We start from the raw sequence: 57,671 nt of genomic DNA, 5'->3' as shown, positions 1-57,671 counted from the left end.
TGCTATTCTGCCTCCCGGACAAGGCTCGATTCTGGCAATTGGGGCATCTCGTCCGCAAGTTGTGGCAACACCTGACGGCATGATGGGTGTGAAGCGGCAGATGCAGGTGAATATTACTTGCGACCACCGGATCATCTACGGTGCGGATGCGGCGGCGTTTCTACAAGACTTAGCGAAGTTGATTGAAACGGATGTGCAGTCGTTGACGATGTAGGGACGTGTAAGCACACTTTTTTCGGTCTTATGCACAAAAGACCTCATCTCTCAGCCCCCTTACCTGTCTAGGAAGGGGGTGTAATTTTTTGATCAAGATTATTGACAAATGAGGCGCGATGTAATGTGCAAAAACTGGAGAAAGGCGATCGCAACTAAGCCCGCTCCTACTCCACAGAAAAGGCGGAATCAGTGATTTTTCGGAAGGCGGAAGTGTTTTTGCCGGGTAGCTTGTTTAGGATGTGGCTAATCTATCCATTGCTTTGTTTGTGTCCCGCCATTTAGAACGACTATTGCAAATTGATGCCAGACTGCGAACCGAACAACGGCAAACGGTTCCCAGTCTGGCAGAAGCGCTCGAAGTCAGCGATCGCACTATTCGCAGTGACTTAGCTTTCTTGCGCGATCGCTTTAATGCACCGTTGGAGTTTAGCCGCAAGCAGGGTCATTATTACACCGATCCACAGTGGCGTTTGCCAAGTATTTCCCTGTCTCAAGGAGAGCTATTTGCTTTGACCTTGGGAGCCAGGATGCTAGAAGCTTATGCGGGTTCTACCTATGCTGAGGAGTTGCGCTCTTCCATCCTGCGATTGACTGAGCGATTGCCAGAGCAGACTTGGGTGGACTTGCAACAAATCGCTGACGAGCGAATTATTTTTAGAGCGGGGGCAGAAACTTATTTTGACCCAGAGATTTGGAGCCAGCTAGTAGAAGCGAGCCGTACCTCACGGCAGGTGTGGATGCGCTATTTCACAGCCAGTCGCAATACTGAATCGGAACGGGTATTAGACCCTTATCTGCTCCATATTTATCGCGGGACAAATCCCTATTTGATTGGGTTTTGCCACAAACGTCAAGATATTCGTTGGTTTCGGGTAGACCGGATTCAAGAGTTACAGGTACTAGAGGAAAAGTTTATCCGAGACCCAAACTTTAATGCTAAGGAGCATTTGGACAAAATTTTTCAGCATGAAGTAGGAGGCATTCCTGTTCCTGTAGCCATCTGGTTTGATGCACCAACAGCTCCCTATGTCCGAGAACGTCGCTGGCATCCCACTCAAGAAATTCAGGAACATCCAGATGGTTCGCTGACATTGCGCTTGGTAGTGGGAGGACTCAATGACTTGAAACGCTGGGTTTTGGGATATGGGAAGGGGGCTGTGGTTAAGGAACCGCCAGAGTTAGTGGAGATGATGCGAGAAGAAGTTGAGGGAATGAATCGTCATTACTGGTATTCGGAAGACGTTCAACAATGTCACTCGGTAGAACCCTAAGTTGTCTATTAGAGATTAGCCAATGCATAACATTATTAATTTGTCGTTTCCGGTCATGGGAACAGAGTTATCATCTGACCACAACTATCGGCTGTATGCCGCAATTTCCAAGCAATTCCCCGAACTGCATAAACTAGATGGACTTGCCATCAATACGATTCCAGGCATTCCAGATAAACAGGGCAAAATTCGTCTTACTCGCAGTTCAAGACTACTGTTGAGACTGCCTGTTGAAGCGATCGCTCAAGTTTACCCATTGGCAGGTCAAACTCTAGATGTTGGTGGTTATGCCATCCAACTGGGGAATCCTGAACTACAGACACTGAAACCAGCAGATTCTCTTAATGCTAGGCTCGTGACCATTAAGGGCTACACCGAACCTGCACCATTTTTGGAAGCGGCTCAAAGACAATTACAAGCACTGGATATCAACGCCAATATCGGCATTCCTGCCAATGATAAAGGGGAACCCAAGCGCCTGACCCTCAAAATTACCAAACCTAAGAGGAGTTACACGGTTGTTGGTTTCAGTGTAGTCGTTTCCGATCTGACTCCTGACGATTCAATTAAGCTACAAATTCATGGTTTAGGTGGCAAGCGTCGCATCGGCTGCGGGGTGTTCTGTCTTCCTATTTCAGTCCAGTGTTATGGAAGGAGCGATCGCCATGCCGCAACAGCTATGGGCTAAAAGTCCTAGACCGGATGGAAAAAAGCTGACCCTAGAGCAACACTTACTAGATACAGAGAAAGCTGCACTCTTCATCTTTAAGGATCGGATACTGCAAAACTGGTGTCGTTTTTTCAAGGTATGTGATGCCAATAAATTCCTCAGACACCTTCAAATTGCAGCTCTTTTTCACGATATTGGTAAGGCAAATGCTGAGTTTTACGCGGCTGTTACAGGAAGTCGAGAAACCCAGACGCTACGCCATGAATGGTTTAGCGCTCTAATTCTTCACCTCAAGAGTGTTAGGGCATGGCTAGAGCCAAGTGGATTAGATCTAGAAGCGATCGCGGCGGCGGTACTGTGTCACCATCTCAAAGCCAGTTACAAGGACTGGGCAAAGCCTCGCACACAGGTTAAGCAGGTTGAATTGTATCTGAATTACCCGGAAGTTAACGCAATTTTGTGGCGAATTGCTGAGATTGCTGGTGTTGAAGGGTTGCCAGAATTACCTAAAAAATGGATAGCAGAAGATAACTTTTGGGAACAAGTCTATCTGGAAGCTAACCAAATTGGTCGCCAATTCTCTCGTCAAGTTAAGCGAGATGATGAACGTCGCTCCCTTATGTTAGCAGTCAAAGCAGGCGTAATTGCGGCTGATTCAGCAGCATCTGGTTTATTTCGTGAGGGGTATTCTATCCAGCAATGGATTGATGACACTCTTCACAGACCTCCTATCACTCCAGAAGAGATAGAAACTGAGATTTTACAGCCTCGTTATCGCCAAATCTCTTCAAAATCAGGACAAGAATTTAAGCTAAAGAATTTTCAAAGAAAAGCTCAAGATTTAGGCGATCGCGTTTTACTACTTAGCGGTTGTGGCACTGGCAAAACAATCTTTGCGTACAAATGGGAGCAGTCAGCGCTGACTCGTTACGAAGTTGGACACATTATTTTCCTTTATCCAACTCGTGGTACAGCCACTGAAGGATTTAAAGATTATGTCTCCTGGGCACCGGAATCTGACGCCAGCCTTCTTACGGGTACAGCTTCCTACGAGCTAATGGAGATGGCAAAAAACCCTGGTGATTCTAGCGAAGGGAAAGATTTCACAACAGAAGAACGGCTCTTTGCGTTGGGATTTTGGGGGAAGCGATTCTTTTCAGCTACAGTAGATCAATTTCTCTCATTCCTTACTCACAGTTATAGCGGTTTGTGTCTGTTACCAGTATTAGCTGATTCTGTGGTGGTGATTGATGAGATTCACAGTTTCTCGCGTGGAATGTTCGATAACTTAATCAGTTTTCTCGAACATTTCGATATTCCTGTACTGTGCATGACTGCCACATTGCCTAAGACACGGCGGTTAGAGTTGGAACGAGTGGGGCTAAAGGTATTCTCAACGGTTGCAGATGAGGAACTCGAAAAGGTTGAAAAACAACCCCGATATAACGTCCAAGCGACAGACTTTGACACAGCCTATCATCAAGCGATTGAAGCCTATCAAAAAGGTGATCGCGTCTTGTGGGTGGTCAATACTGTGGATCGATGTCGTGATATAGCTGCCAATTTAGAGAATACTCTGGGCGTTGAAGTACTGACCTATCACAGTCGGTTTCGACTCAAAGATAGGCAAAAGCGACATAAAGAAACAGTTGACGCCTTCGCTTATCAGAAGGATGATCGACAACCCGCGATCTCTGTAACAACTCAAGTCTGCGAGATGTCGTTAGATTTGGATGCTGATGTCCTTATTAGCGAACTTGCACCAATTTATGCACTCGTTCAACGGTTTGGTCGTTCTAACCGTCACTTATCCCGTGGTTCAGACTTTCTATCTCAGATATTTGTTTACGAACCACCCAAAGTATTACCTTATAAACCCAAAGAACTGGACAAGGCGTGTGAGTTTTTAGCTGAGGTATCCGGTGCAGTTAGCCAGTGGCAATTAGCAGAAAAACTAGAGCATCACTCTCTAGATGAGCGCTTTGCGGATGGCAGTAGCCGTTTTGTTGAGGGGGGTTACTGGGCTACTTCTGAACCTTTTCGGGATACAGATGATTATTCAGTAGATGCGTTGCTAGATACTGACTTGAACGCTGTCAAGGAATTAGTTAATAAACGAGAACCCTATGACGGGTATGTAGTACCAGTACCAAAGCGACTGCTAACTACCACAGAAGGTCGTCCAGCTTGGATGCCACGTTACTTGGAAATTGCCGACCATCACAAGTATTGTCCCAGAAGGGGGTTTGGAGAGTGAATGAGTTAAAACTAACCTACCATTTAGCTGAACTGCCCTCTGCTCAACATCGCGCAGGTTTGGCTGGTTTAGTACTAATGGTGCAATATCTAGATCAGCAACCTTGGTTTAAAGAGCGCAAGGATGCGGTTGCTAATTTCACTAATTTAAATGAGTTCAGTGCGACGCTAAAACTAAACTTGGAAGGACTTAAGGCACTTTTTGACTTAACTTATGCAGCCTTTACAGAGGAGCGTTCAACCGATAAAAAAATCAAGAAATTTGACCGTATAGAAGAGGTTAAAACAACCGATCTTAAAGGAAACACTAAGTTAATCAACCGCTACTACTATTCTGTTACCGTACCTTATGGTGCATTTTTACCTGACTGGGATAAATCTAGCGATGACCCGGATAACGGGCTTTGGGTGAAGTTGTGGCGAGATATGCTTTGGCAAATTATTCGGGGAGTTCCTGCTACTCGCAACCCCTTCAACAATCGCCTGAATGGATCATACTCCAAGGATGCTGAAGGCGTTTGGAAAGAACTAAAACATCCAGAAAAGAGTACAGGACAGTCAGGAAATTATTACCTAGGCGCGATGGCATCAAATCCGGAAAATGTTCCCACTAAAGACATAGTAATCTATCAGTTTTTGCTACATTTTTGGCCTTTTGTTGCTCAAGTTTACCGCCCAGCAACCTTTGATAAAGATGGTCGTCGCGAGTTAGGGGGCTATGTGCTGGCAATTCCTGATGTCGCTAATTTGATTGATTTTTGTGATGAATTCCCGAATGTCCTAGAAGAAAGGGAATCACTTAAATCAGGTTATCTCCCCCGTGAGGCAATCATTGACTTGACAGAAGAAGGGGCATTAGATCTACTGCGATTATTACGCGATCGCATCGCTCGAAAAACGGGTTCTCAAACCCTTGTAGATTTAATTTTGGGAGTTGAATTAATTCACGCCGAAAAGGTGGGGAACAGTGGGGTCAAAATTCGCTCCATCAGTCAAGTTGAACCTGTAGACACTCAAATAGACAAATACACCCAAATAAAAAAGGCTTACTGGTGTCCTTGGTTCCGTAAACAGCGCTTGCTCAATCTGCTACAAGAAAACCCTTGGTGGTATGACTTTGATGCTTTACTCAGTCGAATTCCACGTAAATGGCTGGAGGACTCCCGTTTCAGTCATGATACCCGCGAACTATTTCATATTGAAGGAGAAATTAACGTGAAAGCTGATGTTCGCTCAAATGCTCAAATTGTTTATCAAGTTTGTCAGCACTATGTATTGAGCAAATTAGAGTCTAAATATGGACTGAAATGGGATGAGTGTAAGGGAAATTCTAAAAAGGAAAATGGCTACAACGAAAAAAAAGGGAAAATTGCTAATGAAGCATTTCTTGCCGTGCGATCGCGTACAGAATCTAAAGTCTTTGTCGATTACTTTGTCTCTACCCTTTATCCCTTTGTCCGAAAAGACGAATTTGTTGATTTTGCGGATGCTCTATTCAATAAATCGGATGAAATTCGTGCTTTGACTCTGTTAGCACTCTCTAGCCAGTTCCCTTCTAAAAAGAAGTCAGAGAGTGAAAATTCTGAAGCTGAAGTGGCTTAAAAATTAGGCTTGTCCTTTGATTGCCGTTAGGCGAGTTGTCTTTCCAGAAATTATCATGAACAAACTTAATCTATTCGCAACCGTTCTGACCTATCCTGCTCCTTCTGGAAACTATCGCGGTGAGTCGGAAGAAAACCGCACTGTTCTGCAAAAAATCGTTAAGGATGGGCAAAAGTATGCCATTGTTAGCCCTGAATCAATTCGCAATGCTCTACGCGAAATACTGATTTTAATGGGGTTGCCACATAATCGCACCCGTCTCCACAACCAAGAACAGCTTGCTGTGGAGTTCAAAGAATATCCGAATGCTAGTAAGTATGCTGATGATTATTTATTTGGCTTCATGGTCGCTAAACCGGAAGAAGCGAAAAAACATAAAGATTTACCGCCCAAACGAGATAGCATCTTTCGTTGCAATATGGCGGTTGCGCTGAGTCCTTATAAATACGATGCGGTGTTTCATCAGTCTCCGCTTAATGCAGGTGCAAGTCCTTGGAAAAATTCTAGTACATCTGCCCTACTGTATCGGGAAGTAACCCATACTGCGTTTCAGTATCCTTTTGCTTTGTCTGGGCGTGATTGCCTTGATCAACCAGATTGGACTAAGGCTTTGCTGAAAGCGATCGCTCAACTCAATAGTGTTGCTGGCGGTCATGCACGGGCTTATTATGAGTTTGCCCCTCGTTCAGTTGTGGTGAGACTTACCCCTAAGTTAGTGGCTGGATACAATACCTATGGCTTTAATGAGGTGGGTGAGTTTCCAGAGTTAAGCCGTTTGGGTAAGGCTGATGATTCTGATTGCGATCTGCCAGGAAATGAGTTTTGGGTTGGCGGTGAAATAGTCCGTACTATGGATGGAGATGAAAAAACTCGTCTAGATGATGCTGGAGTTCATCTTTATGCCAACCCTGAACAATTATTTGATGCTCTAGCGGAGGAATTTTTGGGAGGTGGCGAACGTGTATCTGCGGCTTAAAGCTCCCTTCGCAACGTTCCGTCCCTTTCAATCGGGGGCATACCGTTCTACAACACCAGTGCCTTCACTATCAACGGTGTACGGATTGCTTCTTAATCTAGCAGGTATCGAACAGCGTGCTCCATTTACTGCACCTGTTACTCTGATTCGGGAAGATTTACCCGCAATGGCAGTGGCGATTGGCATTCCTGAAGGCGCAGCGCCCAAAACAGCGATGCTTTCCCAGCAGCTACATCAATATTTAGTAGGAAGTTCAGACAAGGAACTTTCTCAAAAGACTCACGGTGCTAAACCTTGGATTGCACCAGTACGTCGTGAGGTTCTAGTCGATCTTGACCTAGTGGTGGGTATTCAGGCTGAACAATGGTTATGCGATCGCATCATTGCCGGACTCAATGGTGAGCTAGATGAACCGCGTTATGGACTACCATTTGCGGGTGACAATAACTTCCTGTTTGACTCAATCGAGCTGATTAGTAGTCCCCCGATGGCAAGGTGGTACAGTCCTTTACAAAATAGTACCCGTCCCAGCAGAGGTGTTTGTCGGCTGACAACTTGGATCGATCGGGCGGATAACAGTAAAACGCAAACTGCTGTATTTGCTCCCAGTAATTTTGTTCTCAATCCTCCTGAGTCAGCTTGGGTAAACCTTCCTAGTCAGGCAAATTAGGTTTGAGTAATTCTCCCCAAATGTCCCCATGCTAGAGTCAAAAACCTACTTAACCATTGAAGAGTTTCTGGTACTTCCAGAGGGAGATATTACCTATGAATTTATTGACGGTCAAGCTGTCCCCAAAATGTCTCCTAAACTTTTCCATTCTCTGATGCAATTAGCCCTAGTGAACCTGCTCAAAGAATGGCATCAAAATAGAGGCATTGCCTGTCAAGAATGGGCAGTTATTCTCAAGCGCCAGGGTAAAGATTGGGTGCCTGTACCGGATGTGACCTATATTTCGTTTGAACGCTTGGGTGAAGATTGGTTGCAAGATCGAGCCTGTCCCATTGCACCGGAACTGATAGTGGAAATCATCTCACCTGGGCAATCTTTTGGGGATTTAGCCGAAAAAGCAGTCGATTATCTGCAAGCCGGGGTATTAAGGGTGTGGGTCGTTGATGTTCACGCTAGGACAATTACAGTATTTTATCCCGATGCCCCACCTCAGACGAAACGAGGGGATGCAACGTTAACGGATACCCTTTTAGAAGGACTCCAACTTACTCCTCAAAATGTTTTCCAACAAGCAGGACTACCTGAGTAACCTGCCAGTTTTTTACCTCAGATGCCGTCAGGTGTTAATCCCATCCCACCTAATGAGCATTTGCTATGCAAACTTTAAACTCCGAAATTACCCAACAAGACACGATCCGCGTTTCTGCCCTCCACGCCCTCGCCTACTGCCCGCGCCTGTTCTACCTTGAAGAAGTGGAAGAACTCTACACCCAAGACGCTGCCGTCTTTGCGGGACGACGGCTGCACGCGGAACTGGAAAAACAGGAGGATGAGGACTGGGAAGAGTTATTTCTCAAAAGCGAAGAATTAGGATTGCGGGGTCGGGTGGACGCCTTGCGGACTCGTGACGGGAAAACGATTCCCTACGAACACAAACGCGGTCGCTGTCACCGAGACGAGAAGAAGCAACCCCAAGCTTGGGAAAGCGATAAGCTGCAAATCCTCGCCTATGCCTGCCTGATTGAGTCTGCCTTGGGTATCCCGATTGAGGAAGGCAGAATCCGCTACCATGCCGATAATGTGCTGGTTCGCGTCCCCCTTGATGAGGCGGGGCGGGCAGCGGTTCGCGAGGCAATTCAGCAGGCGCTCAAGCTTCGACAATCACCTCACCGTCCCCCTGTCACGGATAACGAGCGACTCTGCACCCGTTGCTCCCTTGCCCCAGTCTGCCTTCCAGAAGAAGCGCGACTCGCCCACAACCGGGAGTGGCAACCGCTGCGGCTATTTCCCAAGGACGATGAACGTCAGATTGTTCATGTCTTGGAACCGGGAACGGTTGTCGGTCGCACTGGAGAGCAACTCAAACTGACGCGTCGCGGTCAACCTGTTGAAACCCTTCCCGTTCGTCAGGTGGGACAGCTAGTGCTTCACAGTTTCTCCCAAATCTCCACCCAAGCCTTACACTTTTGTGCGGGACAGGAAATCGGGGTGCATTTTATCTCCGGCGGCGGGCGATATATCGGCAGCTTTGATACGCGGCAAGGAAGTATTCAACGCCGTATCCGTCAGTATGGGGCGTTGTGCAATGCTGAGACTTGCCTGACTCTAGCGCGGAAGTTGGTGATGTGTCGCGCTCAAGGACAGCGGAAGTTCTTGATGCGCGGGCAGCGGGGGAGGAAAGATGTGGAGGGGTTGCGAAAAGCAATAGCCCAAATGAAAGCTGTCCTTAAACAGGTTCCCAAAGCCCAATCTCTAGACTCCCTGTTGGGGCTAGAAGGCAATTTGGCAGCTTTGTATTTTGGCGCACTACCTGCTTTAGTCTCGGATAGCGTTGCTTCGGAGTTGCACTTTGGGGGTCGGAATCGTCGCCCCCCCAAAGATCGCTTCAATTCGCTGATCGGTTTCGGCTACGCTTTGCTGCTCAAAGATGTGATGAATGCCATTTTGACGGTGGGGCTAGAACCTGCTTTAGGTTTTTACCATCAGCCGCGCTCCCAGACACCACCCCTGGCACTAGATCTGATGGAAATTTTCAGGGTGCCGTTGGTGGATATGCCCGTGATGGCTTCTATCAACAAGAATCAGTGGGACGCAAAAGCGGACTTTGACATTCGGGGAGGGCAGGTTTGGTTAAGCGACGCGGGACGGCGAAAGCTGGTGAGTGTGTACGAACGTCGCAAGGAGGAAAGCTGGAAGCATCCCGTTACAGGTTATTCCCTTACCTATCGCCGTCTATTGGAGTTGGAAGTGCGCCTGCTGGAAAAGGAATGGTCGGGCGAAGGTGGTTTGTTTGGTCAGCTAGTCGTGCGGTGAGGTGTGACTGTGGCAGAAGCAAAAAACTGGTATTTGATTTGCTACGATATTCGCTGCCCTAAGCGCTGGCGCAAGGCTTACAAGCTACTCCAAGGATATGGAGAACGGATGCAATACTCTATTTTTCGCTGTTGGCTTAGTCAGCGGGAGCGGGAGAAGTTGCGCTGGGAGTTGGAGAAGGTGTTGGTAGCTGAAGACAGCTTGCTGTTGATTCGTCTTTCCCATCAATGCGTCGGCGGAATTAGAGCCTACAATCGTCCAGAGTCTTGGCCTGTGGAGGAGGCGGGGTATCGAGTTATCTGATGCAAGGATCTGTGAGTGTGAAGCTGTTCCAGTTGGTAGGAGGGTGAGAAACTTTGACGGCAACAGGGTTATAGGGTTTTTAGGAGTTCTGAGGATGCTTGCATTAAGCGCTTGTTCTACTCTCTATAGGGCTTTTAGCCGTTGGGGAGTTACGGTGAAATAAGTTTTTTGGAGGAGGTTGGTGTCTAAGGTTAGGTCTGTGCTAAGGTACTTGCAAAAGCTCTTAGGAACTCTTTCACCGCAAGGATTTCAGCCGTCGCTGTGTTTCTACCTTTGATGCCGCAAGGCGTTGAGCACATAAAGAACGGAAACTGCGCTCTGCCCTAGGAGGTGTGTTTCTACCTTTGATGCCGCAAGGCGTTGAGCACAAACAAATCCTAGACAAGTGAAACCGGGCAGACCTGGTGTTTCTACCTTTGATGCCGCAAGGCGTTGAGCACGGAACGGAAGCCTCCTTTATCCAGTGAGATTTACGTGTTTCTACCTTTGATGCCGCAAGGCGTTGAGCACACGGTAGAAGGGCGGCGCTTAACATCAATTTTATTGAGTGTTTCTACCTTTGATGCCGCAAGGCGTTGAGCACATGCCCGTGTGGTAGCCAATTAGTCTTAGATACCAGGTGTTTCTACCTTTGATGCCGCAAGGCGTTGAGCACGGGAATGGAATGCCAGCGGCGATACCTGCTTCCTTGGTGTTTCTACCTTTGATGCCGCAAGGCGTTGAGCACTTAGCGTCTGTTTGCCTGTTAAAGAGGAACTGAGGAGTGTTTCTACCTTTGATGCCGCAAGGCGTTGAGCACGAAGTTTGCTTTATCCAGTAAGCTTTACCGGATTGTGTTTCTACCTTTGATGCCGCAAGGCGTTGAGCACAGGAAATTGCTACAGCGCTTCTGTATCTTGGCTATCCGGTGTTTCTACCTTTGATGCCGCAAGGCGTTGAGCACTTCAAGGTAATCGCTGAGGTAGTCGAAGCCCAGGAAGTGTTTCTACCTTTGATGCCGCAAGGCGTTGAGCACATACAATAGAGAGGAGAAGCAACCAAGGCTAAACAGTGTTTCTACCTTTGATGCCGCAAGGCGTTGAGCACCTAGCTCCTCTATTTGGGTCAATTGCTGGGGGATCTTGTGTTTCTACCTTTGATGCCGCAAGGCGTTGAGCACATAGCCGCTGGAGAACTTTAAATGATACTAGTAAATGTGTTTCTACCTTTGATGCCGCAAGGCGTTGAGCACTAGCGGTAGGCAGTCCGATTTGTCCCCCTGATTGGGTGTTTCTACCTTTGATGCCGCAAGGCGTTGAGCACTACCCTTCGGCTTTCGCGTACACGGCGGACATTCCCGTGTTTCTACCTTTGATGCCGCAAGGCGTTGAGCACAATTTCCCAACCGTGGATAAAGTGATTGCTGCTCTGTGTTTCTACCTTTGATGCCGCAAGGCGTTGAGCACATGTAGATGGGGACTATAAAGACGGATCTAAATTCGTGTTTCTACCTTTGATGCCGCAAGGCGTTGAGCACATTCATTTGACAGTTTGACCCGGTTGGCAGCCGCGTGTTTCTACCTTTGATGCCGCAAGGCGTTGAGCACTGAACAGAAAAAAAGCGATCACTGAGATGCGATCGCGTGTTTCTACCTTTGATGCCGCAAGGCGTTGAGCACGAGATGGAGTATAGCTACGGTAAGAGAAGGGGTCGTGTTTCTACCTTTGATGCCGCAAGGCGTTGAGCACCTCCAAAGCAGACACCCAGTTAGTCAGTCCTATGGGTGTTTCTACCTTTGATGCCGCAAGGCGTTGAGCACAATCCAAAGCTAGGATTTGCTTGAAAACCTATGCTGGTGTTTCTACCTTTGATGCCGCAAGGCGTTGAGCACCTAATTGCTCTAATAGATTGCTCTACAGCGATAGCAGGTGTTTCTACCTTTGATGCCGCAAGGCGTTGAGCACGAAAGTAAATATGTTCAATTCGATCCGGTTACTCGGTGTTTCTACCTTTGATGCCGCAAGGCGTTGAGCACAAGACACTGGAAATATGGTTGTGATGCGGTTATTCCTCGTGTTTCTACCTTTGATGCCGCAAGGCGTTGAGCACACTTAGATAAGTTAACGGGCGGCATTCCTAGGGATGTGTTTCTACCTTTGATGCCGCAAGGCGTTGAGCACTTGATTCATTGTGGATTAGATGTGTTTTGTTTGTGGTGTTTCTACCTTTGATGCCGCAAGGCGTTGAGCACATACAAATAATCCCTAAAGGGGATTAAATGCTTGATAGTGTTTCTACCTTTGATGCCGCAAGGCGTTGAGCACATCAAGCGCATCACCAGCAACCCGACAGTGGCAACATGTGTTTCTACCTTTGATGCCGCAAGGCGTTGAGCACGCGGCAGCGCAGAAAGTGATAATGCTAGGTTCAGGTGTTTCTACCTTTGATGCCGCAAGGCGTTGAGCACATTCTCCAAGAGCATGGGTAAAGAGCGATCGCTTGTGTTTCTACCTTTGATGCCGCAAGGCGTTGAGCACATCGCGGCGATGGCCCCGACCGCTCAAGGGCAACGGTGTTTCTACCTTTGATGCCGCAAGGCGTTGAGCACGGCATGAGTGCAAGCTTCTACTGTGTAACGCTTATCGTGTTTCTACCTTTGATGCCGCAAGGCGTTGAGCACCTCAATCCGAGTCACTAAGCTCAGATACTGCATAAAAGTGTTTCTACCTTTGATGCCGCAAGGCGTTGAGCACGCAAGACTGCATAAATAATCCTGGCAAATGGAAAGGTGTTTCTACCTTTGATGCCGCAAGGCGTTGAGCACGGATTAGAATCTGCCGTCGCCGCCGTGCCTGCTCTGTGTTTCTACCTTTGATGCCGCAAGGCGTTGAGCACGAGAAAGCGCCCGATCAAATGTTTCGGGCGCGATGTGTTTCTACCTTTGATGCCGCAAGGCGTTGAGCACCTGAGATAGAATAATCCCCCCCCCAATCAGGTATGTGGTGTTTCTACCTTTGATGCCGCAAGGCGTTGAGCACGATTTATCGAATCAGGAATATCAAGAGCTAATAATCGTGTTTCTACCTTTGATGCCGCAAGGCGTTGAGCACACTTGAAAGATGTGCCTAGAGAGATATTTGAAGAACTTGTGTTTCTACCTTTGATGCCGCAAGGCGTTGAGCACATGGAATTTGCTGAGGCGATCGCAAAGTATGGGGCAGTGTTTCTACCTTTGATGCCGCAAGGCGTTGAGCACGCCCCCAACCTTGCCGCCGTCCTGGTGCGATCGCGTGTTTCTACCTTTGATGCCGCAAGGCGTTGAGCACATCCAGAGATGCTGTACTCATTTTTTACTTGGTAGATGTGTTTCTACCTTTGATGCCGCAAGGCGTTGAGCACTTGAAGAAGTAAGGAAACCTCACCGCGAGATTCTCCTGTGTTTCTACCTTTGATGCCGCAAGGCGTTGAGCACTCCCGTAAGGGGGAAATTTGTCCAAAATTTCCAACACGTGTTTCTACCTTTGATGCCGCAAGGCGTTGAGCACCCATTACGAGGCATAGACTTCATCTCTTCATCCTTACGGTGTTTCTACCTTTGATGCCGCAAGGCGTTGAGCACAGGAAAGGTCAAAATCTCTACAGCTTTAGAATACTGTGTTTCTACCTTTGATGCCGTAAGGCGTTGAGCACTTAGATAGGCACTCTTTTTAAGTAATCCACACGCCTTGTTTCTACCAAGAGGTTTTAGCGGGAATCAAATTAATTGATCTAAACTCCAAAGAGTGAGTACTAAACAAAACGCTAATCGCCTTCGGACAATTAGCAATTTTCAATTGTTATGCAAATTACTTCATCAGTGCTATCAGCTTGGCAGCAACTGAGAAATCACGAGATTACCTGCGAAGAGGCACTGCACCTCTTAATCGATGACCAAGGTAACGTCAATCGGGAACGTTTAGATAGGGACGTGGCTTACCGATTCTTTCGCCACTTCCCCGATAGAAATACCTTGCCGCCTGTGATTCCCTTGTTGCTTTGGCGGGGTTGCTACTACTTGGGAAGTCCGGTGAGTTTGTCTGGCGCAGTGCTTCAGGAATTAAGCGATCGCACTCTTACCGAAATCAAATTTATTCCGATCGCCAACAAAAGCTACCGCATCTGGTTCCACTCGGAAAACCTCGACCCCAACCGCATTAGCTCTGTTCCTCTGGTTAATCCCCTGACTGGCGAACAGGAAAAAGAAAATATTAGCGAAACAACAGAAATCTACCTCTCCAAGGCGGTTGACCAAATTGGTCGCATCAGAACCTTGATATCTGGAGCCTTACGCAACCGTGCCAGCGACATCCACTTAGAACCCCTACCAGACGGCTTGCGGGTACGCTATCGCATTGATGGCGTGCTGCGAGACATTACTCGACTCTCCCCCGATGTCAGCCGCAAGGTGATTGTCGCCTTGAAAGTGATGTCGGAGATGGATATTGCCGAAAGCCGCCGTCCCCAGGATGGACGCATTGGGGAAAAGTACGTCGGTGCGGAAGAAGCCGAACTAGGGATGGACATGCGCGTCAGTACGCTTCCCTGTGTTGGTGGGGAAAAAGCAGTGATTCGCTTACTCCCCCAGCAGAATCCATTTAAAGAAATTGAAGACTTAGGCTTTTCCCGCAAGACGCTAGAAACCTATACCACCTGGTTGCAGCAACCTCAAGGGATGATTATCCTTACCGGGCCAACCGGGAGTGGTAAAACTAGTACGCTCTATACCAGCTTGCAGTACGTCGCGACGGAACACGTTAACGTCGTGACGGTGGAAGACCCCGTGGAGTATGTCTTAGCGGGCATTACCCAAACCCAGGTACGCGAACGGGCTGGGATGACCTTTGCTGCCGGGTTACGCTCGATTTTGCGCCAAGATCCAGACATTATTATGGTGGGGGAAATCCGCGATCGCGAAACGGCGGAGACAGCAGTACGAGCCGCACTAACAGGGCATTTAGTCTTTACCACTCTGCACACCAATGATGCTCCCGGTGCCATTCCCCGGATGAAAGATATTGGCCCTGACCCTGGTTTAATTAGCGACGCTTTGCTAGGTATTGTCGCCCAGCGTTTGGTGCGGCGAGTCTGTCCTCATTGTGCTGCACCCCATCAGCCTACAGCCGCCGAGTTGCGAGTGCTGGGATTAGAGGAGGAACAAGCCAATGTCTTGCAATGGCGTAAAGGTCGCGGCTGCGATAAGTGCTTTAATTCTGGGTATCTAGGACGAGAAGCGATCGTCGAGTTGCTGGATATCGATGACCAAGTACGGGAAATTATCTACGACGGCACAATCACGCAGTTGCACCGCTATCTTCGAGAGAGTCACTTTGCTTCCTTTGGGGTGGCGGCAAGATACAAAGTGACAACCGGGGTGACAACAGTAGAGGAAGTGTTGCGAGTACTACCCCGGAGTGCATTTTATCGTCCAGCGATCGCCTCACAGTCATAACTAAGCATGATTAAGAGCTAACCCCCGATAGAGGCAGAGTGACACGCGATCGCTCTACTGTCGATTGAGCCTTTTCTCTGTCCCCTATGTCTAAAACACTCCACAATGGCGATCGCCGCAAAGAAATTCTTCGGGGTGTCCTTGCCGTGTCTATGATTATCGTTGGCATCACCCATTTTCTCAGACCAGAGCAGTATGCTCGCATGGTGCCACCACCCTTTCCACCATTGGTATCTGTCTACCTTAGCGGGTTCTTTGAGATTCTAGGCGGTATTGGTTTAGCCATTCCCTTAGTTAGTGTAGCGGCAGCGTGGGGACTAATTTCCCTATTTATTGCCGTATTTCCTGCCAACATCTATATGACTTTGCACAACATTAAGATTGAGGGAATTCCTCACAGTCAAATACTTTATTTAGCAAGATTACCCTTTCAAGCCGTATTGATTGCTTGGGCATATTGGTACACTCGCCGACCAGATACACAATCAGCAGCCTCGGAAATCGCCGGAAGTAATACCAATTTCATAAAATAGCGCTACAAATCGACCCCCTAACCCCCCTTATTAAGGGGGGAAATCACATAGTATCTGCAACAAACATTCAGAAATTTGGTATAAGTAGGCGGAAATAAATCCAACGTTGTGTTGCCATATAAGAATTTTAAAATGGGTTCGTATTCAGGAATCTAGCCCTTTGCTTGAGGAATTTAATCCTAAATAAAAACCTTCAATGATTTACCTGTCCTACTTAAGAACAATGGCACTAATTTAAAAAAAATCATCACAACCGATCAAACCTTGTGCAGGGGGTCTGGGGGAGGCACTCATCCCAAGAGTGGGGGGATTGGGGGGAAGCCCCCCCAAGCTGGGTTTTTCTCAAGAACAACTACTTACCGCTTAAGCCAGTACCACTCGACTTAAGAAGCAGAATCTTCGATTCATTGCTGAACTAACTGCGCCAAACTGATTCCAATAGAAAAAGGCATCCAGTGAGGATGCCCCTTTATGCTTAAAATTGCTGACGACTAATTACGCGCCCACAGCTTCCTTGGCAGCGTACATTACCTCAAGAGTAATTTCACTCAGACCGCGATCGCGAGCAAATTTCTCAGTATTGCGTTTCACCTTACCGCGAACAAAACCAGGAACTTTGTTCAGCTCAGTTTGGGCTTCCTTGTTCCAGTTCAGGTCAGAATCAGCAGACATACCTTTGTGAATAACTTCCTTGGTATCGTGTCCGCCGAAGATTTCTAAGAGGTGGTCTTCCATTCCGAGGGTGAAAGAGTTGTATACCAAGTCAGCCAACTGGTTGGTGCCTTCGTAACCCAGGAAAGGCTTGTAACCGATGGGGAAGTCTTGGATGTGGATAGGAGCAGCAATCACACCGCAGGGGATGCTCAGGCGCTTACCAACGTGGCGTTCCATTTGGGTGCCGAAGATAGCAGAGGGTTCAATACGAGCGATCGCATCGGCAATTGCTCCGTTATCATCGCTAATCAAAACTTCATCGCAGTATTCGCTAACTTGATCCTTAAACCAGTCAGCATCGTACTTACAGTAAGTGCCAGCCAGAACAACGTGAATGCCCATCTCCCGCGCCAGAACCTTCGTCATCGCAGCCGCGTGGGTATTGTCGCCAAAGACAACAGCTTTCTTTCCGGTCAAATTCTGGCAGTCAATGGAACGCGAAAACCAAGCCGCTTGAGAGACGTACAGGGTTTGGTTGTCGATGAACTCTTCGTAGTTAACATCAGCACCTTGATCATTGAGAATTTGCTGAATCTTGTGGATGCAACGTGCCGTTTCCACCACACCCATCGGCGTGATCTCCACATAGGGCATGTCAAACTCTTTCTCCAGATACCGCGCTGCCATTAAGCCAATTTCGCGATAGGGTACGAGGTTAAACCAAGCGCGAGGCAGATTCTTTAGGTTGTGAACTGAAGCCCCTTCGGGAATCACTTCGTTGACTTCGATTCCCAAATCCGCCATCAGCCGTTTCAACTCGATGCAATCGTGGTGATTGTGGAAACCGAGGGAAGTGATGCCGAGGATGTTAACAGAGGGCTTTTCGGTTTTGCCTTCTGGCAGATCCCCTTTCTTTTGCGCCTTAGCGATGTAGTACTGGATGATTTGTTCGAGGGTGCGGTCTGCGGCTTGCAGTTCGTTGACGCGGTAATGGTTCACATCTGCCAGCATCACGTCTGCTTTGGCTTCTATCTGCGCCCGCTCTACAAAGTTAGCTAGGTCTTCTTGCAGAATACTGGAGGTGCAGGTTGGGGTGAGCATGATCAGGTCAGGAGTTTCCTCAACATCCTTGCGTGTGATGTTGTCAACGACCTTCTCTTGGGAGCCACGCGCTAAAACATTACGGTCAACGGAACTGATCGTCACAGGGGTAAAGTTGCGATCGCGCTCCAGCATTGAACGCATGACGTTGAAGTAGTCATCGCCAATCGGCGCGTGCATAATGGCATGAACGTTTTTAAAAGAACTGGAAACCCGCAGTGTGCCAATGTGAGCGGGGCCTGCATACATCCAGTAAGCTAATTTCATACAATGTTCTCCCTATATCTCTGGCTGGAGCAGTAAATTAAGTATTGGATTGCCTCTGATCTTCTCAGAAGTAGAGGCAAGTACTAACGGCAGCACAGGGCGTTCATTAGCCGCTACCAATCGCTGAAAACTGCTTTCTGATAGGAACACAGAATTTTATAGAGGCGATCGCGCCCGGTCTAAACTGCAACTATTCTTAATCTTTAGTTACATTTTGTTGGCACTCTTCAACCCTAGGTGCTTAGGGGACTCTCGCTGGGTTTGACACTCCCCGACATGAAGGTACGGGGATGCTTTAATCTACGAGCCAACTTGGCTTTTGCAGAATTGCTCCCAACCACAGTTGGCATTTTTCGCGATCAATTCCAGGCTTTTGCGGGTTGTAGCGGGTGATTTCTCGTTAAAATAAATTCATAAAGTTAAGTTAAGTTACCCGCATCATGGCAAATTCTCAAGAACGCAAACAGCAAATCATGGATCACGTCAAAAGAACGACACAACTTCCTCAACAGTTGGCTTTGACAAATACCAATTCAGATGCCAAGAAGCAGCAAATCATAGATCATGTCAAAAGGACACGCGGTTAAAAACCGAGTTGCTGTATTTGGTGGGAGTTAGGGAGTCAAGTGTTGCTTCGGCAATCCCATGACAAGGCGGTAATGGGCTTCGATTTGGCTCACTGTCTGAGACTGGCGGCGATCAATCCATTGACTGCGAGCAAATAATTCCTTTTGCAATTCATCCACGTCAATCGTTGTCACCTTGCCATCTGCCACTATACGCTTACCGTCTACCCAGACGCTATCTACTGCATTGGTAGGACGCCCCAACACTAGTAAGCCAATGGGATCGGTGCGAGGTAGCAAAGAGAGATTGGTGAGGTCATAAAGTACCAAATCTGCTTTTTTCCCCACCGTCAGCGAACCGAGTTCATCCGCTAGATTCAATCCCCTCGCCCCACCCAAAGATGCCATCTCCACCGACTGACGGGGTGTAATCCAGTGGTGATAGTCTGAGTCTGTGATGTTGTGTAAAATCGAACCGATCTTAATCGCTTCTAGCAAGTCTTGAGAGTCGTTACTCGATGCCCCATCACAGCCGAAGCTAACATTCACTCCGGCTTGCAGGTACTTTAAAATAGGGGCAATGCCACTGCCTAAGCGCAAATTACTCAGGGGATTGTGAACGACGGTTGACTGCGTTTCGGCAAGGATGGCAATATCGTCATCATTGAGCCAAACGCAATGGGCAAGGGATGTGCGAGGGCTGAGATAACCGATGCGCTTCAGGTGTTCGACAGCACTACAGCCGTATTTTTCCTGGGCTAACAGCTTTTGGGCGGCGGTTTCTAATAGGTGGGAGTGACGACAGAGTTGGGCGCGATCGCTCAATTCAATGCAGCCCTCAAATAAAGCATCAGAACACAGTTGAATCCCTGTTGGTGCAAGGAGAATATTCACACCCTCTTCCGGTTTATGAAACGTCTCCACCACCTTTGCCATCAACGCCAGCGTCGCTTCTGTAGAACGGAGATAGGTTTCGTGTTCCCGATTCGCCTCTCCATCCGGAATCCCCGCCGTTAGGGATTCATCTTGAATCAAGGGAGCAATAAACGCCCGGATGCCGATTTTCTGATAAGCCCGTACCGCTGCGGCGACGGTTTCTATTTCTTTACCGGGGATCAATACTAGGTGATCCACAACGCTCGTACCGCCAGATAGTAACGTCTCTACGGCGGTGCCTAAGGCACTCAGGTAGACTTGTTCCGGTTCTAAGGGCGCAAAGTCGTAGAGTTCCGCAAGCCAAAGTTCTAGAGGAACTGGAGGAATTGCCCCCCGTTGCCACATTTCAGAAGAGTGGGTGTGGGCGTTAACAAAGCCGGGGAGTAAAAGTTTGTTTTTGCCATCAACTGCCGTGCCGATGACTTCTAAATGGGGAGCGATCGCTTCAATGATAGATGTAGGGCGATCGCCTTCTGAGGAACCCTCTACAAGTTGCACGTCAACCGTTGCGTAACCTTGTTCGACGGGAATTAAAACATCTTTAATTGTAAAATTCACAACTTAAACCTGAATTTATATTTTTCTACCGCTGATATTACTCGTCCTCCCCTTACCCCACAACTGATTACTCTGCCCACGAACACAAAAAAACTGCATCTGGACTTAGCAAAAGCCGCGATCTAGTAATTGATAAATGACTTCTGTATCTTCAAATAACTTTACATCTTCATGAAATCTTCATGAATCCTTCATGAAGTTTCTCTTTTTTTATGTAAACATACTGAAATGTTCACCTCGATTGAAATTGATTCACGAATTGTCTCAGTAATACTGAAGGTGGCTAGAACTGCCAAATAAGTTGCGATCGTCGTTACGAGGCTCGCTCCGAAGGACGATACAAACCTGTATAGACTGCTCGGCAAATGAAATCTTTGCCAACCGTATCTGTTGTTAAGGGAAGATAAAGCAAAGGTAGAACAATCAAAAGCGTTTTCATGAAGATGCGTTTTTATGAAGGTGTTGCAATACTTTCGATTGATTTCTATTCCTCCAGAATGATCAAAGGAAAACAACAAGATTTTAAGATGCAAGGTTACGGGTTTTAGTTGTTTAGAGCTAGGATGTTTGGATGAAGATCGCATTAGTCCACGACTATTTGACGCAAAAAGGTGGGGCAGAGCGCGTATTTGAACTCCTCTGTAAATACTTTCCCACAGCAGATATATTTACATCTTTATATGATCCAGAACACACGATTGATCTCAAAGAACGTCTAGTCAACACAACATTTCTTCAGAATATTCCAGGAGCAAAGAAGCATTTTCGACTATTGGCTCCCTTGTATTTCCCAGCCTTTCGAACTTTAGATCTGCAAGATTACGATCTGATTATTAGTAGTAGTAGCAGCTTCGCTAAGGTAGTGCGAAAAAAACCAGGAGCCCAGCATATTTGTTTCTGCCACAACGTCACTCGTTTTTTGTGGGATACAGAAACTTACCTCCAGAATTACGGACACTATAAGTCCTTTTATCCTGCTCTGAAAATACTATTTCAAGGCATGAGAAATATAGATTTAATGTATGCCAATGAGCCTGATATTTATATTGCCAATTCAACTACTGTAGCCCATCGCATACAAGATTTTTATGGGAGAGCGGCATATGTCGTTAACTACCCAATTGATACTAGTAAATTTGCTTTTTCAGACCGCAAAGATGATTTTTACTTAGTATCGTCGCGCTTGCTCAGCTATAAGCGAATTGATGTGATTGTTGAAGCATTTAATAGGCTGGGATGGCCGCTACGGGTAATAGGCGATGGTCCAGAGCGAAAGCGTCTAGAAGCTAAAGCTTTGGAAAACGTTCAATTTTTAGGATATCGAAGCGATGAGGAGCGTTGTCAGTTAATGGCAAGAGCTCGCTCTGTAATCGTTGCTGGTCTAGAAGATTACGGTCTAGTGCCAATAGAAGCCAATGCCAGTGGAACACCAGTTATTGCTTACGGTGCTGGGGGTGTATTAGATACCCAGATCCCTGGGAAAACGGGAATATTTTTTAACCAGCAGACACCGGAAGCCCTGCAAGATGCCCTGCTCAAAGCAAATAAAATTTCCTGGAACTACAGAAAAATACACAACCATGTTCTAAGCAATTTCACTGAGGACGTGTTCTTCAATAAAGTGGAGCAAATGCTAGAGAAGGTTGCTAGCATAAAGCCTGAAAGCTGGACAAATTCGACTATTCAAGTTTAACGGTATAGCAGTGACACCAAGTAATCCTCAGGGAACGGACACTGATTTTGGATATGGGCAATTATTTGCCATCTTGCTGCGTCGGCGCTTTTGGCTGCTAGGTGTATTTTGTGGAGTGTTGGCGATCGCCACCCCCATGGCTTTGACCAAAGAACCCACCTATAAAAGTTCTATGCAGTTGTTGATAGAACCTTATTTTGAACAAAAAAACTCAGGTGCCGGCCAAGCAGACGCTCAATTTACTGACTCGAATCTTCAAGTAGACTATGCTACTCAGTTAAACCTGATGCGTAGTACCCAACTGCTTCAAGAAGCCGTGGATTTACTTAAGCCTGAGTATCCGACGATTGGGGTAGACGAAATTAGAAACTCATTAACCTTAACCCGCCTACAGGGAGAGAGTGCTAAGAGTAAGACTGAAACTAAACTCGTTCAAGCAGATTACACTAGCGACGATCCGCTAAAAGCCCAAGAAGTACTAGAAGCGATTAAAAAAGTTTATCAGGATTTCAACCTTACTCAACAGAAACAGCGCTTAAACGATGGTTTGGCGTTTATCAACGATCAAGTGCCTGCGGCTGAAAAGAGCGTGCTTGAGGCAGAGAAATCGCTAGAGCAGTTTCGTCAAAAGCAGGGACTAATCGATCCAGCGCAACAGGCAGCAACTGTAACTGAATCTCTAACCAACATTGAGCAAGAACGACAGGCAATCCGCGCCCAGTACCAAGAAACCCAGTCTCGCTATATTACTTTGCAACAGAACCTGGCTCGTTCTCCCCAAGAAGCACTCACCGCCTCCCGCCTGAGCCAGTCGTCACGCTACCAAACATTGCTCAACGAACTTCAAAAAACAGAACTGGCGCTAACAGAGCGACGAGTGAGATTTACAGATACTGACCCCAGCGTGCAGAAGTTAATTGAACAACGTCAGCGTCAGCAATCTCTCTTGCAGGAAGAAGCCCAAAGGGCATTAGGAAGAGCGCCGAGTCAAGCCGACCTTGCTCCAGACACTCTAATGAGCGAGGGACAACTTGGTAATACAGATTTGGGGCTTTCTAGCCAGCTAGTGGAGGCTCGAACTACTCTCGAAGCTCTAAAGGCTCGTGATTCTAGTCTGGCTAAAACTCAACAGCAACTCCGTGCAGAGTTAAATCGATTTCCGATGCTGATGGCAGAGTACCAGCGCTTGCAGCCAGAGGTGCAACTTAAACGCGATACGCTGCAAAAACTGCTTGAGGCAAGACAGGAGTTAGGTATAGAACTTGCCAGAGGAGGATTTAACTGGCAAGTTGTAGAGGCACCCCAACCCGGTTGGCAAACGGGCCCCGATACAAAGCAAGACCTGATGTTAGCTGTAGTAGTGGGGTTATTCTTGGGAGGGATCGCAGCCTTTGGGCGCGAAGCCCTAGATGATGCGGTTCATACCTCGGATCAGTTGGAGCGGCAGGTGGCTCTCCCCTTGTTAGGAATCATTCCAGAAGTGCCAGCACCTGGAACTAACGGACTGCCGATTAACCTACCGTTTCGCAAATCAGAAATAGCTCCTTCGATCCTGCAAATGGTTTCTTGGGTTCCCTTCCGAGAATCCCTGGATCTAATTTACAAGCACATCCAACTGCTCAATTCTGCTTCGGCACTCAGGTCGCTAGTTGTCACCTCGGCGCTACCTGGTGAGGGAAAGTCAATCTTAGTGCTGGGGCTAGCGTTCAGTGCTGCCCGTTTGCACCAACGGGTACTGCTAATCGATGCCGATCTGCGCCGTCCGACGCTACACCAAAAGCTCAACCTGTCTAATGAGCAAGGGTTGTCAACTTTACTGGCTAGCAATATGACGGTGGCAAAACCCCAGCACGTCTCTTTATCCGGTTCAGGTATTGATGTTTTAACAGCGGGACCAACACCACCCGACCCAGTACAACTATTGAGTTCCCAACGAATGAAGGAGCTAATGGAAAGGTTTCAAGAGACCTACGATCTGGTATTAGTGGATACTCCTCCCATTCTCGGCATGGTGGATGCTATCCAGATTGCCTCCTTTTGCAGTGGAGTAGTGATGGTTGGACGCATTGACCGAGTCACACAATCGGAACTCACTGAGGCGACAACAATACTGAGCCACTTAAATGCGCTCGGGGTTGTAGCTAACGGAGCTAGCAGTTCTACAAATCGCTATCTCGCTTATGCCGAACAAAACAGCCGCTCGTTGTTTCAACTGAATTAATTTTTTAGTCTCTTGCCAAGTCACTTACTATCAACAACAAGGGTTTATTTATTCCTATCTATTGAACCCTCCCTTCCTGTCTAAAAATAGCTATGCCCTTAAAATTGTCCGCACCAATCCGAAGTTTCCTGAAAGCTACCGATGTTTGGCGAAAAAACGCATTCATTTTGCGAGAATTCAAAAATTTTCGCAAAATAGCAATTCTCGCTTTAGTATTTACCCTTTTTTCGGCAGTTTTTGAGGGATTTGGTGTCGGCTTTATTTTGTCATTTCTACAAAATTTTACCAGCCCCGATGCTGAACCTATTAAAACAGGTTTCAACTGGTTTGATGTTTTTATCTTAGGGGTAAATGCACCTGTTATCGAGCGTCTATATCGGATATCTGCTTTAATTTTACTGATAACTTGGCTGCGTTGTTGGTTTACCTATCTAGGAGAAATTTATACTAAAACGGCTCAAATTAAGCTAGTTGATGGACTGCGAAAACAACTTTTTGAGCAGCTTCAAGCGTTGAGTTTGCGTTACTTTTCTAAGACGCGTTCTGGCGAACTGATTAATAGCTTGACCACAGAAATTGAGCAAATTAAGCAAGCTTTTGAAGTTCTTGCTTTTTTTATTGCCAAAGGTTCTACTCTTTTAGCCTACGTTGTTTCACTACTGTTACTCTCTTGGCAGCTAACCATTGTTTCATTGATGCTGTTTAGTTTGCTAGCAGTAGGAGTCTCAACGCTGATTGCTACGGTTAGAGAGGCTAGTTTTGAACGTTCAAAAGCTAATGGAATGTTTGTTGGAACTGCAGTGGAATTTATCAATGGAATTCGTACTGTTCAGGCCTTCGGAACCCAAGATTTTGAACGCCGACGCTTTTATGAGGCGAGTTCTCAAATCGTAAATACAGTAACAAAAATTGTCAAAGCTAGCGCATTAGTTGTTCCGCTTTCAGAGGGGATATCGATTACGATTCTCATGGGAATGCTAGTTCTAGCTTTTACTATTTTTATTCCCAGCGGTCAGATGCAACCCGCTGCCTTATTGACATTTTTATTCGTCTTATTTCGCTTGATGCCCATTGTGCGTCAATTTAATGGTGCGAGAGTAAGGATGGGTGACTTTCATGGTTCAGTAAATAATATTAGAGAACTGCTGAAAAGGGATAATAAGCCATATTTGAAGAATGGTAAAATTCCGTTTTCGGGATTGCAGCGCTCTATTGAGTTTGTGTCTGTAGATTTTGGTTATGATGCTGAGCATCTGGTGCTACATGACGTTAATTTAGCCATTGAACAAGGAAAAACAACTGCATTGGTTGGTTCCTCTGGTGCGGGTAAAACAACGCTGGCTGATCTTATTCCCCGCTTTTACGATTTAGTAGGTGGGAAGATTTTGATCGATGGTGTTGATTTGCAGGACTTTGAGATTAATTCAGTCCGCCGCCAGATGGCGATCGTCAGTCAGGATACCTTTATTTTCAACACCTCTGTTCGCAACAATATTGCTTACGGCACACAGGAGGCAGATGATGCAGCAATTCGGGAGGTAGCGCGATTAGCGAATGCGCTGGAGTTTATTGAAGAGATGCCTGAAGGCTTTGATACCTTACTGGGAGATCGGGGAACTAGGTTATCAGGGGGACAGCGGCAGCGAATTGCGATCGCTCGCGCTTTGCTTCGCAATCCTGAGATTTTAATTCTTGATGAAGCGACAAGTGCGCTGGATTCTATCTCTGAACGATTGATTCAAGAGTCGTTAGAAAAGCTGACTGTAGGACGGACGGTAATTGCGATCGCGCACCGTTTATCTACGATCGTGCGAGCAGATAAGGTAGTAGTACTCGAACAAGGAAGAATTGTAGAACAAGGAACCTATCAAGAGTTGCTAGAGCGGCGCGGGAAGCTTTGGAAATATCATCAGATGCAGCACGAATCTGGTCTAGTAAGCTAAGTCTAGAATACGATATGGAAAGATTGAAAGCCGCAACAGATAGAGATTTCTTTTTCTCAGTAGCAATAAGTGGTGCGAAGTTTGTGTATCAGCCTGGCTGTGACTCGATCTATAGAAGGTATGGTAACGTCACAGCTTCTACATCCAATAAAACGCTTTGGCGAGATTATCACTTTTTGGTAATGGAAAAGGCAGAAGCTAAACTAACACAGTTAGATAAACTTCCAAATAGCTATCGACAGGCATTAGCTGATTCCTATTTTGGAAAAATTAGAGCGGCGCGTGCTGACATTGATTATTCACAATATTTATGGGTATTGAATAAAATTATTTCTCTATGTCCTAATTTTCGGGGTGAGAGTCAAGCGGCAGGATACAATCTCATCCAAAAAACTCTGGGTTTTAAAAATGCGGAGATAGGTTTGAGATTTTTGAAGCAGCTAACAAATAACAGGAAAACGGAAATTCAGAGTAGTTGAAGTTAGGCTTACTAAAAGCTCTCTCCCCTCAACGTAGTCTACACATTTGCTCAAAATGAATAAAATTCTCTATTTAATTGCTTCTCATACTAACCCTGAACAAGTGGTCAGGTTGGTAAAAACAATCAAAATTGGAAGTCTTGATTCTCAAATTTTAATTCATCATGATTACTCCAGTTCCTACCTGAACATTGCTGATTTTGAAGGCTTGAGCAATGTTCGCGTTATAGAAAATTATGTTCCAGTTACGTGGGGGGATTTTTCTCAAGTAGAAATGGAGCTTAACTGCATCAACTGGTTAATGACTCATTCTATTGAATTTGACTGGTTAGTATTTCTTTCTGGTCAAGACTATCCAATTAAACCATTGGCTGAAATCGAGCAGTTTCTTGAGAAAACCCGGTATGACGGATTTATGGAGTATTTTTCAGCTAAAGAACCGCCAAAAGAACCGACAGAATATGGTTTGAGGTGGAATAAAAATACTGGAGTAGGGCGATTTTTTTTTCATTACTACAAATTGCCTTCACCCAAAATTATCAAGAGCTTAATATTTAGGATAGGTCGCATTATTAATGGGCGACAGCCACTAATTACTATGATTGCTGATAGAAATGGTGCTCGCTTAGGAGTCCGCTGTTTTTCGACCCCTTTTACGTCAGAATTTCAGTGCTATGCAGGATCTCAGTGGTACACCTTATCCTATCGCTGCATTCAATACATCCATGATTTTGTTCAACATCATCCAGGTTTTGTGAAACATTACCAAAATACTATTATTCCCGATGAATCTTTTTTTCAAACTATTTTAATTAATAATATTAAACTAAAAATTCTTAATAATAATAAGCGCTACATCCCCTGGACAAATACCTCCCCGATTGTTTTAGGGATTCAAGATTTTGACAGCCTCATTACATCCGATAAGCACTTTGCCCGTAAATTTGATGTCAATGTAGACGCACAGGTGTTAAAGCGACTAGATCGGTATCTCTCAACTAATCAAGAGCAGCTCTGTAGCGGTTCTTGGTCACAGGAGGCAAAAACCTAAAGCTGAAGGGCTTGAAAAACTGGATGACCGCATATTTTTTATGTGAAAACTTCTAGATATCCCCATGATGATCATTACCGTTGTTATTTCTACATATCGCCGTTAAGCACTACCTCTGTACGAAGTTTCATACCGCTTTAATTAGAATAAACTTTAACCAAAATACATCAACTTTATTTAACTCTGTGTAAATTTTTAAAATATTATTGCTAATCTTCATCACCCACTTAAGCTAATGATTTCACCTCAACCTTTAGTTAGTGTTATAGTTAACAACTATAACTATGATTGTTACTTACCAGAGGCGATAGATAGCGCCATAAATCAGACCTATCCTCGTACTGAGATAATCGTCGTAGATGATGGTTCTACTGATAAATCGCAGCAAATAATTACAAGTTATCAAGATAAAGTTATTCCTATTTTTAAAGAGAATGGTGGACAAGCCTCAGCCTTCAATGCTGGATTTGCCGTCAGTCAAGGAGAGATAATTTGCCTCTTAGATTCTGATGATGTATGGTTGCCACAAAAAGTTGAGCAAGTAGTTGAAGCGGCTCTTGCCTATCCTCAGGCAGCGGTTATTTATCACCGAGTGCAAAACATTAACCAAATTGGTCTACCAACTGGCAAACCATGGCCGCCTTATAAAGTTATTAAAAAGAACATTGCTAGTCAGGTAGCAAAGACTGGAGGCTGGTGGCCCTTTCCCCCATCAACGGGATTAAGTTTTACCCGGAGATTTCTCTCCCAAATTATGCCTATTCCCGCAACAGAGTATCGACTATGTGCTGATACTTATCTTGCCGATCTAGCTCCATTTTTTGGTGAAGTAATTGGGATAGAACTTGCTCTATCCCAATACCGAATTCATAACGCTAACAACTGGAGTAATTCTTTGAACAAGCAGCTACGAGATTTACAGTTTCACGAACTGCGAGTAAAAATATTAAATCAAATTCTCAAGAAATCAGGAATTAATGTGGAAGTAAATTTAGCAGAACACTTGCCCTATCAGCGTCTGAAATATAAGACTGGGGAAGAAAAAATACCGTTTAAACTTAGCAAGCTAGCCTGGAAAAACCCCTGGGAATTCAGACCAACTTCTAGGTTAAAAGCCGTTTATCAACTTTGGAGCGAGCTGCCAAAAATCTGGAAGTTAAACCCAAAAGATTAGGAAAAAGTTTCTTTGCTTGTTACAGCTACAAAAAATAATTCGTCAATCAAGCTATGAGACTGAAAAAAACACGGCAATGACAACTTGAACTAAGGAGGTTTTGATAATGGACGCTGATGTAGAAATATCTAAAGAGCCTGCTAATTTGGTCAGTCTATGCATCTGCACGATGAATAGACCGGATGACTTAAATCGTTGTTTGGAAAGCATCTTTCAAAGTACCCAGAAGCCAGATGAAGTGATTGTCAGCGATGATAGTCCTGACCCTTCTTTAACAAAAGAAATTGTAATCAAGTATCCAGGCGTTATATATCAACAAGGTCCGCGTCGCGGACTTGGTCCCAATCGTAATGCTTGCATCCGCCGTGCCACGGGTAGTTATCTTATCTTCATTGATGATGATGTGCGGGTGCCACCAGAATTTTTTACGGTAGCACGAGAATTAATCGACTCTTGTGAGCCAGACACTATCATTACAGGCTGTGAGATGAATCATGGAGGAGGAGGGCGTTGGAAAGGAGAGGTGCGAAAGGTTGCTCCCCATAACGCTGATTTTTGGGGAATACAACGGGTGCCTGTAGACAAAGAGTATCGAGCAATTGTCATCAACTCAACCCTATTTCCCAGAAATTTGTTCGAGCAAGCACGGTTCGATGAGCAATTACGCTATGGCTCTGATGAAATAGACATAGCCCGACATGCTACTTCTCTCGATTACCAAATAATTTATCAAGACAATTTGTATGTCAACCACTATCCTTCTTTAACGAATCGGGAACAGTATAAGAGCTTTGTACATGCCTCTAGGCTGTATGCAACGACAAAGGCTTACTGGCAGTATGAACATTCAATTCCTAAAACACTAGCTTACATACTGTTAGCCCCACTACAACTTGCGGGAAGCGGCGCTAAAAAAGGAGACTTACGTGCTGTTTGGGGAGCTGTTCAAGCTACCGCACTCGCCTATCGTTACCTGTTCACTGCCCTCAAGTCTCAATATTAGAGCGGGTGCTCACCTGAAAGAGCTTTAGCCGTTGAACACTTCTACTATTCGGTACACAGAGCAATCGATGATGACCATTACTGTTATTGTCCCAACTTATCGCCGACCGGAAGACTTAAAACGCTGTTTAGAAGCGCTGAAAAAGCAAACTCTATTTCCTCGTGAAGTATTAGTAGTCGTTCGTGATACTGATACTGAAACTTGGTCGTTTCTGGAGGTGTTTAATCCTGACCATTTACCAGTGCGGATTGTGAAGATCGCTGTTCCAGGACAAGTGGCGGCACTGAATGCAGGTCTTGATGCGGCACAAGGAGATATTATTGCGATTACCGATGATGATGCAGCACCACATCCTGAATGGTTAGCCCGTATTGAGACTCACTTTCTGTCAGATGACCGTATCGGCGGTATCGGTGGACGAGATTGGGTGTACCAGGGAACATCCTTGCTGGATGGTGCTTGTGAGGTGGTAGGCAGAGTCCAGTGGTTTGGACGGGTAGTTGGCAACCATCACCTAGGTATAGGTAAGCTCCGTGAGGTAGAGCTTCTCAAAGGTGCAAATATGAGCTACCGACGGACTGCCATTGCTAACTTACACTTTGATGAGCGTCTCCGGGGTACAGGAGCTCAGGTACACAATGACTTAGCATTTAGCCTAGCGGTGAAGCGGTCAGGGTGGAAGCTGATTTACGATCCAGCGATCGCAGTGGATCATTATCCGGCACAGCGCTTTGATGAAGATCAACGAGGCAAATTTGATCGCATTGTCCAGATCAATCGAGTACATAATGAAACTCTCCCTTTGCTAGAGTACTTGCCACCTGTACGACGGGCTGCATTTCTCTTGTGGGGAATATTAATCGGAACGCGAACTCAACGCGGTTTCGTACAGTGCTTGCGATTTCTGCCTAGCGAAGGCGTCTTGGCAGTGCAAAAATGGCTGGCATCTATGCAGGGGCGATGGCAGGGTTGGCAGACTTGGAGAAAGTGCTTGCGTAAAGCCCCGGCGCAAGCATCGCTAGAACCGAGTTGCAATAACTGATAGTCATCAGGAGCAGGTTTACCCATGAAGCTAGGCATCGTCACACACCGCGTCATCAAAGGTGATGGTCAAGGCAGAGTCAATTACGAAGTTACCTGGGAGGCTATCCGTCGTGGTCATCACGTCAGTTTATTAGCAACTCAGGTAGACCCAGAACTGCAACAAAACGACCAGGTGAGCTGGATTCATATCCCAGTTAAAGGAATGCCAATGGCATTTTTTCGTAATATAGTTTTCTCTTGGCGTAGTGCTGATTGGTTACGTAAACACCGCTGGCAGCTTGACTTAGTAAAGGTGAACGGGGCAATTACCAGCGCTCCGGGAGATATTAACGCGGTTCATTTTGTCCACAGTTCGTGGTTGCGATCGCCTGTTCATACTTGGCAGCAACGCCGAGATTTGTACGGTCTGTATCAGTGGCTTTACACGGCTTTGAATGCTAATTGGGAAAAAAAAGCCTTCCGTCAGGCTAAAAGAGTCGTGGCAGTTTCTCAGAAGGTTGCAAAGGATTTAATAGAAATTGGTGTTTCGCCAGAGTGTATTGAGGTCATCGTCAATGGTGTTGATTTGCAAGAGTTTTATCCTGGTGATGCCGACCGCAGCAGATTAGGTTTACCTGAAGGTGTAACTATCGCACTTTTTGTGGGGGACATTCAGACACCTCGTAAGAACTTAGACACAGTGCTACATGCCCTAGTTCAAGTTCCTCAGTTACACCTAGCCGTGGTGGGTACTACCGAAGGAAGCCCCTATCTTCAGCTAGCTGCAAAGCTAGGATTGAAAGAACGAGTGCATTTTCTGGGATACCGACGTGATGTGTCAGAAGTCATGCGAGGAGTGGATTTCTTTGTCTTTCCGTCGCGTTACGAGACGTTTGGCTTAGTTGTGCTGGAAGCGATGGCAACGGGTTTACCCGTGATTACGGCGAGTACAACGGCTGCGGTCGAAATAGTTACATCAGAATCTGGGATAGTCTTACCCGATCCAGATGACACTCAGGCTTTAGTACAGGCGTTAAGTATGCTAACAAGCGACGCTTGCCTCAGGAGTCAAATGGGTCAAGCGGCAATAGCGATCGCACAACACCATAGCTGGAGTAGAACGGCGCAGAACTATGTGAACTTATTTGAGAAGCTGAGTGAGTCAGTAAGGAGCGTACAAGAAATAGGCAGCGGAGGGTAGAAAAGTTGAATGGGTAAGCAACCGTCAGTTTCCAACATTTCTCAACAAACGGGCTTTCAACTGCAACCTAAACAGGCTTGGGCAGCAATACTAGGGCTAGTCTTATTCACAACGGTTGGTATTGTAGCAGGGGCAGGCAAAATCCTGAACTTCCTTTGTCCAATGGGTGCATTGGCTGTCGGTGCGCTCCTCTACTTCCGTTATCCCGTTCTTTATGTCAGTTTTAGTTGGTGGCTTTGGTTTCTTTCACCACTGATCCGACGTTTAGCTGATTTTCGCAGCAGCTATACAGAATCTAGCCCCATGCTTTTGGCACCTTATTTAGTTGCAGGGCTTACGGTGATTACGCTTTGGAAGCATCTGTCAACTGCCCATCGACAAGGGGGATTGCCCTTCGTTCTGTCTTTCTTAGGTGTCATTTATGGTCTGTTGATTGGACTCGTCACTAGCAAACCTGTTGCCCTCGCAGAACCCTTTTTAGCCTGGTTAATTCCCGTAACCTTTGGTTTCCACTTGTTCATGAATTGGCGAGAGTATCCCAGCTACCGCCAAAACATCCAGCGCACTTTTCTTTGGGGCGTCCTGATTATGGGAATCTATGGCATCGTACAGTTTGTCTCTTTACCTGAATGGGATCGGTTATGGCTTGATAATTCAGGACTGGCTTCTGCTGGAACGTCTGAGAACGGCGAAGTGCGTGTGTGGAGCACCATGAATTCAGGTGAACCCTTTGCAGCCTATATGGCTGGAGGGCTATTGCTGCTATTTAGTTGCCAAAGCCCCTTACTTTTACCTGCCTCAGTATCGGGCTTTTTATCTTTTTTCCTATCTACAGTACGTTCAGCCTGGCTGGGCTGGTTTGCAGGAGCGATCGCTCTTGCAGCTTTCCTTAAGCAAAGTCTCCAGATTCGCTTAATTGCAGTCGTTGCGATTATCGCGTTATGCGTTATTCCCTTAACAACAATGGAGCCATTCTCCGAAAAGATCAGTAATCGCATTGAAAGTTTATCCAACATTGAGGAGGATCGTAGTGCGACTGTCAGACGAGATATGTATGACTCACTATTGGGTGTTGCACTAAGCAAGTTTGTAGGAGATGGTTTAGGAAATGGAGTGGGAGATAGTGGTTTCTTGTCAATGTTCTTCCAAATCGGTTGGTTTGGAGTCATTTTCTATATGGGCGGAATGATTCTGCTAGTTCTAAGACTATTTCAAGGTTCGGAAGGGAGCTTCGATCTCTTTGCTGCCGCTGCCCGCGCAATTGTTGTAAGTTGCCTAGTCAGATTACCCGTAAATGGTGTGATCGGTGGGGGTAGCGGTGTCTTGCTTTGGGGATTTATCGGTATAGGAATAGCTGCTAACAAATATTACAAGCATCAACGTCTAGCTAACCGGAGTTAACTTTTACCTTAGAACCTTTCCAACGTTTGAATAATTGGTTTAAGAGTTTGAGAAAAATGCCATGCAACATAAACCACGAGTCTTATTTATTGTTCGTTTTCTTTGGGGTGATGAAGGTATTTCTGTCGGCTTGGTGAGACTAGCCAAAGGACTAATGAAGCAAGGCTGGGAAGTGGCGCTCGCCTCAGCGATGGAGGAAAAGACACAAGCTGATGGAGAAATTACTCGTGGCCCAGAATGGTTTGAATCTTATGGAATTAAACACTTTTTTGTCCCATTTCCTAACTTCCGCACCTTTAAGGGGAAGAACCCTAGTGGTGCTGTTCAAGCCTTACTCAAGTTGAATGCAGCCGTTGAACAGTTCAAGCCAGACGTGATTAATGTACATTCGCTTTCCATGTGTCCCTATGCTCATGCCATGCGACTTTTCTACAAAATCCCGTTTGTCTCAACGGCTAGAATTGAGCCTGTGTCTAGTCGTCGCAGTGTTCAAATTGGAGCCTTTGTCAATCAATATTTTGGTACATTTCTTGGCGATCGCTTTATTGCAATTAGCACAGAGGTCAAAGACGTATACGAACACACATTGAAGGTGCCAAAAGAGAATATCAGGCTAATCTGTCATGGTGTAGACAATGACCACTTTCGACCTCCTTCTGGGCAAGAGCGACTTGAAGCACGCGAGGCTTTTGAACTAGCCCCTAAGTCTCAGGTTGTCTGTCTGATTGGTCGCTTAGATCCAGTTAAGGGACATGATGTACTCTACCGTGCCCTGGCGATCCTTAAATCTGGAGGCATCAAGGTAACAGCGCTTTGTGCAGGAACAGGAGGAAAGTGGAAAGATGAGATTCAAACTTTGGCAACTGAACTTGGTGTTGACGATTGTGTGCGTTTTTTAGGCTTCACCGATACACGCCAAGTCCTCTGGGCATCAGATGTTCTCATTCTACCTAGTCGGCGCGAAGGCTTTGGCTGGGTGATTCCAGAGGCCATGTTGTGTGGTGTTGTTCCCCTCCGAACCCCATCAGCAGGTGCAATCGATCAGATAGAAGATGGCTTGAATGGTTTTATTTTTCCCTTTGACGATGCCGCAGCTCTAGCATTGCGCTTAAAACAGCTTTTTGAAAATGAAGCGCTTAGGGGGCAAATGTCAGGGGCGGCTCTTGAGTCTGCTCGACAGAAATTTACAGCAGACAGGATGATAAAAGACACAATTGCTGTCTACGAAGAAGTGATTAATAAAGGTAGTGTGTAACTGGCACAACCACAAAATAGCAATAGACTCTATGTAGCTCCAACAATTACTTGTTTAACTTAACTTCTAAGCATCTCAAATTACTCAACAATATGACGACAAAGAATACTAATACTTCCGTAAGTTTATTCGTTCATTCCCTTCATGGTGGTGGTGCCGAACGAGTAATGCTCAACCTGGCACAGGGTTTTGCTGAGAAAGGTTTAAAAGTTGACCTGGTACTTACAAAGGCGGTTGGAGCTTATCTAACAAAAATACCTCCGGGAGTGCGAGTAGTAGACCTGGGAGCGAAAAAACTGGTATTTATGTCTAAATTGCTTGCCCTGCGGCGTTACCTAAGGCAAGAGCAACCGAAAGTCTTGATTTCTGCGGTAGACCATATAAACGCAGCCGGATGGGTACAACGTCTGACTGGAGTTCCCACAAAGGTCATAGTCAGCGTACATAATACTCTTTCTGTTAAATTGGGTAATCAGCCTGGGGTACTTGGAAAGCTTAAGCTACAACTGTTGCAGTTGTGTTACCGTCAGGCAGATGGAATTGTAGCGGTATCACGAGGCGTAGCTGAGGATCTAGCTCGCGTAACCAAGTTGCCTTTGCGAGACATTCGAGTTATTTACAACCCGGTGGTCATGCCAAACTTATTGGAAAAGGCACAAGAGCCAGTAGACCACCCGTGGTTTGCTCCAGGAGAACCTCCTGTAATCTTGGGGGTAGGACGGCTTGCTACACCGAAGGATTTCCCGACTCTGATCCGGGCTTTCAACATATTGCGGCAGCACCATAACGTTCGACTGATGATCGTCGGTGAGGGAGAAAATCGCTCAGAATTGGAGGCTTTGGTACGCGAACTCAACTTAGAGAGTGAGGTTGCCCTCCCTGGATTTACAGACAATCCTTATGCCTACATGGCTAAGGCAGCAGTGTTTGTCTTATCTTCAGCTTGGGAAGGATTACCTACGGTACTGATAGAGGCAATTGCTGTGGGAACTCCAGTCGTGTCTACTAATTGTCCGAGTGGGCCTATGGAGATTTTAGAAGATGGCAAGTATGGTCGATTAGTGCCTGTAGGAGATGTTGAGGCTCTAGCGAATGCGATCCAAGCCACACTGAGTAATCCCATAGCTCCAGAAATATTGCAACAGCGCGCTAGAGCATTTTCAGCAGAAAGAGCGATCGAACAATATCTAGAAGTTTTGCAGGTAGCGCTCAAGATGTAATGATGAGCAGAGTTTGCTTCTTTTCAAAGTCATTAGATAACCATGGCTGGAGCCGCAAGTTTATAATCGTTTGCGATCGCTTCATCGTCCTCAGCTAAGCCTGCAGCACAATTTTGCCTTAACCATAGCAAAGATGAACGGGTAAAACTCCTGTAATATTTCATGGCAGTGGATATCAAGGGATTTAACTCAGACCTAGATAGCATCGCCAAATATGAGGACAAATCAGTGACAGATCAGGGTGTGATTCAGCCGCAACGGGTTCAGGATAGCCGAGACAGTTATCAAAACACGAGCTTCAAGATGGCGATCGCTCTATGCATTGGAGTGGGGCTAATTTACCTAGCTTTTCTAAAACCGGGCATCTGGGGTATCGATGGAAACGACATGGTGTCTGTTGCCAAGTCTTTAGTTACAGAGCAAAATTTTACTGTCCCACCAGAGTACGGAGGTGTAACAGGTCATACTGGGCAGCATTATTCGAGACGATATCCCTTACTTCCTATCCTGGCTACCCCTTTTGTTGCCGTTGGTCTTGCTCTGAGTCATTGGTTTAACTTACCAGAACACTTTGCGGCGGCTACCTGTGCTTTAGTATTATCCATCTTACTGACAGCCGCCACGACGGCTTTAGTCGCCCTATTAGCTCTGCGTCTGGGCAGTACGTCACAAGGTGCCTACATAGCCGCATTAAGTTTTGCCTTCGGTACGATAGCGCTGGTATATGGTCATACCTTCTTTGCCGAACCCCTGCTTGCTTTTCTTACCGTTGCCAGCATCTACCTTGCCCTAGGGCGAACTAGGCAAGAGCTTGCTGGTGCCAGCATCTTAGCTGGGTTGGCAGCCATCGCTAAACCAACTGGGATTGTAGTTGGACCTATCCTATCCCTTTACTTTCTAGCCAAGAGGCGTCCGCTTCGCCTTATCTTAGGCCCGATACTCGCTCCCACCGTAGCAGCTCTGCTCTACCTCTTTTACAACTACATAAGATTCGGTAATGTACTAACCACGGGGCAGCCGTTATCTAACTTCACCACTTCAGGAGCGCTCGAACGCTTCTTGGGTTTGCTGTTCAGTCCTGGCGTTGGGGGAGGTTTAATCTGGTACTGCCCGCCAGTGCTCTTAGCAATTATCGGATTGCGTCAGGCTCTAAAATCAAGAACCTTAGAGGCACTGGTAATTGTGGGAGTATTTTTAGGTTACTTGCTGCTCCACTCTTTTTGGCTCTGCTGCGGTTGGGATTGGGGGCCTCGATTTCTAGTGCCTGCGCTGCCAGGACTGATGGCGTTGACAGGACTTGTTGGGAAATCGTGGTGGAAGTGGTTAATTGCCCTAACGATAGTGGGGTTCCTCATCAACGCGCCCACTCTGGTCTCGTTTTATCAGCGCTACTATTTCGAGGTAGTTACTGCTGGGGATGGTCAGCATAACATCTGGTTTTGGGGAAACTTCACCGACGCACCGCTGTTTCATGCTTGGGGCGCTGCTTATCGGCAGGTTAATGATGCTTTGGCAGTTGATATCAGAGATTTAGTCAGGGAAGCTAGCGCCTCAACAGCGTCAAGTGAGGAAGCGATGCCAGAACTACTGCGGATTGTAGCCGTGTGGTGGTGGGTCTTGCCTGCTGTGGGTATACCCATGTGGGTTGGAGTCATAGTCTCGGCTCTTTTAGTCAGCGCTGGGGTGTGGGTGCTACGAAAGATTTGGCGGCATCTCCCCGTGGAACGAGAACTCTCCTGCGAAAGAGTAGCCAAAAGCAGAATCTTGCTAAAGTAGCCTGTAATTTATTAATGCCTAGAAGAGAACTCAGTGGGGAATTCCATGAATCAATCTGTTGCAACCTCTTCCTATATTGTTTGCGTTGGTAATAGTTGGTTTCCCACAATGCCTGGTGGACTCAATCGCTACGTCTACGAACTCACTCATCATTTAGTAGCAGGACAAGAGCAAGTTGAATTGTGCGGAGTTGGACTACCCCAAACGTCAGCAACTTCTGGTTTAAAACTGACTAATTTAGCTGAGGTTGATAGTCCGATCTGGAAGCGTCTTTGGTCAACTCGCACTAATTTTTTGCATAGAGAAGCAACTAAACCAGATGCGGTCAACTTGCATTTCGCTTTGTATAGTTTGCCTATATTGGCAAGTTTGCCAGAAGACGTACCGATTACTTTCACATTCCACGGGCCTTGGGCATTAGAAAGCGAGCGGGAGGGGGCTAAAAAACTGGGTGTATTTGTCAAGCGATGGATGGAACAAAGAGTCTATGATCGTTGCGATCGCTTCATTGTTCTCAGTAAAGCCTTTGGCACAATTCTGCATCAACAGTATCAAATTCCTTGGAGCAAAATTCACGTCATTCCCGGTGGTGTCGATACAAGCCGATTTCAACCTAACCTATCTCGTCAACAGGCACGGGAGCAACTCAACTGGCATCAGGATCGAACGATCCTATTTACCCCTCGTCGCCTCGTCCATCGCATGGGTATCGATATCCTACTGACGGCTCTAGCTAAAATCAAGTCAAGGATTCCTGATGTTTGGCTAGCCGTTGCTGGCAAAGGCCCGCTACGGGATTCCCTAGAACAGCAAGTGACAGCATTAGGACTCAATGAGCAGGTTAAATTCCTCGGTTTTTTACCCGATGACCAGTTACCTATAGCTTACCAAGCCGCTGATTTAACAGTAGTTCCCAGTCAATCTTTAGAAGGATTTGGATTAATTTTACTCGAATCTTTAGCTTGTGGAACGCCAGTTTTATCGACTCCGGTAGGAGGGATGCCAGAAATTTTAGCTCCCTTTGCGCCCTACTTGCTTACTGATTCTATAAGTGAGGAGGCGATCGCTACACGATTAACCGAATTACTTACCCAAAAAATATCAATGCCTTCTAGAAGTGACTGTCACGAATATGCCTCTACTAACTTTAATTGGCATAAAATCGCGCAGCAAGTGCGGCAAGTTCTTTTGACTTGAAAAATATCGGCATGAAAATCCTGTTCTTAGACCAAAGCGGTAAGTTAGGGGGGGCGGAAATATCTTTAACAGACGTTGCCAAACCCTATCGAGATCATTGTCTGGTTGGTTTGTTTGCCGATGGTGCTTTTAAAGACCTATTAGAACAACAGCAAATCCCCGTACAAGTGCTGACTACCGAGCAAATCAACGTTCGCAAAGAGAGCGGAATCATACAGAGTTTAAGCAGCGTAGGTTCCCTGGCTCCTTTAATTGCTAAAGTAGCAAAACTAGCCCGTGACTACGATCTAATCTACGCCAACACCCAAAAAGCTTTAGTTGTTGGTGCGATCGCTAGTTTTCTCAGCCGCTGTCCTTTGGTTTATCACCTGCGTGACATTCTCTCACCCGACCATTTCAGCCGCACTAACCGTCAGATTATTGTTACTTTAGCTAATAACTTTGCTTCATTAGTCATTGCTAATTCTCAAGCGACTCGTACTGCTTTTGTTGAAGCGGGAGGACGACATGAGATTGCAGAAGTTGTCTACAACGGCTTTGACCCAAAATTATATCAAAACAATGATTTCAACCGCCAACAAGTAAGACAAGAATTAGGAATTAATGGGCAATTTTTAGTCGGTCACTTTAGCCGCCTATCTCCCTGGAAAGGGCAGCATATTTTGCTCGAAGCACTGGCTTTGTGTCCTGATGAGGTAACAGCAGTTTTTGTTGGCGATGCACTATTTGGCGAACAAGACTATGTCCAGCAGTTACATCAAAAAGTAGCAGAACTCAAACTTGAGGAGCGGGTACGGTTTTTAGGATTTCGTGGGGATATTGTGCGGCTGATGGCAGCTTGCGATTTAATCGCTCATACTTCAACTGCTCCCGAACCCTTTGGGCGAGTGATTGTCGAAGCCATGCTTTGTAGATGCCCCGTCGTTGCGGCGGCGGCTGGAGGAGTGGTGGAATTAGTCGATATCGGTAAAACTGGATGGCTATTGTCTCCTGGAGATTCTCAGCAACTTGCTCAAATTATCACTACCTGCCGCAATCAGCCACAGCAGGCAGCAATGATTGCCGATCAAGCTGAGATTCAAGCAATTCAACGCTTTGAACTCACTGCTATCAACCAGCAGATTTCTCAGCTACTCCACCGAATTTTAGAACCGTCCAAAATTAAACGCTAATGTTAAAGGTTCAAAAAGAAACGGCATCAATGCTTACCCGTGATGGGATGCGGTTAGATGCGGATATTTATCGCCCGGAGGGAGAGGGAGAGTTTCCGGTGTTGCTGATGCGGCAACCCTATAGAAGAGCGATCGCCTCTACCGTCGTTTACGCTCATCCCACCTGGTATGCTGCCCAAGGATACATCGTCGTCATCCAGGATGTCCGGGGACGAGGCACCTCAGAAGGCGAGTTTGAACTGTTCGCCCATGAAGTTGAAGACGGAGTTGATGCCGTTAACTGGGCAGCGAGTTTACCCGGTAGCACGGGTAGTGTCGGCATGTATGGCTTTTCCTACCAGGGAATGACTCAGCTTTATGCCGCCGTGCAGCGCCCTTTTGCCCTCAAAACTATTTGTCCGGCGATGATTGGCTACGACTTGTACAGCGACTGGGCGTATGAAGGGGGAGCCTTTTGCCTGCAAGCCAATCTCGCCTGGGCAATTCAACTCGCTACAGAAACCGCCCGCTTACGGGGAGATGAGCCAGCCTATCAAGCCTTATATGCCGCCGCGCAGAACCTACCCTTATCTGACTCCATTCCAGCACGCCCTACCATCCTCAAGGACTTAGCGCCGGATTCCTTTTACCATACCTGGTTAGATCATCCCCGACCAGGGGAATATTGGGAAAAACTTTCCCCGAAGCATTTGCTACAAAATGTTGACCTCCCCATGCTCCACATTGGCGGTTGGTTCGACACCTTCCTGCGCGGCACTCTCCACCTATATCAAGAGATGGCAGCTCGCAGTACCTGCCCCCAACATCTCGTTATTGGCCCTTGGGCGCACCTCCTCTGGGGGCAAAAGGTGGGGGCAGTGGATTACGGAGAAGAGGCGGTAATTCCCGTAGATCGGCTGCAAATTCGCTGGTTTGACCAGTTCCTCAAGGGCATAGATAGCGGATTGGAGAAGGAACCTCCCGTTTCTTTGTTTGAGATGGGGAGCAATGAATGGCGCTTCCTGGAGGCATTGCCGAACAAGCCCAAATCCTATTTTCTCGCCAGTACGGGGTTAGCTAGCTTTAACGAAGGTGCATTAGTTGCCACGCCTGCTGAGGCTTGTCTGGATGATGTGTTTGTACACGATCCCTGGCGTCCCGTTCCTGCTTTGGGAGGTCATGCAGTAGCTCCGGCGGGTTCTTTTGAACGTTCCCACCTCGACAGCCGCACGGATGTTCTCACCTACACTACTGCTCCTTTGATGGCAGACTTGCACTTAAGCGGGGAGGTAACGGCAGAAATCTACTGTACTGCTGATGCAGCTAGTTTTGACCTCTGTGCCGTGCTATCGGAGGTTCATCTCGATGGCAGCGTCTACAATCTCACTCAAGGCTACCTGCGGGTGGAATCCCAGCCAGAAACGACTCCCTTACGCGTATCTTTGCAAGCTACCTGTACCCGTATCCATCAAGGTCATTCTCTGCGCCTTAGCCTCAGTGCTGCCTGCTTTCCTGCCTATCCCGTTAACTCCGGTACGGGCTTACCTCCGGGAGAAAGCCGCTTGATGGAGGCTGAGGTGATTACGATTGGTGTAAGTTGCGGTGGCGATCGCTCTTCACGAATATTGCTACCTGTAGCGTAATTTTGGAGGTGGGCGATCGAGAGCAGCGGAATGATTTTCTAGGGCGACGAAAGTATGATGCTGTTGCGGAATTAAAGAATGGGATTCCTGGCGATCGCACTGGTGAATAGCCTATATTTCCACAATAATGATGTTTTTTTTAGCTTACGAAGTCAAAGGACGGGTACAGCTAAATCCCGTTTGTTACTGGCATAGTGTTTGTAGATGATTTCAGCGCTATTGCCTACCCATCGCGCTACATCCTTAGCATCCAGTCCTTTTTCCAGACATAGAGTTATGAAAGTATGGCGGGTAGAGTAAGGGGTTCTATAGGGAATGTCTAGTTTCTGTAGAACCGACTTCCAAGCACGGTTGCAGAAGTTGTGAACATCTATCAAACCGCCGTTGGGACTGGGAAAGACCAAATAACTTGGCTGACAATCTTCAGGTTTAATTGACTGTAGTAATTCTTGCAATTGAGCATTTACTGGAAAAGTGCGTTTTTGTTGAGTCTTCAAACCTTTTTTAATCTTGATGCCATCAACAGATATCGTTGCCGCTTGGCAAAAAGTAATATTACGAAAATCTGATGATATATCTTGCCACCGTAGAGCAACCGCTTCACTAGGACGACAACCAGTCAGGAAGTAAAACCTTACAAGAGGAGCATAGTAGCTGTAGTAACGGTTATTTTCAAAGGCAGAAATGATTAAATCTTTTTCATCTGCTGAAAAGGCATCCTGTCTACTTCCTTCTGTATTCCGTTGCAGCTTAATATCGCTTGCCATTGCCCTAAAAGGGTTGCTTTTGATGTGCTTCGATCTCATACCCCAGTTACAGCAGGCTGAAAGCTGTACTAGGTAGCGCTTGGCTGCATTAGGAGAATAGTTAGCTATTAGGTAATCTCTGATGCCTATTGCCTGCTCTAGGGACTGATCGGGAAGCTTCTGAATCATGTTCCTAGTCTTCTTATAATCCTTTGCCAAGGTAGATTGGGAAACTTGTGGCTTTTTGTACGTTTCGTACATGTCCCACAACTGACTCAAGTTAAGTTCAGGTTTTGGTTTGATTGTCTCAACAACCGTTAGGTGTGACTTGGGTTTGTACTTAGCTAGGGCAAAGTCAAAGTTATCAGAGATGATGTCCAGTTCAATCTGATGTGCTTTAGCTTCCGCTACTTTACGGTTATCCAGTGTGTCAGGTAAGCCGAGACTGAAGTATTTTTGCTTACCGCCATAAATTTGCCGAGGTAGTCGTAACCGCAACCTGCCTTGGAACGATTCAATCCCTACACTGCCCTTACTGCTCTTCTGAGGTGTTCCCATAGTTTTGACTATGAAGCTTGTGTATTCATAGTCAAAGCATAGTCAAAACATCGTCAGTTGTATAGAGGAGTTGCCTCGTCAAAATTTCTCTTAATCACGCTGCGTTCCTTACAGCACATGAATTAGAGATTAAGCAATAAAAAATGCCAGGACGGAGATTTGAACTCCGGACACGAGGATTTTCAGTCCTCTGCTCTACCAACTGAGCTATCCCGGCGAGCGCGTTTTGGCGCTTAACTAAGGTAACAAACTTATAGGTTCTTTGCAAGTACCTTTTACTGATTTTTTTTGCCGTCGTGTCAGAAGGGGGGAAATTGCTCCACTATCATCTGAGCACCTGTTCAGTTATCATAGTGAATATAGGCAACTGAGAATGTTAATCATTTCCATCCGTTAATATTAAAGTGCCAAGTTTTACCTCGCACTCTAGGAGTCAGATGTCACCTCAACCTTCAACTGAGGGGGCTGTAGTCAGTCTTCAGGCACGCCAAGGTGCTCATTGCACAGCACCCTGCCCAATGGAGATTGAGGAAGTTTCTCAGCTCCAATACAAAATCCTCAGCACAGAGAAAGCCCAGCGCATGGCGGAATTCTTCAGCTTGCTAGGAGATGCCAATCGCCTGCGGATTGTCTCGCTTTTGGCAGTACAGGAACTATGTGTCTGTGACTTAGCAGCAGCGCTAGATATGAGCGAATCTGCTGTATCTCACCAGTTACGGTCTTTGCGCTCAATGCGCCTCGTTCGCTATCACAAGGAGGGGCGCAAAGTTTTCTACCGCCTCCAGGATAATCACGTTCTTGACCTTTATTATTCGGTGGCAGAACACCTGGATGAGCCGACTGAGTAGGGAGCGTTGAAGAGTAAAGGCGCGATCGCAAAAAAAACCAGCAGCTCTAACTACTGGTTTAGTGAAATCTAATTGTCGTCGTTCTACTCAAGGAAACCCCAGCCGCACGTTCCCATTCGGCAGCAGGTGCAATTTCTTAATAAAGATTGTAACAGTAAACACCGATTTTTTAAAAAAATTAACAATTTGCTGATTACAAATCTACCGTTGGATAGTGACTTCCTGTTTGAGGACGCCCCCAGATGATGCGTTCTTGCTTGTAGATTGCCATACCAGGTTTTGCACCTTTGGGCTTATAGACGTGTTTCGGTTCAGTGTAAACCACTGGCACCTGGTCACTTTGACGCGCTCGGCTGTAGTGAGCCGCTAAATCAGCAGCAAACTGTAAATCAGCCTCGTCGGCGACGGCTCCTGGCTCTAAACGCAAAAGAACGTGACTCCCGGCAATTTCTTGGGTGTGAAACCACAGGTCGTAATCTCCAGCCGTGCGGAAGGTGAGCTGGTCATTTTGCCGATTATTACGCCCGATCAAGACTTCAAATCCACTAGGGGCTTGATACTTGTAAGGTTCGGAACCCTCAGAGACATCGCGGCTGCGCTGTTCCGGGGCATCTAAATATTTCTGCTGGATCAGCTCCTCGCGGATTTCTTGCAGCGTTTGCAAATCGTCTGGGGTGTTATAGGTATCAAGCTGGTTGAGCGAGGCTTCAACTTGTTCTAGATAGTTAATTTCCTCCTGCACCTCTTGCAGCAACGGCTCTACGGCGTTGCGGGCACGTTTGAGCTTTTGGTGGCGTTTGTAGAGTGCTTGAGCGTTTTGAACTGCATTCTTTTCTGGATTTAGGGAAATCTGCACAGGCTTGCCTGTTTCAAAATCGGAAAGTTCAATCACCTGCATTCCCGGTTGCCAAGCTTGGAGGTGCGCCATCAGTAAGTCAGCTTGTTGCCGATGTAAATCCGCCTCGTCAGATTGCTGCAAGCGCTCTTCAAAGGTTGAGGCTTTGAGACGCAGTTTGGTGAGAAGGTTGGTAATTTTCTGACTGAGCTGATGGTGCAGCCGCTTAAATTCTTGTTGGTTAAGTTGGTCGGTGTAGTAGCGATTGAGCAGGGTGTGGATAGTTTGGGCAGGCTTGACTATGCCCCAACCGACAACGGTGTACCCGTCTTCTGTCCAACCTGGCGTGAAATTCTCGGTTTTCAACAATTGCAGCCACTCTTGCCAGCGCTGAAATAACCGTTGCCAATCGGAGGCGTTTAAGGTTTCGGTGGAACAGTTGGGGTCTAAGTTGGCAGCTTGTGCCATGGAGCTAGCAATGGCAGGACTTAAGCCGCGATAAGCTTTGAGTAACTGACGCGACAGACGCCCTGGGACAAGGCTGACTCGCTCTTGCCAGCGCTCTGGGGATTCATCGGCGCGGGGGAAGGTGCCAGTAAGGGCGGGGGGAACTTCGTAGGGTTGCCCAGTTTGTACGGGGCGGATGCTGGATTGCTGGGCACTGACTTGATGAGCAGTGGTAACAATTAGATGGTCGGCATCGGTGAGGATGACGTTGCTGTATTTGCCCATGATTTCGGTGTAGAGGTGCCACTGGATCGGGTCACCGGGGCGTCGGGCAAATTGCAAATCGAGGACTCGCTCCCACGGCGCGATCGCTTCTATGGCAACGAGTGCCCAACCACTGAGTTGATGGCGGAGTTGGTCGCTAAAGGTAAAGGTATCGGGGATACGGGGTGGTGGATCGCCAAGATGCAGGCGGGCGGCTTGGGGATGCCAGGAAATCGTCAGCCAACCCCGTTGTTTGAGGGTTCGTAGTGCAAGGGCAATAGTATAGCGATCGCGCTGATAAACCTGTTCGACGCGTGCCGGAATCCAGTCAGCCCTTAGCTGACAACAAGCAGCCGTAATTGTCGTGAAATCAACAGATTGCATAGAAAGCGCGGTTTCTACAATTATTTCGTTCTGCCTTCATCCTCTCACAGTCAACCCGACTGAGGATTTTCAACATAGATCTGAGCTTAACTAACTCGATACAATCGCCCATCCCGTAACTGCACGACTGGCTGATTCGCCATCCGGATTAGCCCGGCGTCATGAGTGGTGACAATCACCGTTACCCCCATCCCGTTAAGTTTTTGGAGAATACTCAAGACTTGCCGGGAATTATCAAAATCAAGGTTGCCTGTAGGTTCATCAGCTAGCAATACGGGAGGAGTGCCAATGATGGCACGGGCGAGGCTGACTCGCTGCTGTTCTCCCCCAGAGAGTTCTTCAGGAAAGCAGTCCGCTTTGTGCTGCAAACCAACGAGCTTTAGGGTGGGGAGAATGCGTCGCTGAATGTCTTTGCGGGTGTAGCCCTGCGCCCAGAGAACGAAGGCGATATTTTCTGTAACCGTGCGGCGGGGAATCAGTTTATAGTCTTGAAAAACAACTCCGATACGGCGGCGCAGTAACGACAGGCGATCGCCTCTCAATTTCCCCACATTAGATCCATCAACAATCACCTCTCCCTGCGTCGGACGTTCTGCCCCATACAGCAACTTCAGCAACGTTGACTTCCCTGCACCCGACGGGCCCGTCACAAACAAAAAGCCCCCCCGCCGCACCGTCAGATTGACCTTATCCAGCCCCCAACTGCCATTGGGATAGGTTTTCGTTACACCTTGCAACTGCACCATCACCGACGGCTCATCAGTGACGGTATTCGGAGCAACTGGCTGGTGAGTTTTACTGGAACCAGAATGACCAAAGACTGCGGTCATAGAAACACGATCAAAAAGGATTGGTGAATTTTGACATCCTCCACGACCATAATCAAGGTGTGGAGTCCCAAAAATCACTATATTGTGGCGGAAGTCTTCCCGTCGAAATGATCAATCACGCCAAGCGCTGCGCTAAGGCTTTGAGGGCAAACTGGGGCAACACTAGCATCCGACGCCAGCGCCAGGGTTCTTGGTAGAGCCGATAGAGCCATTCCAAATGATTATCCCGCAACCAGCTTGGCGCACGGGTTTTAATCCCCCCCCAGATATCAAAGCTACCACCAACCCCAATCCAAACGGAATTAGGGCAAAGGTGACGATTTTCGGCAATCCATAACTCCTGACGCGGAACACCTAAACCCACCAAAATAATCTGGGGTTGTTTATCCTGGAGAGTCGTTTTAAGTTCTTGGGTTTCGACATCATTGATATAACCATGTTGCACGCCAGCGATCGCTAATTCCGGCAATCTGCTCTGCCATACGTTCACCGCCGCTTGCGCCACACCTGGGGCACCTCCATAGAAAAAGACTGGACAAGCTCCCCACTGTCCCGCCTGCCGTAATAAAGATTCTGCCAGCTCGATTCCTGGACAACGCTGCTGTCGCTTCCCCTGAAGCCACAAGTAAAATATCACCCCAGCCCCATCTGGAATCACCAATTCTGCTCGCTGGATAATACTGGCAAGACTGTTGTTGCGTTCTGCCTGCATTGCCATCTCTGCATTCAGCGTCACCACATGACTACCAAGCCTCTGTTGTACGCGAGTGCCTAACCAATGCCCATAATCATTTAATAAGTGAACTGGTAGCCCCAGCACAGGAAATTTTTCGGGTGCCTCCAACATAGCCTAGGTCTTTCTTCTCCGATCGTACTATTACTATGAAGGCTATCCGATCCGGACGCTGAAAGCTAGCTGATGATAATTATTCATTCATCGTCTTATAAGTAGCCACCGCAGAAGGCGAAATCCGATTGAGGTAGCGGAAAATCCAATATTTAATCACAGAATCTAAAATCACTGGGAAAGTGGCAATAAAAAGGAAAATAAAATCTTTACTTTCTGGAAGCCCTAAATGTCTAGCAAGCCCTGCTAGAATGACTTCCCAGCCGTGGGGAGAGTGAAATCCCACGAACATATCAGTAAACAAAATAATCAAAAAAGCCTTAGCACTATCACTCAGACCATATACAACGTCATCAATAAATGATTTTAAAATGGCAATTTCTTTTTTGCTATTAACAATAACTAAACAAAAAGTAATAGTTGCTAATAAATCAGCAAAAATATTTTTTATAGCATTGAAGCTTCTATTTCGATACTCTTCTGCTAATTCTAAAGCTTCTTCCTGAAGTTGTGCCTCTATCTCTTCTTGATTGAGTCTAGGGGCAAAACCAAGCAAGGTACGGAACTTTAGCTGTTGTTCAAAGCGTTCTAATTCGACAAAGGCTTCTTCTTCTAAATCCTGATTTAGGAAGAGAACTGTTTCTTCTTGATTCCGAAAATGATTAACAATTGGACTAACTACGAAGGTTTTGGCAATTTGCTGCGTTAAAATAGGGACAATAATTAAAGTTAAAATGAATTTAACCGAAATCACTGTTTTGGTTTGAGAACTGCGGAAATTTTGAACAACTTCTGCTTCTGCATTAGGGTTAAGGTCTCTTTGCAGTCGATTAACCGTTCTCAAAATCGATCTGGGCAAAACCCCGGTCTTACTGGCAAATGTTTCAGCCTTAGGCCCCACATCTTTAGCGAAAGTACCTGAAGTTTGTTGAATTTTACTAGTGGTGGGAACTCGCTTAGGGAGATTCCTAGGAACTTCTTGATTAAAATCTTCTTTTGGTTTAGGAACTTCGACTAAAGCTGAAGATTGAGTAATCAGAGAATTTTTATTTTCATACTTAGCGATAGTTTCATCAATAAAATTTAGTTTTTCAATAATAATTGACGATTTTTCGTCAAGCTCCATTGCGTAAAAATTAGCCAAGGATTCAGCAGAATTTGCGCGATTGTTTTTAAATCTTTTAGGTTCAACACGGTTGACCATAGAGCGGCTCATGTTGAATTCTCTCAATCGCGACTTGACAATTTTTAAATATTTTTTTAGCTCAGATTCAAAATAAGAAAAAGCGCTATCCCCATAGTTAGCAGATTCAGCGGTAATTTTTTTGCCATTAAAATGTTCGTCTTCAATGGCTTTAATCATCAGCGCCGCTTGGTATGCCTGATCTAAAGCCCTCTCCGGCGTATCTGAGAACCATCGACTAGCATTACGTAAGATCGCGTTTAAGTTCATCAAAACACTGAATTGAATAACACGAAGTATGCCGGGTATTCTTTGACAGGAGAAACTGCCAGAATAGTTAAAACCACTGTACGTGGTATATTAACAAATTACCTCCCGAAAATTCGTGTTGAGTTCATCAATTTGGATTACTGGGCCAACTCGCAGTGGCAAGACGACTCACCTTGTCCAGGAGTTTTGCCGATGGGTTGATAAAAGAGTGGGTACGCAAGGACGTTCCGGTTCAGCGTCGAGTTGGAACCACCGTCACTCGCAGATGGCGTCAGCCGTTTTGGTATTTGCGGCAAACGATGACAACCGTCGCGAACTGGCGGATCGCTTAGCGATCGCAGTCCAAGGGCGCTACCCTGTTCTATCCAAGACGCCTCTAGGTTTTTTTCAAGATGAGGTGATCCTATTTTGGCCGTTATTGATTCAGCGACTGGATCTGCGGGCACAGTTTCCCCTGCGGCTACGCCCGGAAACTGAACAGGAATTGGCGACACAGTTATGGCGTCCGGAGTTGGATAGCGATCGCCTACAGTTTGCCGGAGTCAGCGAGTATCGATTAGTACGACGCATCCTAGACTTATTGCAGTTAGCCGCCGTCAGTGGCATTCCTGTAGAAGATCTTCCCAGCATCCTGGAAGAAGGAATGAGCGAACAGGAGGGAACGCCCGAACAGTGGGCGCTGATGGGGGAAATGCTGCTGAAATGGCGGAAATGGTGTCTAGAGAGAGGATTTCTCACCTACGGGATTATTTGCGATCTCTATTGGCGGGAACTACTTGCTGACTCTACTTATTTAGAGCGTTGGCGATCGCGTTATCAAGCGGTGTTTGCCGATGATGTTGATGATTATCCGGCTATTGCCAAGGATTTATTCGACCATCTGCTTGACCGCGATATCGTTGGCGTGTTTACCTATAATTCCGATGGCAAGGTGAGATTGGGGCTAAATGCTGACCCTGGCTACCTAGAAAAGTTAGCCTCCCGCTGTCACGTCGAAACCTTATCAGGGTCGCGCTTTGGAAGCTTGGCACACACCGTGAAAGATGCGGTGATAGAATCAATCGGCGACGCACCCTTGTTTCTCACAGGCTTACCCGCCACAGTGCAGTCACTCCAAACCACCTCACGAGCTGAACTGTTGCGGCAAACGGCTGAAGTGTTGGCCAGCTTGGTGAAATCAGGGAAGGCTCGTCCAGGGGAAATTGCGGTGATTGCGCCCGGTTTAGATGCGATCGCTCGTTACACCCTCACGGAAATTTTGACGAACCAGGGCATCCCTGTAGAACCCCTCAACGACCAGCGCCCCTTAATTAGCTCTCCCCTGATTCGTGCCCTGCTGACCCTTTTGGCTTTAGTTTATCCAGGTTTGGGACGCTTAGTAGACCGGGATGCCATAGCAGAGATGCTGGTTGTTCTCAGTTCAAAACCCAGCAGCGGTTCTCAGCCAAAGCTGGAGCCTGCCATCGATCCTGTACGGGCGGGTTTACTTGCCGATTATTGCTACTCCCCTAGTCCCGAACAGCCTCGCTTGCTGTCTGTAGAATCTTTTCCCCGCTGGGATAGATTAGGACATCGCGCCACTACTGCTTATTTGGAGATTGTGCAGTGGTTGGAGATACAGCGACAGCAACAAGAACAACGACTTATTTTAAATGCGATCGCTCTTCTCGACCGCGCCATTCAACGCTTTTTGGGCAACGCCATCAGTCTTCCCTACGACCAACTTTCCGCCTTGCGGGAACTGATGGAAACTGCCCAACACTACTGGGAAGTCGATGGACGCCTGCAAAAAAGCGCCCAAAATACCAGTCTCGACCATTCCACTGTTGCTCAATTTATTCAATTGCTGCGTCGCGGTACCGTCACCGCCAACCCCTACCCTGTACGCCGCTTCGCCGCCAACACTAACGATGCCATTACCTTAGCCACGATCTTCCAGTACCGCGCCAGCCGTCGCTCTCACCACTACCATTTCTGGCTAGACGCCGGATCTCCTCTGTGGTCAAGTGGTGGTGCGGCTATCCTGTTTGGGGCACCTTTATTTCTCAAAGAATGGTCAGGACGCCCTTGGACAGAAGAAGATAAATTTCAAGCGGATGAGGAACGATTGCGGCGGATTCTGCGAGATTTAATTGGTCGAGTCAGCGAGCAGATTTACCTGTGTCACAGCGAGTTAGCGGTAAACGGACAGGAACAAACGGGCCCATTGTTAACCTTGGTGAATACAGCCATGCCTTTGACGAGCGGTTTTGTCTCTGTTTGATGTTCGCTTTGCTCAAGTTAGTTGGCAATTCTCTGGACACTTAACTCGAATAATGGCTGAGTCTTTAGATTGCGCCTTCACCGACAACCTATTTAGACTTCATCTCCTAGATCGTCTAGGTCATCTACATTTCTTGGATGAAATCTTCGATAGGGCGAGTTTGACCGCGCTCTAGTTCCTCGAAGCCTTGCTGAATACCTGCAATTGTTTCCAACTGCTCGATTAGTTGGCGTACTTTGGTGGGATCGATTTTGGCAGGATCGAGAAAGGTGATGAGAACTTGGGTGCGATCGCCCTTTGGGCGGTGGCGAAGCCAATCGCTTACATCCTGCGGCAGTTCGACCAGTTCAATTTGTCCGTTCTGATAAATCCCTTCGACAGTTTTTAGCATCGGTAGCAATAGGGTTGATAGTTCTCTCAATTCTACTGATTCTCCCCTACGCTATCTGTTGCAATCGCCCCATCGATAACCTCTTTCCCCGCATCTTCGTTGACAATCTAAAGCGGTGCGATCGCAAGTTTGTCGCCTAGGTAGAGTGAAGCGCGAAACCTACGTTGTTTTTATTTTGGAGAACTGTGGATGATGGAATTTGTGCCTTAACCTGTGCTATGAGCAGAGAGCGATCGCCAGATGATTTAACGTTCCTGTTGAGCGGCTGCAGGTAGCCTTTAACTCAGCCCCAGCGGCTTGCAACCGTCCGCTGCAACGCGATTGTTATACTGCTGCTAAGAACCAGAAGATACTAAGGACAAGCAGTGGAATGATTAAATCAAGTACTAACATGAGCAATGCTAATGGGGCCTGCTTGTCTGTATTTTGCCTAACCTGATCAACGAAAAAGTGTTATGGAATATGAACAAATTAAGCGTGAATTAGAAACCTCTGCCACTTTAAAGCTTTTACGCAGCCGAAATGCTGCCTTAGTTTTAAGTTTTTTACATAAGCAGTTTAAGGTAATTCAACAGGTTTCTGTTGCCCAACTAGAGTTAGAAGAAAAGTTAGGTGACTATGTGGAATTTTTGCAAGACATTTATCCTGATCTCTGTCCCCGATCGCCTAAAGAGTATCTCAGCGAATGGTGTGATGATCAGCTTTTGAGAAAAACCTTTGATAATAGTGATGATCCGGTATTTACCCTAACTCCTGCGGCGGAAAAAGCGATCACTTGGTTGGAAGATCTGCAACAACGCGATGAGTTTGTGGGTACGGAATCTCGCTTTCTGCAAATTTTCTCATTGCTCAAAGAGATTCAAGATCGTAGTACAACTGATGTAGAGACGCGGATTGCTCAGTTAGAACAAGATCGTGATCGTATCCAGCTAGAAATTGACCACATTCGTCAAACAGGCGTAGTCGAACGATACAGCCAGACGCGGCTGCAAGAACGATTCCTTTTAGCCAATCAAGTGACTCGTCAACTAATTGCTGATTTTAGAGATGTTGAACAAAACTTTCGTAAGCTGACTCGGACTGTCCAGGAAGCGCAGCTTCAGCAAGATACTCGTAAAGGGGCAGTGGTTAGCCGAGTATTGGATGCAGATCAAGAGTTGAAGGATTCTGACCAGGGACGTAGTTTCTATACTTTCTGGAATTTTCTCATGTCAACTAGTAAACGACAGGAGCTGAAATCCTTGATTCAAAACGTTTATCAGCTAGATGAATTGCAACCATTAACCCACGAGTATGAGTTCCTCCGTCGCATCGAGCGCAGTTTACTGAATGCTGGGGAATACATTGTGCAATCCAATCATCGGCTTACCGAAAAACTGCGTCAGATGTTGGATGAGCGCAATCTTAGGGAAAATCGACGAGTCGCGGAACTGATTACCGATGTGCAACGCCTTGCCCGAAAAGTGGCGAATGACATGCCAACAGAGCCAGATTTTTGGGTCTTAGAAGGTGAACCTGCTGTTAATCTAGTGATGGAACGTCCCTTGCATCCGTTGGTAGAGTCGGAAACACCAACATTCTCACTAGATTTCACTAACTTACCAGAAGTCATGCTGGATGAAGAAATTGCTGAACTTTACCAGCAGTTTTATGTGGATGAAGATTTGTTAGTACAGCGCATTGCTCACGCACTGGAACACTGCTCAACTATCTCGCTAACAGACTTGATTCAACTTTACCCAGTGACGCAAGGATTGCCCGAAATGGTTGCTTACCTGGCGATCGCCACTCTATCTAATCGCCATTTCATCAATACTAGTACAATTGATTCAATCACAATTCCTAGCCTAGAGCCAGAAACACAGCTTCGGCTAACTGTGCCACAGATTATTTTTCGCCGCTGACTGCCCAAATAATGCAACCTCAGCCACCCCAATTCTATGCGCCCGTGATTCTCAAACTCCTGCAAGGGGTAGTTTACAGTGATGACCCACATTGGGATCGGTTGCAAAGCTACCTAACTCCGATTAAGGAATATTTTGCCAAGATTGGCTTACGAGTCCAAAATTACGAAACAGAAGGATTTGCTTACCTAGAGCAACCCGACCCCAATCCCGACGAGCGCAGTGAACCCCTACCCCGCCTAACTGTTCGTCGCCAATTGAGCTTTCGAGTTACTGTTTTATGTGTTTTACTGCGGGAGCAATTGCGACAGTTTGATGCCAGCGATGCAACTGGGCGGCTTGTGTTAAGTATTGAAAAAATTCGGGATTTGCTACAACTTTATCTGCCAGAAGGGAACAATGAGGAAAGATTTCGGCGTGAGGTAGATGGGTTAGTGAAACAAGCGACAGAACTCGGATTTCTCAAACGTCTATCTGGACAAGATGAAAATTACGAAGTTCGTCCCATCCTCAAAGCTAAAATTGATGCCGACATGCTTGAACTCTTAAGGCAAAAGCTAGAAGTTTATGCAAATGCTCCTGGATCTAGAACAGACTGATGATTCCCATAAAGCCTTGGCAGGCTTTCGTCTGCAACGGTTTGAAGTCCTGAACTGGGGGACATTTGACCAACACCCTTGGGTGCTAGATTTGCAAGGAGGGATTGCCTTGCTCACTGGGGCAAACGGTTCAGGCAAATCGACTCTGGTCGATGCCTTATTGACGTTACTGGTTCCAAATAAACGCCGTAACTACAACCAGGCTTCCAGCGCAACGGGTAAGAGAGAACGGGATGAGAAAAGCTATGTGCAGGGAGCCTATGGTCGCACCCGTGCGGAAGAATCCTATGGCTCAAAACCCAAGTTACTCCGAGAAAAAGGGAAGCTTTCAGTTTTGCTAGCGTATTTTAGCGATCGCATCAGCAAACAAGAGGTCACGCTGGCACAGGTGTTGTGGATGGAAGATGGCTCTGTTCGGAAGTTCTTTGTGATTGCCGATGCGGAATTGACCATCGCTACACATTTTGCCCAATGCAGTCGGATTTCAGACTTAAAGAAACAATTGAAAGCGATTGGGGCTGAGACGTTTGAAGAATTTGTTAAATACAGCCAGCAACTTCGTAAACGCCTTGGTCTGCAATCTGAAAAAGCACTAGATTTGTTTAATCAAACTGTCAGCATTAAAGAGATTGGGGGATTGAACGACTTTGTTCGCAACCACATGTTGGAAAAAACAGATGTGCAAACCAAGATTCACGAGTTGCAAGAAAGTTATGAGAACTTAACTATTTCACACACTGCCATTCAAAAAGCTCGCAAACAGTTAGAGGCACTGTTACCACTCACTGAACAAGCAGAAAAATATACAAAATTAAAAAATGAGGTAGCCAACCTACAGCAGCTTCAATCTATTGTTCCTGCATTTTTTGCCAGTAAGAAGCTCAATCTATTAATGCAAGAGTTACAAGCGATTGAAGAGCAGCTTACTCATGCCCAACATCAGCGTGGTGAAAGCGATCGCCAACTCACAAATCTACGTCAACAAGAGAAGGATCTAGACTTTTCTATCAAACAAGATAGTGTAGGTCAAAGACGACAAGAACTGAAACGAGAAATTGAACAACATCAGAAAGAAGTAAATATCAAGAAAAAACAGGCAGACGAGTATAATCACCTCGCTCAACGCTTAGACCTTCCACAGTATAGCGATAGCAATACTTTCTACACGGCTAGAACAAAAGGAGAAGCCCTGAAGCAAGAAATTATTGTTGCCTTACTAACTTTAGAAACGCAACGAGATGAACAAAAGCTGCTGTATGCCGATCTGCAAAAGCAACAGACTAAATTGAAGGACGAGTTAAAATCCCTTCGCAGTCGCAAGAGCCAAATTCCTAAAACTAATCTCGATATTCGCGATCGCCTTGTCAATGACCTAAATCTGGATGACAGCGATCTTCCTTTTATTGGAGAGCTTTTACAGGTTCGCCCAGAGGTACAGGAATGGGAGGGGGCGATCGAGCGACTGCTGCGAGGTTTTGGATTATGCATTCTTGTTCCTGATGCCCATTTTGAGGCTGTCAATGCTTATGTCAACCGGACTAATTTGCGAGGACGGTTGATTTATTATCCCGTTAGCCCGATCGCTCCCAATCCAACACAACGCCCCCTCGATCCCCAACAAGTTCCCTATAAGTTGGAAATCAAACAAGAAAATGAGACATTCTCACAATGGGTGCGAGATCAACTAGTACGCCAGTTTAGCTACGTTTGTTGCAATGCAGTTGACCAGTTCCAGCATGAAACTCGCGCTATTACTCCCAAGGGCTTAATAAAACATGGTGGAGAACGGCACGAGAAGGACGATCGCTCTCAAATTAGCGATCGCAGCAGTTACATTCTGGGTTGGAATAATGCCAGCAAAATCAAAGCTTTAGAGGCAGACTTAAAACAAATTAATCAGCAACTCGCACAAATTGACAAACGAGTGCAGTCACTAGAGCAACAGCGCGAACAACGGTCGCAACAAAAATCCTGGTTACAAGATTTGATGAAGTTTGCTGATTTCTCTGAGATTGATTGGCGAACAATAGAACGCGATCGCATCGAACTCCAGAAACAACGGCAGCAGTTAGAAGCCAGTTCCGATCGACTTAAGCAACTTGAAATCCAGCTTAAGGCAACCCAGACAGAAATTACTCAGGCAGATCAACAACGAGAACGCTTGATTCGAGAAATTCAAACCCTTGAAGATCGCCAACGTGACGCTAGAAGAGAGCAGAGTGACTGTGAAATGAAGTTGCGCTCGGTTGCAGATTCGGAAGTTGAAGCCTTTGAAAAGTGCATGGCAGCCAAGCTCAGGCAATATTCAATGACATTAGAAACGATCGTTCAAGATGAAGAAAACCTGCGCGATTACTTGCAAGAACGGCTCCGCCAACACGAACGACAGCAAGATGACTCTCGAAGCTCGCTTAATATGCGGATGCTAAATTTTAAGAATGCTTTTCCTGAAACCGTGTCAGAGTTAGGAACTTCGCTGGATTACTTGGATGAATACCTGAAGCTAAAGGCACAAATCGAGCAAGATGATTTGCCTCGACATGAACAACGATTTAAGCAATTAATGAATGAAAAAGTGATAATTGCCATTTCAATGTTTAAGAGTTCTTTAGAGAAGCAGGAAGAAGAAATCCAGCAAGCAATTGACGACCTCAATGACTCTCTACGACAAATTGATTACACAGATTCTACCTATATTAAATTGTGCTGCGATACGACCCGTAGCTCTGACGTTCGAGGCTTTAAGGAAGATTTGAAAGCCTGTCTCGGTGATGTTGCTCGTCAAACTGCCGAAGATAACGAAGAACGATTTAAAAGTATTCAAACCCGTCTAATTGAACGCTTCAAATCTGAAGAAAGATGGACTGGCTTAGTCACTGATGTTCGTAATTGGCTAGATTTTTCAGTAAGTGAAAGATACCGATCGGATAACACGGAAAAAGAACACCATACAGACTCTTCTGGAAAGTCAGGCGGGCAAAAAGTTAAATTGGCTTACACTATTCTAGCATCGGCGATCGCTTATCAATTCGGGTTAAATCAAGACACAATAAAACATAAATCTTTTCGATTTGTTGTCATTGATGAAGCATTTAGCAAGTCAGATGATGGCAATGCACGTTACGCAATGGAACTCTTCAAAAATCTAAATCTTCAACTCCTAGTTGTTACTCCAAAAGACAAAATAAATGTAATTGAGCCTTATATTTCTAGCCTTCATTTTGTCTCTAATGTATCAGAAGGAAACTACTCTCGAACTAATTCGATATCGATTGAAGAACATCGTCAAAAACGTCAAACTTTTCTCCAAAAAAATAGTGATTGATCCTGCTAAAATCAGACAAAAATCCGAACAACGTTATCCTTTATTTTTAACTTCAATCATTATAGAAAATAGCTTCTTTCCTATAGAATTTTCAGTAGGTTTTCTTCCAAAAGACTACCTTGCTCTACGCGAAGTAGTTACTCAGTTAATCCAAAAATCAAAACATAATTTAGGGTATGGTTACAC

Annotated in this window: 42 protein-coding genes, 1 tRNA gene and 1 CRISPR repeat array (2 of these 44 running past the window's edge); of the genes, 34 read left to right on the top strand and 9 right to left on the bottom strand. The window is 46.3% G+C overall.

The window, feature by feature from the left end:
• From AC5JR3_RS07980 to AC5JR3_RS07925, 12 genes are all read left to right on the top strand, one after another.
• A protein-coding gene (locus AC5JR3_RS07980; RefSeq protein WP_495844767.1) for a dihydrolipoamide acetyltransferase family protein crosses the window boundary here: on the top strand, positions 1-214 show its 3' end. It extends 1,085 nt beyond the left edge of the window; only the last 214 of its 1,299 coding nucleotides appear in the window; its start codon lies off the left edge, out of view; it ends in the stop codon at positions 212-214.
• A gap of 268 nt (positions 215-482) precedes the next feature.
• Positions 483-1,487, top strand: a complete 1,005-nt coding sequence (locus tag AC5JR3_RS07975) for a helix-turn-helix transcriptional regulator (protein ID WP_495844765.1) — start codon at positions 483-485, stop codon at positions 1,485-1,487.
• Positions 1,488-1,509: 22 nt separating this feature from the next.
• Entirely contained in the window at positions 1,510-2,175 is a 666-nt protein-coding gene (cas6, locus tag AC5JR3_RS07970; RefSeq protein WP_495844695.1) for a type I-MYXAN CRISPR-associated protein Cas6/Cmx6, read from the top strand.
• Positions 2,153-4,414 carry a CRISPR-associated helicase Cas3' gene (gene cas3 / locus AC5JR3_RS07965; protein WP_495844693.1) on the top strand — a complete coding sequence of 754 codons (2,262 nt, stop codon included), beginning with the start codon at positions 2,153-2,155 and terminating at the stop codon, positions 4,412-4,414. The genes cas6 and cas3 overlap by 23 nt, the downstream gene beginning before the upstream one ends.
• Positions 4,411-6,015, top strand: coding sequence for a type I-MYXAN CRISPR-associated protein Cmx8 (cmx8, locus tag AC5JR3_RS07960; protein WP_495844691.1), 1,605 nt, complete (start codon positions 4,411-4,413; stop codon positions 6,013-6,015). The genes cas3 and cmx8 overlap by 4 nt, the downstream gene beginning before the upstream one ends.
• Before the next feature lie 55 nt (positions 6,016-6,070).
• A complete protein-coding gene (locus AC5JR3_RS07955) occupies positions 6,071-6,991 on the top strand; it encodes a type I-B CRISPR-associated protein Cas7/Cst2/DevR (RefSeq protein ID WP_495844689.1) in 921 nt (306 codons plus the stop codon).
• Positions 6,966-7,661 carry a type I-MYXAN CRISPR-associated protein Cas5/Cmx5/DevS gene (cas5, locus tag AC5JR3_RS07950; RefSeq protein WP_495844687.1) on the top strand — a complete coding sequence of 232 codons (696 nt, stop codon included), beginning with the start codon at positions 6,966-6,968 and terminating at the stop codon, positions 7,659-7,661. The genes AC5JR3_RS07955 and cas5 overlap by 26 nt, the downstream gene beginning before the upstream one ends.
• 28 nt (positions 7,662-7,689) lie before the next feature.
• Positions 7,690-8,250, top strand: a complete 561-nt coding sequence (locus tag AC5JR3_RS07945; protein WP_495844685.1) for a Uma2 family endonuclease — start codon at positions 7,690-7,692, stop codon at positions 8,248-8,250.
• Between the two features lie 65 nt (positions 8,251-8,315).
• Positions 8,316-9,974 (top strand): type I-MYXAN CRISPR-associated endonuclease Cas1, encoded by a 1,659-nt coding sequence (gene cas1 / locus AC5JR3_RS07940; RefSeq protein ID WP_495844683.1) that lies wholly within the window; start codon positions 8,316-8,318, stop codon positions 9,972-9,974.
• Between the two features lie 9 nt (positions 9,975-9,983).
• Positions 9,984-10,277 (top strand): CRISPR-associated endonuclease Cas2, encoded by a 294-nt coding sequence (gene cas2, locus AC5JR3_RS07935; RefSeq protein ID WP_495844682.1) that lies wholly within the window; start codon positions 9,984-9,986, stop codon positions 10,275-10,277.
• Between the two features lie 261 nt (positions 10,278-10,538).
• Positions 10,539-13,947: a CRISPR direct-repeat array (repeat unit 36 nt; unit sequence GTGTTTCTACCTTTGATGCCGCAAGGCGTTGAGCAC).
• Between the two features lie 148 nt (positions 13,948-14,095).
• Positions 14,096-15,745 (top strand): GspE/PulE family protein, encoded by a 1,650-nt coding sequence (locus AC5JR3_RS07930; RefSeq protein WP_495844680.1) that lies wholly within the window; start codon positions 14,096-14,098, stop codon positions 15,743-15,745.
• An 86-nt stretch (positions 15,746-15,831) separates the two neighbouring features.
• Entirely contained in the window at positions 15,832-16,278 is a 447-nt protein-coding gene (locus AC5JR3_RS07925; protein WP_495844678.1) for a DoxX family protein, read from the top strand.
• 495 nt (positions 16,279-16,773) lie between these two features.
• Here AC5JR3_RS07925 and bchB read toward each other — a convergent pair whose 3' ends face one another.
• The gene (gene bchB, locus AC5JR3_RS07920) at positions 16,774-18,300 is read right to left on the bottom strand and encodes a ferredoxin:protochlorophyllide reductase (ATP-dependent) subunit B (protein ID WP_495844677.1); all 1,527 of its coding nucleotides are present in this window, start codon (positions 18,298-18,300) and stop codon (positions 16,774-16,776) included.
• 614 nt (positions 18,301-18,914) lie between these two features.
• Positions 18,915-20,360 (bottom strand): amidohydrolase, encoded by a 1,446-nt coding sequence (locus AC5JR3_RS07915; RefSeq protein ID WP_495844675.1) that lies wholly within the window; start codon positions 20,358-20,360, stop codon positions 18,915-18,917.
• Between the two features lie 571 nt (positions 20,361-20,931).
• Here AC5JR3_RS07915 and AC5JR3_RS07910 point away from each other — a divergent pair.
• The 16 genes from AC5JR3_RS07910 (at position 20,932) to AC5JR3_RS07835 (ending at position 41,791) form a co-directional block, all read left to right on the top strand.
• Positions 20,932-22,053, top strand: a complete 1,122-nt coding sequence (locus AC5JR3_RS07910) for a glycosyltransferase (RefSeq protein ID WP_495844673.1) — start codon at positions 20,932-20,934, stop codon at positions 22,051-22,053.
• Positions 22,054-22,063: 10 nt separating this feature from the next.
• Complete coding sequence (locus tag AC5JR3_RS07905; protein ID WP_495844672.1) at positions 22,064-24,274, top strand: GumC family protein; 2,211 nt, start codon at positions 22,064-22,066, stop codon at positions 24,272-24,274.
• A gap of 92 nt (positions 24,275-24,366) precedes the next feature.
• Entirely contained in the window at positions 24,367-26,217 is a 1,851-nt protein-coding gene (gene hepA / locus AC5JR3_RS07900; protein ID WP_495844670.1) for a heterocyst formation ABC transporter subunit HepA, read from the top strand.
• 14 nt (positions 26,218-26,231) lie between these two features.
• Positions 26,232-26,696, top strand: a complete 465-nt coding sequence (locus AC5JR3_RS07895; RefSeq protein ID WP_495844668.1) for a hypothetical protein — start codon at positions 26,232-26,234, stop codon at positions 26,694-26,696.
• Positions 26,697-26,751: 55 nt separating this feature from the next.
• Positions 26,752-27,747, top strand: coding sequence for a beta-1,6-N-acetylglucosaminyltransferase (locus tag AC5JR3_RS07890; RefSeq protein ID WP_495844666.1), 996 nt, complete (start codon positions 26,752-26,754; stop codon positions 27,745-27,747).
• Between the two features lie 235 nt (positions 27,748-27,982).
• Complete coding sequence (locus AC5JR3_RS07885) at positions 27,983-28,921, top strand: glycosyltransferase family 2 protein (RefSeq protein ID WP_495844664.1); 939 nt, start codon at positions 27,983-27,985, stop codon at positions 28,919-28,921.
• A gap of 106 nt (positions 28,922-29,027) precedes the next feature.
• Positions 29,028-29,924, top strand: a complete 897-nt coding sequence (locus AC5JR3_RS07880; RefSeq protein WP_495844662.1) for a glycosyltransferase family 2 protein — start codon at positions 29,028-29,030, stop codon at positions 29,922-29,924.
• Between the two features lie 70 nt (positions 29,925-29,994).
• Positions 29,995-30,966 (top strand): glycosyltransferase family 2 protein, encoded by a 972-nt coding sequence (locus AC5JR3_RS07875; protein WP_495844763.1) that lies wholly within the window; start codon positions 29,995-29,997, stop codon positions 30,964-30,966.
• A gap of 24 nt (positions 30,967-30,990) precedes the next feature.
• A complete protein-coding gene (locus AC5JR3_RS07870; protein ID WP_495844661.1) occupies positions 30,991-32,148 on the top strand; it encodes a glycosyltransferase family 4 protein in 1,158 nt (385 codons plus the stop codon).
• 9 nt (positions 32,149-32,157) lie between these two features.
• On the top strand, positions 32,158-33,549 hold the full coding sequence (locus AC5JR3_RS07865) for an O-antigen ligase family protein (protein ID WP_495844659.1): 1,392 nt from the start codon (positions 32,158-32,160) through the stop codon (positions 33,547-33,549).
• Between the two features lie 61 nt (positions 33,550-33,610).
• Positions 33,611-34,804, top strand: a complete 1,194-nt coding sequence (locus AC5JR3_RS07860) for a glycosyltransferase family 4 protein (RefSeq protein ID WP_495844657.1) — start codon at positions 33,611-33,613, stop codon at positions 34,802-34,804.
• A 92-nt stretch (positions 34,805-34,896) separates the two neighbouring features.
• Positions 34,897-36,024, top strand: a complete 1,128-nt coding sequence (locus tag AC5JR3_RS07855; protein ID WP_495844655.1) for a glycosyltransferase — start codon at positions 34,897-34,899, stop codon at positions 36,022-36,024.
• 162 nt (positions 36,025-36,186) lie between these two features.
• Complete coding sequence (locus AC5JR3_RS07850) at positions 36,187-37,800, top strand: putative glycosyltransferase family protein (protein ID WP_495844653.1); 1,614 nt, start codon at positions 36,187-36,189, stop codon at positions 37,798-37,800.
• A 45-nt stretch (positions 37,801-37,845) separates the two neighbouring features.
• Positions 37,846-38,997, top strand: coding sequence for a glycosyltransferase family 4 protein (locus tag AC5JR3_RS07845; protein WP_495844650.1), 1,152 nt, complete (start codon positions 37,846-37,848; stop codon positions 38,995-38,997).
• An 11-nt stretch (positions 38,998-39,008) separates the two neighbouring features.
• Positions 39,009-40,169: a glycosyltransferase family 4 protein gene (locus AC5JR3_RS07840; protein ID WP_495844648.1), complete on the top strand. Its 1,161-nt coding sequence runs from the start codon at positions 39,009-39,011 to the stop codon at positions 40,167-40,169.
• Positions 40,169-41,791, top strand: a complete 1,623-nt coding sequence (locus tag AC5JR3_RS07835) for a CocE/NonD family hydrolase (RefSeq protein ID WP_495844647.1) — start codon at positions 40,169-40,171, stop codon at positions 41,789-41,791. Before AC5JR3_RS07840 ends, AC5JR3_RS07835 begins: the two co-directional genes overlap by 1 nt.
• A gap of 152 nt (positions 41,792-41,943) precedes the next feature.
• On the opposite strand, the gene AC5JR3_RS07830 is transcribed toward AC5JR3_RS07835, so the two are convergent.
• Positions 41,944-43,095, bottom strand: coding sequence for a tyrosine-type recombinase/integrase (locus tag AC5JR3_RS07830; RefSeq protein ID WP_495844645.1), 1,152 nt, complete (start codon positions 43,093-43,095; stop codon positions 41,944-41,946).
• 144 nt (positions 43,096-43,239) lie between these two features.
• Positions 43,240-43,312, bottom strand: a tRNA-Phe gene (locus AC5JR3_RS07825).
• A 220-nt stretch (positions 43,313-43,532) separates the two neighbouring features.
• On the opposite strand from AC5JR3_RS07825, the gene AC5JR3_RS07820 reads away from it, so the two are divergent.
• Complete coding sequence (locus AC5JR3_RS07820; protein WP_495844642.1) at positions 43,533-43,943, top strand: ArsR/SmtB family transcription factor; 411 nt, start codon at positions 43,533-43,535, stop codon at positions 43,941-43,943.
• A gap of 193 nt (positions 43,944-44,136) precedes the next feature.
• Here AC5JR3_RS07820 and AC5JR3_RS07815 read toward each other — a convergent pair whose 3' ends face one another.
• From AC5JR3_RS07815 to AC5JR3_RS07800, 4 genes are all read right to left on the bottom strand, one after another.
• Positions 44,137-45,873 carry an Rqc2 family fibronectin-binding protein gene (locus AC5JR3_RS07815; RefSeq protein WP_495844641.1) on the bottom strand — a complete coding sequence of 579 codons (1,737 nt, stop codon included), beginning with the start codon at positions 45,871-45,873 and terminating at the stop codon, positions 44,137-44,139.
• 86 nt (positions 45,874-45,959) lie between these two features.
• A complete protein-coding gene (gene ftsE, locus AC5JR3_RS07810; protein ID WP_495844639.1) occupies positions 45,960-46,703 on the bottom strand; it encodes a cell division ATP-binding protein FtsE in 744 nt (247 codons plus the stop codon).
• Positions 46,704-46,818: 115 nt separating this feature from the next.
• On the bottom strand, positions 46,819-47,550 hold the full coding sequence (locus tag AC5JR3_RS07805) for a WecB/TagA/CpsF family glycosyltransferase (RefSeq protein ID WP_495844638.1): 732 nt from the start codon (positions 47,548-47,550) through the stop codon (positions 46,819-46,821).
• A 79-nt stretch (positions 47,551-47,629) separates the two neighbouring features.
• Positions 47,630-49,003, bottom strand: coding sequence for a proton extrusion protein PcxA (locus AC5JR3_RS07800; protein ID WP_495844636.1), 1,374 nt, complete (start codon positions 49,001-49,003; stop codon positions 47,630-47,632).
• 115 nt (positions 49,004-49,118) lie between these two features.
• Between AC5JR3_RS07800 and AC5JR3_RS07795 the strand changes: the two genes are divergently transcribed.
• Complete coding sequence (locus AC5JR3_RS07795) at positions 49,119-51,266, top strand: recombinase family protein (protein ID WP_495844634.1); 2,148 nt, start codon at positions 49,119-49,121, stop codon at positions 51,264-51,266.
• Positions 51,267-51,390: 124 nt separating this feature from the next.
• On the opposite strand, the gene AC5JR3_RS07790 is transcribed toward AC5JR3_RS07795, so the two are convergent.
• Positions 51,391-51,657 carry a hypothetical protein gene (locus AC5JR3_RS07790; protein WP_495844632.1) on the bottom strand — a complete coding sequence of 89 codons (267 nt, stop codon included), beginning with the start codon at positions 51,655-51,657 and terminating at the stop codon, positions 51,391-51,393.
• A gap of 455 nt (positions 51,658-52,112) precedes the next feature.
• On the opposite strand from AC5JR3_RS07790, the gene AC5JR3_RS07785 reads away from it, so the two are divergent.
• The 4 genes in view from AC5JR3_RS07785 to AC5JR3_RS07770 are tightly spaced (at most 11 nt apart) and all read left to right on the top strand, a layout consistent with a single transcriptional unit that may run on beyond the window.
• Positions 52,113-53,561, top strand: a complete 1,449-nt coding sequence (locus tag AC5JR3_RS07785) for a DUF3375 domain-containing protein (RefSeq protein ID WP_495844630.1) — start codon at positions 52,113-52,115, stop codon at positions 53,559-53,561.
• A gap of 11 nt (positions 53,562-53,572) precedes the next feature.
• Complete coding sequence (locus AC5JR3_RS07780) at positions 53,573-54,160, top strand: DUF4194 domain-containing protein (protein WP_495844628.1); 588 nt, start codon at positions 53,573-53,575, stop codon at positions 54,158-54,160.
• Entirely contained in the window at positions 54,129-57,485 is a 3,357-nt protein-coding gene (locus AC5JR3_RS07775) for an ATP-binding protein (protein ID WP_495844627.1), read from the top strand. The genes AC5JR3_RS07780 and AC5JR3_RS07775 overlap by 32 nt, the downstream gene beginning before the upstream one ends.
• On the top strand, positions 57,478-57,671 hold the beginning of the coding sequence (locus tag AC5JR3_RS07770) for a Wadjet anti-phage system protein JetD domain-containing protein (protein WP_495844625.1). It continues 973 nt past the right edge of the window; the window shows 194 of its 1,167 coding nt (coding positions 1-194); its start codon is at positions 57,478-57,480; its stop codon lies beyond the right edge, outside the window. Before AC5JR3_RS07775 ends, AC5JR3_RS07770 begins: the two co-directional genes overlap by 8 nt.

It is taken from the genome of Kastovskya adunca (genome assembly GCF_059505785.1).
This window is presented reverse-complemented; position numbering and strand designations above follow the sequence as displayed.

Excerpts from the sequence above, each read along its gene's own strand:
- cas1 (WP_495844683.1), top strand. The coding sequence starts at position 8,316 with ATGCAAACTTTAAACTCCGAAATTACCCAACAAGACACGATCCGCGTT.
- ftsE (WP_495844639.1), bottom strand. The coding sequence starts at position 46,703 with ATGACCGCAGTCTTTGGTCATTCTGGTTCCAGTAAAACTCACCAGCCA.
- AC5JR3_RS07790 (WP_495844632.1), bottom strand. The coding sequence starts at position 51,657 with ATGCTAAAAACTGTCGAAGGGATTTATCAGAACGGACAAATTGAACTG.
- AC5JR3_RS07865 (WP_495844659.1), top strand. The coding sequence starts at position 32,158 with ATGGGTAAGCAACCGTCAGTTTCCAACATTTCTCAACAAACGGGCTTT.
- AC5JR3_RS07850 (WP_495844653.1), top strand. The coding sequence starts at position 36,187 with ATGGCAGTGGATATCAAGGGATTTAACTCAGACCTAGATAGCATCGCC.
- AC5JR3_RS07875 (WP_495844763.1), top strand. The coding sequence starts at position 29,995 with ATGACCATTACTGTTATTGTCCCAACTTATCGCCGACCGGAAGACTTA.
- cas3 (WP_495844693.1), top strand. The coding sequence starts at position 2,153 with ATGCCGCAACAGCTATGGGCTAAAAGTCCTAGACCGGATGGAAAAAAG.
- AC5JR3_RS07890 (WP_495844666.1), top strand. The coding sequence starts at position 26,752 with ATGAATAAAATTCTCTATTTAATTGCTTCTCATACTAACCCTGAACAA.
- AC5JR3_RS07885 (WP_495844664.1), top strand. The coding sequence starts at position 27,983 with ATGATTTCACCTCAACCTTTAGTTAGTGTTATAGTTAACAACTATAAC.
- AC5JR3_RS07945 (WP_495844685.1), top strand. The coding sequence starts at position 7,690 with ATGCTAGAGTCAAAAACCTACTTAACCATTGAAGAGTTTCTGGTACTT.
- AC5JR3_RS07855 (WP_495844655.1), top strand. The coding sequence starts at position 34,897 with ATGACGACAAAGAATACTAATACTTCCGTAAGTTTATTCGTTCATTCC.
- cas6 (WP_495844695.1), top strand. The coding sequence starts at position 1,510 with ATGCATAACATTATTAATTTGTCGTTTCCGGTCATGGGAACAGAGTTA.
- AC5JR3_RS07780 (WP_495844628.1), top strand. The coding sequence starts at position 53,573 with ATGCAACCTCAGCCACCCCAATTCTATGCGCCCGTGATTCTCAAACTC.
- bchB (WP_495844677.1), bottom strand. The coding sequence starts at position 18,300 with ATGAAATTAGCTTACTGGATGTATGCAGGCCCCGCTCACATTGGCACA.
- AC5JR3_RS07785 (WP_495844630.1), top strand. The coding sequence starts at position 52,113 with ATGGAATATGAACAAATTAAGCGTGAATTAGAAACCTCTGCCACTTTA.
- AC5JR3_RS07880 (WP_495844662.1), top strand. The coding sequence starts at position 29,028 with ATGGACGCTGATGTAGAAATATCTAAAGAGCCTGCTAATTTGGTCAGT.
- AC5JR3_RS07805 (WP_495844638.1), bottom strand. The coding sequence starts at position 47,550 with ATGTTGGAGGCACCCGAAAAATTTCCTGTGCTGGGGCTACCAGTTCAC.
- AC5JR3_RS07815 (WP_495844641.1), bottom strand. The coding sequence starts at position 45,873 with ATGCAATCTGTTGATTTCACGACAATTACGGCTGCTTGTTGTCAGCTA.
- hepA (WP_495844670.1), top strand. The coding sequence starts at position 24,367 with ATGCCCTTAAAATTGTCCGCACCAATCCGAAGTTTCCTGAAAGCTACC.
- AC5JR3_RS07775 (WP_495844627.1), top strand. The coding sequence starts at position 54,129 with ATGCAAATGCTCCTGGATCTAGAACAGACTGATGATTCCCATAAAGCC.
- AC5JR3_RS07830 (WP_495844645.1), bottom strand. The coding sequence starts at position 43,095 with ATGGGAACACCTCAGAAGAGCAGTAAGGGCAGTGTAGGGATTGAATCG.
- AC5JR3_RS07820 (WP_495844642.1), top strand. The coding sequence starts at position 43,533 with ATGTCACCTCAACCTTCAACTGAGGGGGCTGTAGTCAGTCTTCAGGCA.
- AC5JR3_RS07840 (WP_495844648.1), top strand. The coding sequence starts at position 39,009 with ATGAAAATCCTGTTCTTAGACCAAAGCGGTAAGTTAGGGGGGGCGGAA.
- AC5JR3_RS07925 (WP_495844678.1), top strand. The coding sequence starts at position 15,832 with ATGTCTAAAACACTCCACAATGGCGATCGCCGCAAAGAAATTCTTCGG.
- AC5JR3_RS07870 (WP_495844661.1), top strand. The coding sequence starts at position 30,991 with ATGAAGCTAGGCATCGTCACACACCGCGTCATCAAAGGTGATGGTCAA.
- AC5JR3_RS07930 (WP_495844680.1), top strand. The coding sequence starts at position 14,096 with ATGCAAATTACTTCATCAGTGCTATCAGCTTGGCAGCAACTGAGAAAT.
- AC5JR3_RS07845 (WP_495844650.1), top strand. The coding sequence starts at position 37,846 with ATGAATCAATCTGTTGCAACCTCTTCCTATATTGTTTGCGTTGGTAAT.
- AC5JR3_RS07800 (WP_495844636.1), bottom strand. The coding sequence starts at position 49,003 with ATGAACTTAAACGCGATCTTACGTAATGCTAGTCGATGGTTCTCAGAT.
- AC5JR3_RS07895 (WP_495844668.1), top strand. The coding sequence starts at position 26,232 with ATGGAAAGATTGAAAGCCGCAACAGATAGAGATTTCTTTTTCTCAGTA.
- AC5JR3_RS07955 (WP_495844689.1), top strand. The coding sequence starts at position 6,071 with ATGAACAAACTTAATCTATTCGCAACCGTTCTGACCTATCCTGCTCCT.
- AC5JR3_RS07910 (WP_495844673.1), top strand. The coding sequence starts at position 20,932 with ATGAAGATCGCATTAGTCCACGACTATTTGACGCAAAAAGGTGGGGCA.
- AC5JR3_RS07835 (WP_495844647.1), top strand. The coding sequence starts at position 40,169 with ATGTTAAAGGTTCAAAAAGAAACGGCATCAATGCTTACCCGTGATGGG.
- AC5JR3_RS07860 (WP_495844657.1), top strand. The coding sequence starts at position 33,611 with ATGCAACATAAACCACGAGTCTTATTTATTGTTCGTTTTCTTTGGGGT.